Genomic DNA, 44,351 nt, shown 5'->3' with positions numbered 1-44,351 from the left:
CCTCGCAGGCCGCGCCCCCTCCATCCGGAGGGGGTGTCCCGGATCACGTTCCGGCACACTGTTTCCAGTGCGCGAGTTCCCCCTTCTTCCATGGGGCAGGATTTCGCGCGACACTGCCTTCGAACTTGTGGTTGCCATCCGTCCGGAGGTTTTCATGTCCGTCGTCCGAATTTCATCCGCCCGGCGCGCATGCGCCCGGCATTCTTGCAGCCCTGGTGGCCATGCTGCTCGGAAAGATGGGGATGGATGTACTTTGACGCGCACACCCGCAGCTACTCGCGCTCGGCGGTTCTGGGCTACTACGCCGGCCGCGAGGTTGGGGTGTTCGGGCCCGGCTCGCACTATGGCCGCCAGGACGACCTGCTGACCGACTTCCGCGCCCTGGACGGGGCCAACCGGCTCTACGTCCCCACCCGCGGCGTGCTGGACCCGGCGCAGGGGGAGCCCTTCTTCGACGAGGTCCGGGCCAAAAAGGTAACGATCCCCGGCGTCGAATGGTCGATTGGCGAGGGCCATAGCTTGGACTGCGCCGCCTACCACGAACAGGTCCTGAACCCGGCGCTGGACCGCTACTACGACTTCCCAGACTGACTCCCCGACAAGGCCGCTGCGACTTGGTCGGCCGCCACGCCAATCCCGCCATTCATTAGCCTCTCTCTTTTTCACCTCCGTTACGTTTCCCCCTCCGAACAGACGGGGCCAAAGCGCCCCCCCGCGTTCAGAATTGCGATACGTGCCACACAAGGTGGCGAAGTCCGCTTTGTCCAAGTCAGAATCCGGGGGGATTTAGCATGCCAACATTTCCGCAGACGTCCATCAGCCATGCCGTACGCCGTGCACTGCCGCAAGGTCCACTGCATCGTCGCGTGATCTCCGCTTGCCTGCTAATACCCTCCGCCCTGGCCATCAGCATCGGCGGCGCCACCGCTGACACGCCAGTCGAGACGCGTTGGACCGCCGGCGATCAAGATGACAACTGGGTTGAAGATGGAAACTGGGACGAAGGGGCCCCTGTTCCTGGCTCGGATTTGTGGGCCACCATCAACGACAGTGACGCCGTCGTCGTGCTCAACAACGAGACAGGCGAGACGGGCCGGCTGAGGCTGATCAACGGGCAGCTGGAGGTCCAGGACGACGGCGAACTGAATCTGGAACTCCTTCAAATGTATTTTGGCCGCATGGAGATCAACTCTGACCAGGAAGCGGCCGAGGTTAATTCGACCCGTAGATCATCAATCGGGACCTTTCCTTCAAATGATGCAACCGTCGTAATTTCAGGAGACGACGCCAAGTGGATTCAAGAAGAAGAGGAGCTGACGGTCGGCTGGGCAGGAGAAGGCACGCTTCGCATCGAAGATGGAGGTCGTTTCGAGCAGCTCAGCTCCTCCCCCGTCGTCGCAGGCTTCCGGGAAGATGCAACTGGGACCGTCATTGTTGACGGGGATGGATCGACATTTGAGGCGGAAGGGTTGCTGGTCGGAGACGCCGGCACAGGCACGCTCCGGATTGAGAATGGGGGCGAGGTCACGGTGCAGGAGGGTCCCCTGAGTGGTAGCCACGAAGTCGCTCTCGGCGTAGAGGAAACCGGTGACGGCACGCTCATCGTTACCGGCGATGAATCTACCTTGGATACGAATGTATTACGGGTGGGCCAAGCGGGACACGGCCACATGGATATCCTGGACGGAGCGACGGTTGCTTCTACCACGAACTCCCATATCGCATCCGCCTCCGGCAGCACAGGCATCGTGAGCGTCGGCGATAATGCGTCTTGGAATACGGGGAACAATTTCCGGGTTGGAAACCACGGCGCTGGTGAGTTGTTGATTGAGGGAGACAACGCTTTAGTATCGAGCCGCAGTAATCCGATTCTTGGTTACTGGTCAGGATCTGAAGGCACCGTCCGCGTCACCGGCTCGGGAACCCGGTGGGAAATCAGCGAGTCGACGACAGGCGATCTTAACGGAAGGCTGAGGGTTGGGTTTCTTGGCCGTGGGCATCTGGAAATCGATGACGGGGCGGAAGTCGCCGTCCAGGGCCGTGCCCGAATCGGGACGACTGATGAAGATAATCCGCTGAGCGAAGCAGTCGTTAACGGCGACCTGACGGCGGAAGTCATTGATGTTCACGCACGCGGGCGCCTGTCCGGGACTGGTACGGTCACCGGTACAACGACTATCGAAGGGCTGCTTGCGCCCGGCAATTCCATCGGCACTCTGACGGTGAACGGCGACCTGGCGCTGGACGACGGATCGACCTTTGTGGTCGAGGTGAACGACGGGGGTAATGTCGCGGGCGTAAACAATGACTCGGCCACAGTCTCGGGCCAGCTGGACATCGACGGCGGCGCATCGGTACACGTCACCGCCGAAGACCCCGCGGCGGATGGCAGCTCCTGGGCACCTGAAACCACCTACACCATCCTCACGGCAAACCAGGTGAACGGCGAGTTTGGCTCCATCAGCGATGACTTTGCCTTCCTGTTCCCGCAGTTGTCGTACGACGATGAGAACGTGTTCCTGACACTGATTCAGGGCAGTGATGTCGCCAGCGTCGCCAGGACACCGAACCAATTCGCGGTGGCAGGGGCGATCGACACCGCAACCCAGAGCGGCGGTCTCGAGGACATCGTCGCCAACGTGATTGTCATGGACGAAGACTCTGCACGTGCGAGCCTGGATGACCTCTCCGGGGTCGACCACACCCATGCACAACAGATCGCCCTGCGCGGCGGCCAGCGCTTCCGAGCCGGGCTTATTGGCCGCCTCACCGGCCACGCTGGCGCCTCCACCCTTGGCGAAACCGCCAGCCTCGAACAGCTCGCCGGCGTCCAGCTCGCCTCGGCCGGGCAGTCGCGCGGCCTGCTTGGCGAGGATGCGGAAACCGCCCGCGGCTGGTGGGTCAGCGCCGAAGGCGGCCGCGGCGACATCGATGACTCCTCCAATGCTACCGGTGCCGACTACCGCTTCACCGGTCTCTCCGTCGGCTTCGACGCCCCGATATCCAACTCGCTGCACCTCGGCGCTGCCATGGGCTATGTCCGCAACCGCGCGGATACCGCCGGCGGCGATGTCGATGTCGACTCCATCCACCTCGCCGGCTATGGAGGCTGGCAGCGGGATGCCCTCTACGTCCGCGGCAGTGTCGGCGTGGGTTATCACAGTGCCGACACCGAGCGCTTCGTTGCGACCGTCGGTCAAACCGCCGAGGCTGACTACTCCGCAACCGGCATCGGCTCGCGTATCGAGGCCGGCTACGCCTTCGAAGTGGGTGAAGCCGCAACCCTCACCCCGTTCGGTGGGCTCGACTACGAGTACCTGCGTCGTAACAGCTTCTCCGAATCCGGCGCCGGGGCCGCCAACCTCGAGGTCGACCGTGAGAACGAATACTCCCTGCGCAGCCAGGCTGGTGTTCGTTTCGATAAGGCGTTCGAAACCACCAATGGCTACATGGCCCCCTATGTCGAAGCCGCCTGGGTCCACGAACACGGCGATCGCAGCAGCCGCATGAACACTGCCTTCGCCGGCGACACCGCCACTGGCTTCACCATCGACGGCCCCAGTCTGAGCCGAAACCGCGCCCGCATCGCAGTCGGACTCGATGCCCGCCTCAACGGGGATTCCTTCCTCAACGTCGGCTACCAGGGCGAAATCGCCGGGTCGGATGACCTCCACGCGGTCGGAGTATCTTTCCGACGTACCTGGTAAAGGGCCCCACGGGCTCGGTCCCCTGACGGGGGCCGAGTCTTATCCGCTTGTTATAAACGTCGAGGCATGGTCCGAACTTTCATAGCAGGGGCCTTTCGCGAGAGACTCCTCCGAACGGGTGAGTCCCACCTTCCGGAGGCTTTTTAATGTCTGTCATTCGAATTCATCAACCATGTCGACGCGCGCTCTGCGTTCCAACACTGCTGGCCATCCTGATCACCCTTCCAGCAGGCGCGTTCGCCGGAAATTCCGGCGTGACGAATGGAGGGTTCGATCCGATGGCCAAACCCGAAGGCGAGGTCATCCTTCGAGTCGAAGGAGCGATCCAGCATGCCAACGACGGGGACGGCGCCTTACTCGACCGCGCGATGCTGAACCTTCTGCCGCAAAGAGACCTCAAGACCACCACGGTGGTCACTGACGGGGTCAACCATTTCGAGGGCTTCCTGATGCGGGATCTGCTGGAAGCACTGGGCGCAAACGGGAAAGAAGTCGTGGCCGTGGCCCTCAACGACTACATCGTCAATATCCCAATGGAGGACTTCCACGACTATGACGTCATCATCGCCCATACTCAGGATGGCGACACGCTAACCCGGCGCGACAAGGGCCCATTGTGGATCGTCTACCCGCGCGACAATCACGCCGCGCTGGACGACATCCGCTACGACTATCGCTGGGTGTGGCAGTTGCAACATCTAAAGGTGCGATGACAGCCCAGCCAGCCAGCGAGCAACGAGCGGCACTCGGGCATGCGCCCGGCCGCGGCTCCATCAGCAGCCTGCGCCGTGTCTCCACGTATGTCCTCCCACTACTGGCAGTGGTCACCTTTGCGACCTTCCTCAGCATATCGCTGGTGCAATTGCACGATTTGGAGCAGGACATGCGCCGCAACGTGGACGAGAACATGCTTTGGGTCATCACCCAGGCACAGGTCGCCAGCCACCGCCTGGATGAAGAGGTCCACCGGCTGACTCTCGGCGACATCGATGCCCGTCCCGGGCTGCGTTATGACGTGCTCACCAGCCGCCTGGCCCTGCTGGATGCCGGGCCGCAGCGGCGGTACCTGCGGCGCATCAATCAACAAGAACGATTGGACCGCAGTCTCGAACACTTGGCCCAACTGGAACCCCTCGTCGACGATGTCGCCAAGGACAACACCGAGGCCACGAATGCCGTCTACGCCGAACTCAAGCCGCTGATGTCGGCCCTCAATCGCATTGCGAATACCGTGATGATGGAGGAGTGGGAGACCACGGGGGATCGGCTGGACGAATATCGCGCCAGCCTGATCCTAGCCATCATCATGATGGTCGGAATCCTCGTTAGCGGGATTATCCTGACCGCCCTGCTGATGATCGCCCTCCGTCAGCGCCGGCACGCCCAGGCAACCCTCGCCGCGCACCGTGACCGACTGGAGATCGAGGTGCACAGGCGCACCCGCGACCTGGAGGCCGAACGCCGGCACGTAGTGGATGCGATCGATACCGCCCCGGACGGATTCGCCGCTTTCGACGCCGATGGCCGCCTCACTCTGCTGAATCCGCAGTTTTCCGGCCTGCTGCCACTGCCCGAGGACGCCCTCGAAGAGGGACAGTCGCTCGCATCCCTGCTGGACCAGATCCGTGCCGTCACCCGGCCGGATACCGAACACGCCGACCCGGAGGCCATCAGCGCCGACGACGGCGCCCAGTACGACCTGGAAGTTCCCGGACGCGGCTGGGTCCAGATGACCCTGCGCCGCACCGACGACGGCGGCCAAGTCCTGCGCCTCGCGGACATCACCAGCTACAAGGATGCCGCACACAATCTCGAACGCTCACTGAAACGCGAACGCGGCGTCAGTGAGTTCTACCGCAGTTTCGCCGCCATGGTCTCGCACCAGTTCCGCACTCCGCTGGCCATCATCGATTCGGGCCTGCAACGCCTGCTGCGCCGTGGCGATGACCTGGACTACACCGCTCGCCAGGGACGTTATCGCCAGCTGCGTGACACCGTGGCACACATGACCCGGCTGATCGAGAACGCCCTGACCTCCGCCCGCCTCGAAGGCGGACACGTGGCGGCCGAAGCCGGCACCTGCGACCTGCGACCGCTTGTTGAACAAGCGGTGGAGACCCAGCGCCAGATCACTCCGGACAACCCCGTGCACTTGAGCATTGAACCCGAAGGTCCGATATGGACCCGCTGCGACCGTGCGCTGGTCGAACAGATCCTCGCCAACCTGCTCTCGAACGCCGGCAAATACTCCCCCGAGACCGCACCCATCGAGATCGAGCTGCGCGCCGCCCCGGACAAGGTCGTCTGCCACGTCATCGATCACGGCATAGGCATCCCCGCGGAAGACCAGATCCAGCTGTTCGATCGGTTCTTTCGGGCCCGCAATGCCGCGCGCCACACCGGCATTGGCCTGGGCCTCGGGATCGCGCGCCAACTGGCACGCATCCAGGGTGGCGACCTGACCATGCAGTCGGAAGAAGGCGAAGGGTCTACATTTTCGCTGGAACTCCCGCGAGGACAGGATAAGGATGAGCAACTCCACACCGAATAAAACATCCATCCCGGCTGCGCGCGTCCTCTGTGCCGAGGACGAACCCCTACTGCGGCGGGACATCTGCGAGGAATTGAGCGAAGCCGGCTTTGTCGCTATCGAGGCGGCTCATGGCGTCGAAGCTTTGGAACAGATCGACGCTGTGCGCCCCGATCTGATCCTCTGCGACATCAACATGCCCGGAAGAAATGGCTACGAGCTGCTGGCCGAGGTTCGCGCCCGCGGCCCGGATCTGGCCGAGACGCCGTTCGTATTCCTCACTGCGCTATCCGACCCACGTGAGGTGGTGGACGGCAAGCGTGCGGGTGCCGACGACTATCTGGTTAAGCCCGTCGATTTTGACCTCCTGCTGGCGACGGTTGAGGCGCGCCTGCGCCAGGTCCGCCGAATGCGCGAAAAGACCGAGGACGAATTCGCCCAATTGCGGCGCACCCTCAACGAACTCGGGCACAGGCAAAGTCGCACGAGCCTCGATATCGCCGCGCGCGCCCTGGACCCGGTGGCACCCGGCGTCATTCTGGTCGACGGCGAGAATCGCATGCTGCTCGCCAACCGCGCCGCGCAACGCATGGCCAGCCAAACAATGACGCTTACTGAAGGACGAACTCCAGAGCCGGCGCATGCCGAAGATGCTCGCCGCCTGCGCCAAGCCCTGCGGCAGGTCCTTGACGCCGGCGAGACCTCGAGCGACGCCATCGAATGCATGCGCCTGACACGTGATGGCCACCAACGTGACCTGCTGGCCATGATCTACCCTCTTCCCCACAACCACGGCGATGGCAACGACACCCACGGTGACAAGGATCCTGCCGCTGTCATCCTGTTGTCCGATCCCGAACAACGCGCCCGGCTACCGGGAGACGCCCTCGCACGGCTTTTCGACCTTACCCCCACCGAAGCGCGCATCGCGCTGGCGTTGGCCGACGGCCTGCGCCCTGCGGACATCGCGCGCGAGATGGACATTTCAAGCACCACCGTCACCTTCCACCTGCGCAACCTGTTCCAGAAGACCGACACCCATCGCCAAGCCGAATTGGTCGCCTTGGTGCTGGCCGGATCGCTGACCCTCGCCTTCGAGCGCGAGGAAGACGAGGTGCGCGTACGCTAGGTCACCATCCGCGGCGTCGAGTGGAGCCTCGCCGAGGGCCGCGGCTTTGTCGACCGCTATACGACCGGGCCATGAGAGGCTACGCAGGCACCACCGGAACCGAGACCGGTTCAAAGCAGTCCCTTGCCTGGCGCGCTAGAGTAGGACCACGTTTCAACATCGGAGACCACCCTGATCATGCCTATGGCCATCCAGCCTTTTCGACACGTCCGCCGCAGCCCATTCGTTGCCATTGTTGCGCTGTTGCTCGCGGGCCTCGCCGCCCCGGGGGCGGCGCAGGACATGGGACAACCCGGCCAACCGCAGCAGCCCGTGCAGCAGGAGCCGGAAACCACCGTCTACCAGGACTGGGAGGTCGCCTGCATCGACACCCCGAACGGCGAGCGCTGCCAGATGCAGCAGACCCTGCAGATTCAGGACGAACAGGCGCAGGGGCTCTTTCTGCAGGCCACCATCCGCCGTGAAGGTGACCAGCATGTGATCGAGGTGCTGGTGCCGCTGGGCGTGGATCTGCGCCCCGGTATCCGCATGCAGGTCGATGACGCGGGCGAGGAAATGGACGCCGGCTACGTGACCTGCGTGCAGCAGGGCTGTGTCGCCGGACGCGAACTGAACAGCCAGCAGATGAGCGCGCTCCGAGGCGGGCAGGCCCTGACCGTGGCCTTCCGCGCCCTGCACCAGGAGCAACCGTTCGTCTTTGACGTGTCCTTGATGGGGTTCACCGACGCCAGCAACGAGCTGAGATAAGAGCGCCAGGATCACCTCGGCCCCTCCGCCAGTCAGCGACTCGATGACGCCCGCGTCTCGCTCCTCGCAACCGAGCCTCGGCTTCCCCGGCCGCGCGCGGTCACGTGGCAGGCGGGCGATCGGGACTGCGGCCGCGGCCGCGCTGCTGTGGTGGGTACTCGCGGGCCACGAGGCCCTGCTGGAACCACTGGCCCTGCTGGCGATCGTTCTGGCCGGTAGCGCCAGCCTGCTGCTGCCGACCGGCCGGCCGCTCCCGTTACGCCTGCGCGCCCTGCCCGGCCTGCTGGGCTTTTTTCTTCGCAACTCGTTTCTGGGCGGCCTGGATGTCGCGCGCCGCGCCCTGGATCCGCGCCTGCCAATCCAACCGGCGTTCGTGACCTACCGAACCGAACTGGCCCATGGGCCGCCGCTAACCCTGTTCATGGCGGTCATTAGCCTGTTGCCCGGCACGCTCAGCATTCGGCTGGAGGGCCGGTTGTTGACCCTGCATGTGCTGGATCGCGACGCCGACACCCGGGCGGCGCTGATCGCTCTGGAACGACGCATCCGGGCCGCCTTCCGCGACCCGCGTGACGACCGCGACAAACGCAACGGGCAAAACTCGTGAGCGTCTTCTACCTGGCCGCGGCGCTGTTCCTGCTGGGCACCATCCTGCTGGGTCTCGTTCGGGTACTGCGCGGGCCGGGTTCCGGGGACCGGATGCTGGCCGCGCAACTATTCGGCACCACCGGGGTGACGATCCTGCTGCTGCTGTCGCTGGCACTGGAGGAATCCGCCCTGGTGGATGTGGCGCTGGTCTTTGCGCTGCTGGCGGTGGTCGCCGCCGTGGCCTTCGTCCGCCAGCACGGCCTGCCGGAACCACCGGATACCCCAATCCACCGCCAGCACGCGGAATCCGCCGAGCCGGAGGAGCCGAACGATGATCGCTAATACCCTGACCGTGGTCCTAATCCTGGCGGGGCTCGTGTTCTTCGCCGCCGGCACCGCCGGGCTGCTGCGCTTCCCCGACGTCTACTCGCGCCTGCATGCGTTGACCAAGGCCGACAACGTCGGGCTCGGGCTGGTGGTACTCGGACTGATGTTCCAGGCCAGCGGTCCGGCGGACATCCTCAAGCTGCTGCTGATCTGGCTTCTGGTCCTGGCCGCGGGGACCACCGCCGCGCACATGGTGGCGCAACGAACCTGGACCCACGGGGAGTTCGAGTCGGATCGATGAACGGGCTGCTGGTCCTCTTCGATCTGGTCCTGCTGGCCGGCATCGTCGGGGTGGCCTGGCGCTGCCTGGCGAGTACCGACCTGTTCCGGGCCGTGGTGCTGTTCATTACATTCGGATTGCTGCTGGCGCTGGCCTGGGTGCGGCTGGAGGCCCCGGACATCGCGCTCGCCGAGGCCGCGATCGGCGCGGGCATCACCGGTGCCCTGCTTCTGGTCACGCTGGAACGCCTGCGCAGCATCATGGCGGAACGTCGCAGTGGCCGCCCGCATACGCCCCCGCCCGACCCCACCGGGCCGCATGCCCTGCTGCGGGCGCTGCACGACCCACCGCCCGAACGCCGGACCTTCCTGCCCGCTTTGACCTTTGCCCTGGTGGTCGGTGGACTGCTGGTCACGGCGCTGTGGCACCAGCCGCATTCCACCGGGCTGGAACCGGTAGTGGATGCCCACATGGACGTCTCGGGCGTCGATCACCCGATCACCGCGGTGCTGCTGAACTTCCGCGCCTACGACACCTTCCTCGAGCTGGCGATTGTCCTGATCGCACTGCTGGGCGCGTGGTCGCTGGGGCGACATGACCTGATCCCGGCGCGTCCGGCCCCGGGCCCGATCCTGCCCGGCACCCTGCGCCTGCTGGTCCCGGTCGCGATCGTCACCGGAGTGTACGTGCTGTGGGCCGGGAGCCACGCCCCCGGCGGGGCCTTCCAGGCCGGGGCCATCCTCGGCGCAGCCGGGATCCTGCTGGTACTGGCGCGGCCCCGCCAGCTGCCGATGGCGCCGGGCGGGCCGCTGCGCCTGGGCATCTCCGCCGGGGTCGCCCTGTTCCTGCTGGTGGGGCTGTACGGCCTTGCCGCCGGGCATGGCTTCCTCGGCTACGCGGAGGCCTGGGCCTATCCCCTGATCATCCTGATCGAGGTCGCGGCGACGCTCTCCATCGCCCTGACCCTGGTGGCCCTGTTCGTGGCCGGACGCCCGGCCGGGGACGACGCATGAACGGCTTACTCGAGACGGTTGCCCACACCCTGGCCCCGGGCCTGCTGTATCCCACCGGGGGAGCGATCCTGTTCGCCCTGGGCCTGTACGGGCTGATCCGCCGCCACCATCTGGTGCTGCGCATCCTGGCCCTGAACATCATGGGCTCGGGCGTATTCATGGTCCTGCTGGGTGTGGCGGCCCGTGGCGAGGGCCCGCCGGACCCGGTGGCCCAGGCGCTGACCCTGACCGGCATTGTGGTCGCGGTCAGCGCAACCGCCTTCGCCCTGGCCCTGGTGGTGCATCTGACGCGCCTGACCGGCCACGCGGTGATGCTGCCCGGGCCGCCCGATGACGACGCCCCGGTGGAGGACATCTCGCGCGAGGAACACCACGCCGATGGCGGCCCGGCCGATCGCGCCTCCAGCGAGGACCGGCCCTCGTGAGTCCCGACAGCGCCGCATGGCTCCCGGCGGGAGTCGCCGGGCTGGTGGGGCTGTCGCTGGCCGTGGCGATCCTGGCGACGGCCTGGCCACGCCAGGCCCATCGCATCGGCCTGCTGGGGGCGCTCGCGGTCACGGCCTGGGTACTGGTCCTGAGCGCAGTGTTCCTGAACGCCGGGCCGGATCCGGAGACCGCCGCGACGCGGGTGGCGCTGGGTGGCTGGGAGGCGCCACTGGGCCTGATGCTGCATCTGGACGGGCTGTCCATGACCCTGCTGGTGCTCACTGCCGTGGTGGGGCTGGCGACCAGCCTCTACAGCCTGGGCTATGTGCATGATCGCATCGAGCGGCGCCAGTTCTGGCCGCTCTGGCTCTGGCTGTGGGCCGGTCTGAACATGCTGTTTCTCTCCGGCGATGCCTTCAACCTGTACATCACGCTGGAGGTGGTCTCGCTATCCGCAGTGGCGCTGGTCGCCTTCACCGGAACGGCCGCCGCGGTCTCCGGCGCAGTGCGCTATCTGCTAGTCAACATCCTCGGCTCGCTCAGCTTCCTGATGGGGGTGGTGCTGCTGTTCGGGGAGCACGGGGTCCTCGATCTGGTGCTGCTGGAGGCCCGCACCGAAGCGGGCCCCACAGAACGCATGGCTGCCGTACTGATGACCGCCGGGCTCATGCTCAAGGCCGCGCTGTTCCCGTTGCATGTCTGGCTGGCGCCGGCCCACGCGTCGGCCCCGGCGCCGGTCAGCGCGGTGCTCTCCGGGCTGGTGGTCACCGGGTCGTTCTACCTGATCCTGCGTCTGTGGATGGGGGTGTTCGCCCCGCTGGCCACCCCGGCCTTCGGCATCCTCGTCGGGATGCTGGGCGTGGCGGCGCTGGTCTGGGGCTCGCTGCAGGCCCTGCGCGCCGGGCGCCTCAAATCGATCGTGGCCTATTCCACCGTCGCCCAGTTCGGTTATCTGCTGATCGCCTTCCCGCTGATGCTGGTGGACCCGGGCGCCTGGCGGGTGGTGGTGTTCTTCGCGGTCGTCCACGCGCTGGCCAAGGCCTCGGTCTTCCTCGCGGCGGGCACGCTGCAGCACGCCGCCGGGCATGATCGGCTGGCCGACCTGGGCGATGTACTGCGGGCGCGGCCGCGCACGGTCTTCGCCCTGGGGCTGGCCGGCGTCAGCCTGATGGGGCTGCCGTTCACCGGCGGATTCATCGCCAAGTACCTGCTCCTGGAGGCCGGCCTGGGCACGGTCCTGGCCGGTAGCGTCATCGGCGTGCTGTGGGTGCTGGCGATCGCCGGCGGCGGCCTGCTCGCGGCGGCCTACATATTCCGGATGGTGGCCCCGGCCTTTCACCGCGGACACGAAGATGCCGGCGAGGCGGTCTCGCCGTGGATGGACTGGGTACCGCTGGGCCTGGCGACTGTCGCGGCGCTCGCCGGGCTGGCCGGGACGCTGACCCTCAACACGCTCGCGCTGACGCCGGGGGCCCCCTGATGGACGGCGGCTGGCTGCTGCTCGCGATCCTGTTCAGCTCCCTCGGGCCGGGGATCGCGATCTTTTTTCTGCCCGAGCATCGCCAGGGCCTGCGTACCGCGCTGAACCTGGGTGGCGCCGGCACCAAGCTGGCACTGGTCGGAGTCCTGCTGGCCGGGGTGCTGCGCGGCGACGAATACCGCTTCAGCCTGCCGCTGATGCCGGGCATCGACCTGGTCCTGGCCGCCGATGCGTTGTCGCTGCTGTTCGCGAGTCTTTCGGCCGTGCTGTGGTTCGTGACCACCGTCTACGCGATCGGCTACCTGGAGGGTTCGCCCCGGCGCAGCCGCTTCTTCGGGTTTTTCTCCTTGTGCGTCAGTGCGACGGTCGGCATTGCCCTGTCCGGCAACCTGATCACCTTCCTGATCTTCTACGAGATCCTGACGCTGGCGACCTGGCCGCTGGTGGTCCATCGCGGTACGCCGGCGGCGCTGCGGGCCGGACGGCTCTATCTCGCCTACACGCTGACCAGCGGGCTGGTGCTGTTCACGGCGATTGTCTGGCTCACGCTCCTGGCCGGAGCCGAGGGCTTCACCCCGGGCGGGTACCTGGACGGTCTCGCGGAGACGCACGCGACCACCCTCCAGATCCTGTTCGTGCTGCTGATGATCGGCTTCGGGGTAAAGGCGGCGCTGGTGCCGCTGCATTCGTGGCTGCCCATCGCGATGGTCGCGCCGGCGCCGGTGAGCGCGCTGCTGCACGCCGTGGCCGTGGTCAAGGCCGGCGCCTTCGGCATCATCCGCGTCGTCAACGACGTCTATGGAACCGAGCTGGCCATCGAACTGGGCCTGACCGCCGGGCTTTTGGTGGTGGCGGCGATCACCATTGTCTACGGTTCCATCCAGGCCCTGCGCACGGACGACCTGAAACAGCGCCTGGCCTTCTCCACCATCAGCCAGGTCTCCTACATCATCCTCGGCGTGGCGCTGGCCGGGCCGCTGGGGATCATCGGCGGACTGGTGCACCTGGTGCACCAGGGCATCACCAAAATCACCCTGTTCTTCTGCGCCGGCAACTTCGCCGAGACCCTCGGCATCCACCGCATCAGCGAGCTCGACGGGGTCGGCCGGCGCATGCCGCTGACCATGCTCGCCTTCACCCTCGGGGCGCTGGGCATGATCGGCCTGCCACCGCTGGCAGGATTCGTGACCAAGTGGCACCTGGGGCTGGGGGCGCTGGAGGCCGGCATGCCCTGGGTGCTGGGCGTGCTGGTCCTCAGCAGCCTGCTGAACGCCGCCTATTTCCTGCCGCCGGTGATCCGTGGCTGGCTCGGTGAGCGCCGCGAGCCGTGGCACGAACCGCTGCAGGCGCATGCCGGGCCGACCCGCTTCGAGACCCACTGGATGCTGCTGTTTCCGGTGGTCTTCACCGCTGCGCTGGGCCTGCTGGTGGGGCTCTTCGCCGGGCTGGGGCTGAGCCCGCTGGGCTGGGTCAGCCTGATCGTGCGGCGCGACTATTCGCTGCCGGAGTTCGGGCTGTGAGCAGCGCCCTCCTGCTCGCCGTCCCACTGCTGCCGTTACTGCTGGCGGTATTTATCGGCCTGCACCCGGGGCAGGCGCGGCTGAACCGCCTGGTCCCCTGGGCCGCGCTCCCCGGGCTGCTGCTCGCCGCCCTGGCCCCGACCGGGCTGGAGGCGACCTTCGATAGCCTGCTGATGGGGACCCACCTGGCCGTCGACCCAACCGGGCGGGCGTTTCTGGCCCTGACTGCAGGCCTTTGGCTGGCAGCCGGACTATTCGCCCTCGGCGAGCGGCGTGACGACGCCCGGCGCGAGCGCTTTTACGTGTTCTGGCTGCTGGCCCTGGCCGGGAATCTGGGCCTGGTCCTCGCGCAGGACGCGGCATCGTTCTACCTGTTTTTCTCCCTGATGAGCCTCTCCGCCTACGGGCTGGTGGTCCACTCCGGAAAGCCGGAGGCGTGGCGCGCCGGGCGGGTGTACCTGATCCTCGCGGTACTGGGCGAGGTCCTGCTGCTCGCGGGCCTGCTCCTGGCCGTCCACGCCGCGGGGCAATCCAGCCTGGCGGCGGTGGCAGCCGCCCGCCCCGAGGGCTGGGCGCTCGCACTGCTGGTCGTAGGCCTGGGGATCAAGGCCGGCATGCTGCCGCTGCACTTCTGGCTGCCTCTGGCCCACCCGGCGGCCCCCGTACCGGCCAGCGCCGTGCTGTCCGGGGCGATGATCAAGGCCGGCCTGCTGGGCTGGATGCGGTTGCTGCCGCTCGACGCCACCGGGCATGCAGTGCTGGGCGAGACCCTGGTCCTGCTGGGCCTGGCAGCGGCCTTCCTCGGGGTGCTGGTGGGCGTCCTGCAGGTGCGACCGAAGACCATCCTCGCCTATTCCAGCATCTCGCAGATGGGGCTGATGACGGTCGGCATCGGCCTGGCCCTGTTGCTGCCGGAGGCGCGCGGCTGGCTGCTCGCGGCCGTCACGCTGTATGCCGTGCATCACGGACTGGCCAAGGGCGCGCTGTTCCTGACGGCCGGAATGCAGAGCCAGTGCCCGGGCACCCCCCTGGCCCGCGCCGCCTTTGTCCTGTTCACCCTGTTGCCGGCCCTGGCCCTGGCCGGGCTGCCGTTCACCAGCGGCGCGCTGGCCAAGAACACGCTAAAGGGCCCGCTGGCCCCCGACACCCTGCCCGGCTGGCTGGCCCATACAGAATTTCTGCTGACCCTTGCCGCGGCGGGCACCACCGTGCTGCTGCTGCGTTTCCTGTGGCGCTGGCAGGCTGGACTGCAGGCACCCACCGACGAACTTGACCGGCAGCGGTGGTGGGCCTGGGGCAGTCTTGCACTGATGGGACTGTTGCTCCCGTTCGGGGTCCTGGTCGTCGGGCCCGGCGGCCTGCCCGTCGAGCCTCGGGACTTGCATGGCCTGGCCCTGCTGTGGCCGATCGCTCTGGGGCTCGTCCTCGCCGGCATCGCCTACCGGCTGATCCGTGACCGCGAGACCCCGCGCGTGCCGGAGGGCGATCTGGCGGTCCTGTCCGAGGCCGCCTGGAGCGTCGCCCGGCGGACCCACCGAAATCTGGCCCTGCCACCACCTCGGCCGCGCCGGATGCCGGCACGCCTGCGGGTGCTGCGCCTGAAACTGCGCCAGCGCCTGGAAGACGCCGAACGCGTCCTGACCCGATGGGAGACCATCGGGCTGCTGTTCTCCGCCGCGATGCTCGGGCTCTACCTGACGTTGCTCGCGCGGTAGTCCTCCGCCACGCCAGAAACGGAAAAGGCCGGCCCGGGAAACCCCGGGCCGGCCTCAAGGTGCTTCGGACCCGTAGACGCTCGTTAGCCTCTAGGTCCCGTGCCGATCAGTTCTGATCGATGAAGTCCGCGGTGAAATCGGCCACGTCATCCGCGAAGAAGTCGCGGAAGAAGTGATCGGCACCGTCCACGGTCATCAGGGTGATGTCGCCGCTGTCCTTCACCGCCTCGATCTTCTGCGGCAGGTCCGGCACCACGTCATCCTCGGAGCCGACGATCACCAGGGTCGGGATCTGCATCCCGCGGATCACCGTGGGGGTGTCGTTCTGGCGGGTCGGCTCGTAGTAGCCAAGGAAGGCGCGCGGGGTCACGTCCAGTTCCTCGCAGTAGAGGAAGCGCACGTCCTCCATCAGGGTCTCTTCCTGATTCATGCGCTGCAGCTCGCGGGCACGATCCAGCATGACCTGCAGCGGCAGGCCGCTGTCCTCCTCGAACTCGGCCGCTGCCTCGTCCTCGTCATAGGTGGATGCGGCCACCAGCACCAGGGCGCGAATACCGTCCGGGTCGTGCTCGGTGAGGTAACGGGCGATCTGGTTGCCGCCACGCGAGTGCCCGAACAGGGTGACCGGGCCGTAGCCTTCGTCCTGCAGCCACTCGTGCCACAGGCTGACTTCCTGCAGGTGATCGTCGACCCCGTGACGCACCGGGGCGTCGCACTCGAACATGCCCTCGCGCGCTTCGATGCCGTAGCTCAGGTTGATCGACAGCGAGTTCAGCCCGTGGTCGGCCAGCAGATCCTGCACCGCCGCCATCACCTCCATGCGCCCGTGCGCCAGGGTACCGTGCAGCATCAGGACCACGCCGTCGGAGGGGCTCGCGCCCATGCCTTCCTTCATGTGACCGATCAGCGTCCGGTCCTCGTGCTCCAGCGTGACCTTCTCCGCGGCCATCGCCGAGGTGGTAAACATTCCGGCGAACGCGACGGCGGTCAGTGCAATCCAGCGGGACATGGGCATTCCTCCTGTGACTGTTGGTCCGGAAATAGACTCGTTCGTGTTGGGAAAATTCCACCACGCGACCGAAGACCGGCCTGACAGCGCCGGCGCCTCGGCGCATGATAGAACCATCCGGACCGACTGCCTGGCCATCACCTCCCCGGGAGACGCATGAGCGATCGCGACCCGTCACGCGACTGGCACGCACTGAAGACCGACGCGTTGCTCCGGCACCTGGAGGCGAGTGATCGCGGGCTCGCATCCAGCGATGCGCAGGAACGGCTGCAGCAGGTAGGCCCCAACCGTCTGCCGGAGACCGCGCGTACTGGCCCGCTGAAGCGCTTCCTGCTGCAGTTCCACAACGTGTTGATCTATGTGCTGATCGCCGCGGCCGTCGGCACGGCGTTTCTCGGGCACTGGCTGGATACCGGCGTGATCCTCGGGGTGGTGCTGATCAACGCCATCATCGGCTACATCCAGGAAGGCAAGGCCGAGAAGGCCCTGGACGCCATCCGCCAAATGCTCTCGCCCCGCGCCCAGGTGCTGCGCGACGGCCAGCGCCGCAGCATCCCGGCGGAAGAGCTGGTCCCCGGCGACATCGTCTATCTGCAGGCGGGGGATCGCGTCCCGGCGGACCTGCGCCTGACTGGCGCGCACAACATGCGCATCGACGAGGCTGCGCTGACCGGCGAATCGGTCGCCAGCGACAAGCAGACCGACCCGGTGCAGGCCGAGGCCGACCTGGGCGATCGGCGGTGCATGGCCTACTCCGGCACCCTGGTCGCCTTCGGCCAGGGGCGCGGCGTGGTGATCGGCACCGGGGCCGATACCGAGATCGGCCGCATCTCCACCATGATCGGCGAGGTGGAGACCCTGACGACGCCGCTGCTGCGCCAGATCGCCCAGTTCGGCCGCTGGCTGTCGGTGGCGATCGGCATACTGGCCGCGGCCACCTTCGCCTTTGGCTTCTGGGTGCGCGACTACGACCTGGTGGAGACCTTCCTCGCGGCGGTCAGCCTCGCAGTCGCGGCGATCCCCGAGGGCCTGCCGGCGATCATGACCATCACCCTGGCGATCGGGGTACAGCGCATGGCCGCGCGCCACGCGATCATCCGCCGCCTGCCCGCGGTGGAGACCCTCGGCTCGGTCACCACCATCTGCTCGGACAAGACCGGCACCCTGACCCGCAACGAGATGACGGTGAAGAGCATCGTCACCACCGCGGCGGAGTACGAGCTGACCGGGGTGGGCTACGAGCCGCACGGCGGGATTACCCGCGACGGCCAGGAGGCCGATCCGGAATCCGACCCGCTGCTCGCGGAGATCCTGCGCGGCATCCTCCTGTGCAACGATGCCGAGGTCTACCCGAAGGACGACGCCTGGACCATGGAGGGTGACCCCACCGAGGGGGCCCTGATCACCGCGGCGATGAAGGGCGGGCTGGACCCGAAGCTCGTGAACAAGGAATTTGTGCGCGACGACGTGATCCCGTTCGAATCGTCCTACAAGTTCATGGCCACCCTGCACCACGATCATGAGGGTCACGCCTTCCTCTTCCTCAAGGGCGCGCCAGAACGCGTGCTGTCCCTGTGCAGCCACCAGCGCACTAAAGATGAGGATGAACCGCTGGACTCCGAACACTGGCAACAGTGGATGGATGATGTCGCCGCCCGTGGTCAGCGCCTGCTCGCTCTCGCTACCCGGCGCATGGAAGGGCACCGTCGAGAGCTCGAGTTTGGCGACATCGAGAACGGGGGGCTCACCCTGGTCGCTGTCTGCGGAATCATCGACCCGCCGCGTGAAGAGGCGATCGAAGCGGTGGCTCACTGTCAGGGAGCCGGGATCCGCGTGAAGATGATCACCGGCGATCACGGCGTCACCGCACGGGCGATCGCCGACGAACTGGGCATCAACACCAAAGGCGGTGTGGTGGTCGGCCACGAACTGGACAACACCTCGGACGATGACCTCAAGGCGATAGTCCAGCGCGTCGACGTATTCGCCCGTACCACACCGGAGCACAAACTACGCCTCGTGCGCGCGATTCAGAGCCACGGCGACGTGGTGGCCATGACCGGTGACGGCGTAAACGACTCCCCTGCACTCAAACGCGCCGATGTTGGTGTGGCCATGGGGCTGAAGGGCACCGAGGCCGCACGCGAGGCCTCCGCAATGGTACTGGCCGACGACAACTTCGTCTCCATCGCCAATGCGGTCGAAGAAGGCCGAACTGTCTACGACAACCTGAAAAAGGCGATCATGTTCCTGCTGCCCAGCAACGGGGGGCTGGCCTTCACGATCGTCGCTGCCATTTTGCTGGGTCTGACCCTGCCGCTAACTCCGGTGCAGGTGCTATGGGTCAACATGGTCAGCGCAGTTACCCTCGGCTTGGCGCTGGCCTTCGAACCTACCGAGCCGGGCGTCATGCAACGCCCTCCTCGCCCGCCCAATTCGCCTATCTTGTCCGGCTTCCTGCTCTGGCGCGTCAGTTTCGTGTCCACCCTGCTGGTCGCCGGCGCCTTTGGCCACTTCCTGTGGCTGGAGCAGCAGGGGGCGGAACACGAGTTCGCCCGCACGGTGGCCATCAACACCCTGGTGATGGGGCAGCTGTTCTTCATGCTTACCAGCCGTTCTCTTCTGGCGCCTGCTCTCAGCCATGCAAGCCTCGTCGCCAGCCGACCGGCCCTGGTCGCAATCGGGATCCTGATCGTACTGCAGAGCCTCTTTACCTACGCCCCGCCACTGCAGCTGCTGTTCGGCACCACCGCCATCGGCCTCGAGGAATGGGCCCGCATCCTCGCCTTCGGCCTGATCCTGTTCACTCTGGTCGAACTCGAAAAGACGCTGCTGCGCCGGCGTGGTTTCAACCCCCACCAGTAGCGCCGCTTGACGGTCAGTCTCGTGCCGCGGCGGCGTTCCAGCGCCGCCCCATGCGGCTACCCAGCCACACCCCGGCGATCCACAGCACCAGGGACACGGCCACATAAAGCCCGGCGCGGCCCGCAGCACCCGACTGCATCAGCCACAGGCTCTCGAGACTGAACACCGAGAAGGTCGTAAAGCCGCCGCAGACACCCGCCAGCATGAAGTGACGAAACACCGGGTAGGCCGGGCGGCAGCCGCCCGGCGCGCTGATCGCCGCATACAGCCCGATCAGCCACGATCCGGCCACGTTCACGGCCAGCGTGTCCCAGGGAAAGCCGGTACCGGCCAGGTGCAGCCCGATCCAGGAGACGCCGTAGCGCGCTATGCTGCCGAGCGCAGCCCCCAGCGCCACGAATAGCGAGAGACGCAGCGAATACCCGGTCACGCCGCGCCACCTGCCAGGCGGCCCAGCGCGTGCCCGATGGCCACCAGCGACAGCCCTCCGCCCAGGGTCAGCAGGACGTAGACGAGCGCCGGGCGCAGCCCGTCCTGCTCCGCGACCCCCAGCACCTGCAGGCTGAACGAAGAGACTGTGGTGAAGCTGCCGAGCACGCCCACCACCAGCAACAGCCAGAGCCAGGAGGCGAGCGCCGGCCCCGAGGTCCATCCCAGTGCCAGCCCGATCAGCAGCGCACCGGAGGCATTCACCGCCAGCGTCCCCCACGGGAAGCGGCCGCCCCCGGTGCGGTTGTCGATCCACTGCGACAGCCAGAAGCGCGCCAGCGCCCCAGCGCACCCCCGGCTCCCACCAGCAACAGGCCCTCCCACCACGCGATCATGGCGCCATTGTCAGCGGCACCGCCCAAGCTTTCGAGCATCGGGGTCAGGGAAACACTGACTCATGAACCCACCCGCGTACCCTTCGCGCGACCCCATTCCAGCGCAAACGCCTGGGGGCCAACCGTCGCGGTCGCCGCGGGTCCGGAACCGCCCACCGAAGCGACACCCCTTCGACAAAGGCGCGATGGCGACTGACCGCACATCCAGGCGGCCGCGCCGCAGATCTCAATCCTCGTCGAGAGTGGCAAAGCCTTCGGCCAGATGATCGATCAGGCCGCGCACGGCCGGTAGCTGACCGCGGCGCGACGGGAACACCGCATGCACGATCTCGCGCGGCGGGGCCCAGTCCTCCAGCACCGTAACCAGACGGCCCTCCGCCAGCTCCGTGGTCATCATCATGGTCGGCAACTGCACGATCCCGACCCCGTGGCAGGCGGCAATCCGCAGGGCCGTCATGCTGCGCGTGACCAGGCGCGGCTGGTGGGCAATCCAGGCCTCGCCACCGTCGGGCCCGACAAGGTGCCACTGATAGCGTGCCTGCGGCCGGCTCAGTGCGAGGCTGGGGAGGTCTGCGAGATCCGCGGGCACCTGTGGCGAGCCCTCACGCTGAAGCAGGTCGGGGCTCGCCACCAGCCGCTGGGCCCGGTCGGCCAGGACGCGCAGGACAAGCTCGCTGTCCTCCAGCGGCGGCGGCTCCACGCGGATGGCGATATCGAAGCCTTCCTCGATGACGTCCACGCGGCGGTTGGTCGCGTCCAGGTGCAGCTGCACCCGCGGGTAACGGCGCTGGTATTCCGCCAGCATGGTCGCCACCCGGGCATCCAGCAGTGCGACCGGACAGCTCAGCTTGACCGTGCCACAGGGCTCGTCGCGCAGGCCGTCGATGGCGTCCTGCGCGGCCTCCGCCTGCACCAGCATGGCCTTGCAGAAGCCATGGTAGATGCGCCCGATCTCGGTGACGCCGACCTGCCGGGTGGAGCGCTGCAACAGGCGCACCCCCAGGCGTTCTTCCAGCGCCGCGATCCGGCGACTGAGCTTGGACTTGGGCTCGCCCAGTGCCCGTGCAGCGGGGGCAAACCCGCCGTGCTCGACCACGCGGGCGAAATAGTAGAGATCGTTGAGGTCCTGCATCTTCATCGTTCCGATTATGGAACGGTGAGTGTAATTTTTGCGTACTACCAGCGCCACCGTCCCGCTGTCAGGATTCTCGTCAGGTCATAACTCACGACCTTTCGAGGAGAACGACATGAAGACCATCCTGGGTACATACAGCGCCCCACCCCGCCACTGGGTCGGCAACGGCTTTCCCGTGCGTTCGCTGTTTTCCTACCAGAGTCACGGCCGCCACGTGAGCCCGTTCCTGTTGCTCGACCATGCCGGGCCCATGGATTTCGAACCCGCGACCCGGCCGCGCGGCGTCGGAGAACATCCGCACCGGGGGTTCGAGACCGTCACCATCGTGCTGGATGGCGAGGTGGAACATGCCGACTCCACCGGGGCCGGCGGCGTTATCGGACCGGGCGATGTGCAGTGGATGACCGCCGGTGCCGGCATCCTGCACGAGGAGTTCCATTCCCGGCGCTTCACCCGCACCGGCGGGCGGCTGGAGATGGTGCAGCTCTGGGTCAACCTGCCGTCCCGATACAAGATGACCGCACCGGGCTATCAGCACCTGGGCGTCAGCGACATCCCGGAGATCGCACTGCCGGACGCCGCGGGGCGGCTGCGAGTCATTGCCGGCGAATATGCCGGGCAGCCAGGGCCGGCCCGCACCTTCAGCCCGATGCAGGTGTGGGACCTGCGCCTGGAGCGCGATGGCGAAGTCCGCCTGGACCTGCCGCACGGCTGGAACTCCATGCTGGTGGTACTGCACGGCACCGTTCAGGTGAACGGCAGCGAGATCGCGCGCGGCGGCCAGCTGGTGATGCTGAGTGCGGAACACGAGGGGGTAATCGTCGAATCCAATAACGACGCCACCGTCCTGGTCCTGTCCGGCGAACCCATCGACGAGCCCGTCGTCGGCCAGGGGCCCTTCGTCATGAACACCCCGGACGAGATCCGTCAGGCCATCCGCGACTATCGCGAGGGCCGCCTGCAGGACTCCGCCCCATCCACTTGACCCAACCCCGCGGCGCACCCGCGTCGCGGACTTTCATGCCTGCCCGGCAGGCCTTCACAAGGAGAACGATATGAATCACGACTACACCTACCGCCGCCTCGACAAGGACGATGCCGCGCTGCTGCTGGTCGATCACCAGTCCGGTCTGATCTCGCTGGTCCAGGACTTCGAACCCAGCGAATTCAAGAACAACGTGCTGGCCACGGCTGCCTGCGGCCGGTACTTCGGGTTGCCCACCATCCTGACCACCAGCTTCGAGGCCGGCCCCAATGGACCACTGGTGCCGGAACTGAAGGAGATGTTCCCCGACGCCCCCTACATCGCGCGTCCGGGCAATATCAACGCCTGGGACAACGAGGAATTCCTGGCTGCAGTGAAGGCCACCGGCAAGAAGCAGCTGATCATCGCCGGTGTCGTCACGGAGGTCTGCGTGGCCTTCCCGGCGCTGTCCGCCATCGAGGAGGGCTACGACGTGTTCGTCGTGACCGACGCCTCGGGCACCTTCAACAAGACCACCCGCGATTCCGCCTGGTCCCGCATGGAGGCCGCCGGCGTGCAGCTGATGGGCTGGTTTGCGATGGCCTGCGAACTGCACCGCGACTGGCGCAATGATGTCGAAGGCCTGGGATCGCTGCTCTCCGAGCACATCCCCAACTACCGCAACCTGATGACCAGCTACTTCGCGCGCAACGCGTGAGCCATGAGCTATCGGGACGGGGGCCATCGCGGCGCCCGCCCTTTTCCGTTTTTATCGATGCGGCCCCGGCGACCTGACGCCAAGGAGGCCTTCACAAGGTCCGGGATCACCGGGGACATGCGCCTCCGGATTGCCGGGATGGTAAAGTGCGGGCCCAGCAAGGGCCGTAAAGGGCCTGCCCTCATTCAAACCGCATTCGTCGCAGGAGCATCATGGCGCAGTACATCTTCACCATGAACGGCGTGGGCAAGATCGTCCCGCCAAAGAAGTACATCCTCAAGGACATCAACCTGAACTTCTTCCCGGGCGCCAAGATCGGCGTGCTGGGTTACAACGGCGCGGGGAAATCCACCCTGCTGCGCATCATGGCCGGCGTGGATACCGACATCGTCGGCGAGGCGCGCCCGCAGCCGGGCATCAACATCGGCTACCTGCCGCAGGAGCCGCAGCTCGACGAGAGCAAGGACGTGCGCGGCAACGTGGAAGAGGCCGTGGCGCCGGTCAAGGAGGCCCTGGCCGAGCTGGATCAGGTATACGCCGCCTATGCCGAGCCGGATGCGGACTTTGATGCCCTGGCCGCCAAGCAGGGCGAGCTGGAGGCGAAGATCGAGGCCGCTGACGGCCACAACCTCGAGCGCAAGCTGGAGGTCGCCGCCGACGCCCTGCGCCTGCCGCCGTGGGATGCCGACGTAAAGACCCTGTCCGGCGGTGAGCGCCGGCGCGTGGCGCTTTGCCGGCTGCTGCTGTCCAGCCCGGACATGCTGATCCTCGACGAGCCGACCAACCACCTGGACGCCGAGTCCGTCGCCTGGCTCGAGCGCTTCCTGCAGGAGTTCCAGGGCACCGTGGTCGCCGTCACCCATGACCGCTACTTCCTCGACAACGTCGCTGGCTGGATCCTCGAGCTCGACCGTGGCCAGGGCATCCCGTTCCAGGGCAACTACTCGCAGTGGCTGGAACAGAAGGAAAAGCGCCTGAAGCAGGAAGAAAAGGCCGAGGCCGCCCGCGTGAAGGCGATGGAATCCGAGCTCGAGTGGGTGCGCTCCAACCCGAAGGGCCGTGGTGCCAAGAGCAAGGCCCGCCTGAAGCGCTTCGAGGAGATCGCCTCCACCGACTACCAGAAGCGCTCCGAGACCAAGGAGATCTACATCCCGCCGGGCCCGCGTCTGGGCGACAAGGTGCTGGAGGTGGACAACCTGTCCAAGCACTTCGGCGATCGCGTGCTCTACCAGGGCCTGTCTCTCTCCGTTCCGCGCGGGGCGCTGATTGGTGTGATCGGCCCGAACGGCGTGGGCAAGACCACCCTGTTCCGCATGATCGCCGGCCAGGAACAACCGGACGAAGGGACCATCGAACTGGGCGAAACCGTGCAGCTGGCGTATGTCGACCAGAGCCGCGATGCCCTGCAGGACGAGAAGACCGTCTGGGAGGAGATCTCCAACGGCCAGGACATCATCCAGGTCGGCAACTTCCAGATGCCGTCACGCGCCTACGTCGGCCGCTTCAACTTCAAGGGCACCGACCAGCAAAAGCGCATGAAGGATCTCTCCGGTGGGGAGCGCAACCGCGTGCACCTGGCCAAGCTGCTGCAAAGCGGCGGCAACTTCCTGCTGCTCGACGAACCGACCAACGACTTGGACGTGGAGACCCTGCGCGCGCTGGAAGAGGCGCTGCTGGACTTCCCCGGCTCCGTGATCGTGATCTCGCATGATCGCTGGTTCCTCGACCGCATCGCCACGCACATCCTCGCGTTCGAGGAAGACGGCAACGTGGTGTTCTTCGACGGCAACTACCAGGAGTACGAGGAGGACCGCCACAAGCGCCTGGGCGCCGCGGCCGACCAGCCGCACCGGGTCAAGTACAAGCGACTCGCCTCCTGATCCACCCCGAAGGCCCGGCACCCGCCGGGCCTTCGGCTTTCCGCCCCGGAACATTGGCCATATGGTCACCGTCAATGCCTGCTGCATCGGGCCAGCCCGCGCCGAGGCTACGGGCTAACCGGCCGAGTCTGCTCCAGGAATGCCTCCGTAAACCCTTCCAGCTCTGCATCTTCGATCAGCCCTTCGCGCCGCATACACCTGAACTGATCCAGCGCCTTCGAGCGGGCATGGCCATCGAAGATGAATGCAAGCCGCTCGTTCGCTTCGTTCAACTGCTGATAGAGACCCAGAAAGCGTTCGTGATTCGACCGGTCGTCCTGTTCCATCGTCGCCCGGCAATTGGCCAGGGCTCGTTCGCAGTAACGATCCAGCGCGGTTTCCTTCAACCGGCTGAACCGCTTCCAGTCCGACTCCTTGATCATTTCGGCCGCCTCCTGAAACTCGATACGTCAGGTGGTCAGGCGTGTGCGCGCCCAACCGCCCGAAAATAATGCAACGGCTGCGCTTGGCCCGCCAACCCTACCGGCGATCGCAGGTCGCGGTCAGGCGCCCGTCCACCGGCTCCCCCGTCATCTCCATATCCGCGAATCGGCCGTCGGCCTGCAGTTCGCTTCCGTCGATCTGGATCAGCGGCTCGGCAGCACCTCCGGCGGCACTAATCCACTGCTGGCCCATGCGGGTCCGATTGGCCTCCAGCACCTCGCCACCCGCACGAAAGTCCCCAAACTGCAGCGACACCGAGTGCGTCAGCATCCCCGCAACCGCATTGCGCGAGGCGAACACCCGCAGCGGGCCGCGATCCGTATCCGCGCGCGCCACCAGCGTCTGGTAGCGGTCATCCGACTCACCCGAGAAATCACAGACCTCCATCTCCAGCACGTACTCATCGCCCTCCAGGACCAGTGTCGCGGCCCCGGCCGCGTGGGCATTCCCGGAAACCAGCGCAACGGAAAACAACGAGACCAGACAGGCGGGCAGGACCAGCGCTCGACGCATACGGGAGCTCCTTCGCATGGGTAGGGGTATGCCGGAAGCTTACCCCATCACCCCGCGAAGCTCCTGCCTCCTGCCATGCGGTCCATCCCGACGGCCGTGCCCCAGTTTCTGGGCGTTGGCCGGCGATGCGGATTCCCTTCGTTCGGGATGTGGTCCATATTCGGGTTAGCGGCCGGATTGTCCGGCCGGTCTGCCTTCGGGACGGAGGGCGATGCAGGGATCCATCAGCAGTACAGGAAGCGCGGGGTCCTCGGACGGCTGCGAGAGGCGACAGGCCCAACCCGAGCGAATCGCGACTTGTCGCCTGCAGATGCACCCAGGGTTCACGCTGGACGACGCGGCCGCGATTGTTCCCTATCTCGCGCGGCTGGGGGTTTCGCATGTCTATCTGTCGCCGATCCTGCAGGCGGTGCGCGGCAGCAGCCACGGCTACGACGTGGTCGACCCCTCGCGGGTCAACGAAGAGCTTGGCGGCGAACCGGCACGCCAGCGCCTGTGCGCGGCGCTGGACGCCGCCGGGATGGGGCTGGTACTGGACATCGTGCCCAACCACATGGCGGTGGCCGGGGACCAGAACCCGTGGTGGTGGGATGTGCTGGAGAACGGCCCGTCCAGCCCGTTTGCGACGTACTTCGACGTCGACTGGGAGTCCTCGGAGGAGCGCTGGCCGAACAAGGTCCTGCTCCCGGTGCTGGGCGATCATTACGGCCGTGTCCTCGAGGCCGGCGAGATCCGCCTGCAATATGGCGCCGGGCTGTTCGACCTCGCCCATTACGAACACCGCTTCCCGCTGGACCCCTCTTCGCTCAACGAGCTGCTCGACCGCGCCTGTCGCGCCACCGGTATCGAGCTGCTGGGCTTTCTCGCGGAATCCTGTGCCCGCCTGCCACAGCCGCATCTGATCGCACACCATTCGGTGGCACGGCGCCACCGCGACCAGGACGTGATCCGCCAGCTTCTGGACGACACGACCCGCCAGGACCCGGCAGCCGCCGAGGCAATCGCGGCCGAGGTCGAACGGATCAACGCCGACCCCGATGCCCTGGACGCGCTGATCGAAAAACAGAACTACCGGCTGGCCTGGTGGCGCACCGCCGGACGCGACCTTGGCTACCGGCGGTTTTTCGACATCAACGACCTGGCCGGGCTGCGTCAGGAGAAGGAGGAGGTATTCCAGGCCGTGCATGCGTTGCCGGTCCGCTGGGTGGCGGAAGGCTCGGTGCACGGCCTGCGGGTCGACCACCCGGACGGCCTGCGCGACCCCGGGCAGTACTTCAACCAGTTGCACCGCACCTGTCCGGACACCTGGATCGTCGCCGAGAAGATCCTCGAGCCCGGCGAACAGCTGCCGGGCGACTGGCCGATCGCCGGCACCACCGGCTACGACTTCCTCAACCGCGTGCAGGGGCTGTTCGCGGACCCGGCCGGCGAGGCCCCGCTGACGCGGCTCTTCGAGGAGCTCACCGGCGAGGGATCCGACTACCCCGGACTGGTCTACGAATCCAAGCGGCAGGTACTCAAGGACCTGCTCGGCAGCGAACTCAATCGCCTGAGCTCGCTGTTCGTGGATATCTGCGAACGCCACCGCCGCCACCGCGACTACACCCGCCACGAGTTGTACCTCGCCCTGCTGGAGGCGGCGGCCTGCTTCCCGGTCTACCGCACCTACGTCACCCCACGCGAAGGCGGCGTGACGGCGGCCGACGTCGGCTGCGTGGAGACCGCGATCCAGCAGGCCGCCGAGCGCCGCCCGGAGCTGGACAGCGAGCTGCTGCAGTTCCTGCGCAACCTGCTTCTGCTGCGCATCCCTGGCGAGCGCGAGACCGAGCTCGCCCTGCGCTTCCAGCAGCTGACAGGCCCGGCGATGGCCAAGGGCGTAGAGGATACCGCGCTGTACCGCTTCCACCGCCTGACGGCACTCAACGAGGTCGGCGGCGGCCCGGGAAGCTTCGGGTTGTCGGTGGACGAATTCCACGAGGCCAGCGCCCGGGCCCGGGCGCTGCACCCCGAGGCGATGCTGGCCACCTCGACCCATGACACCAAGCGCAGCGAGGACGTACGCGCCCGCCTGCTGCTGCTCTCCGAGATGCCGGAGGCCTGGGCCAGGAGCGTGCGTCGCTGGATGCGTCACAACGCCCGCCACCGCAGTGGTGGGTGGCCGGACCCGGCCACCGAGTACCTGTACTACCAAACGCTGGTCGGCGCCTGGCCGATCGACGCCGAGCGCATCACGGCCTACATGGAAAAGGCCGCCCGCGAGGCCAAGCAGCACACCAGCTGGACCCATCCGCAGGAGGACTACGAGCAGGCCCTGCACGATTTCGTGGCCGGCACCCTGGACGACCCGGGGTTTCGCGAATCGCTGGAGTCGTTCCTGCAGCCGCTGGTCGCTCCCGGCCGCACCAACAGCCTGGCGCAGACCCTGATCAAGCTCACCGCGCCGGGCATCCCGGACATCTACCAGGGCAGCGAGCTGTGGGACCTGAGCCTGGTCGATCCGGACAACCGCCGCCCGGTGGACTTCGAGACGCGCGCCCGGCTGCTGGAGAAACTCGCCCACCTCTCGCCGGCGCAGATCAGCGCCCGCGCCGATGAGGGCCTGCCCAAGCAGTGGGTGACGCACCAGGCCCTGGCCCTGCGCCGCCGCCACCCGGAGTGGTTCCGCCCGGATGCGGCCTACACCCCGCTGCGCGCCAGTGGCGAACGCGCCGGGCATGCGATCGCCTACCTGCGCGGCGAAGGCGCCCTGGTGCTGGTGCCGCGCCTGGTGCTCGGCCTGGCGGGCGACTGGCTCGACACCCGCCTGCGGCTGCCGCCCGGCACCTGGCACAACCGACTGTCCGGCGAGGCTCTGCAAGGCGGCGACTGCCCGGTCGCGGAGATCCTCGATGCGTTTCCGGTGGCCCTGCTCGAACGCGAGGAGGCAACGCAATGACGACCGTGCGCGTGTGGGCCCCCGAGGCGAATCAGGTCGAACTGGAGTGCGGTGGCAGCCGCATGCCAATGGACCGCCGCGCGGACGGCTGGTGGTCGCTGCAGACCTCGCGGGTGGTGCACGGCAGCGACTATGCCTTCCGCGTCGACGGCAACGGCCCGTTCCCCGACCCGCGCTCAGCCTGGCAGCCGCAGGGCGTGCACGGCCCGTCGCGCTGGCTGGAGCATTCCCGCTTCGTCTGGAACGACGCCGGCTGGCAGGCGCCGCCGCTGGCCGCGGCGGTGATCCAGGAGATCCACGTCGGCACTTTTACCCCGGAAGGCAGCTTCGACGGCGTGATCGACCGCCTCGATCACCTGGTCGACCTCGGCATCACCCACCTGGAGCTGATGCCGGTGGCGGCATTCCCCGGCGAGCGCGGCTGGGGCTACGACGGGGTCGACCTGTACGCACCGCACCACGCCTACGGGGGCCCCGATGGCCTGAAACGGCTGGTGGATGCCTGCCACCGCCGCGGCATCGCGGTGCTGCTGGACGTGGTCTACAACCACCTCGGCCCGGATGGCAACTACCTGGCGCAGTTCGGCCCCTATTTCACCGACCACTACCAAACCCCGTGGGGCGACGCCGTGAACCTCGACGGCCCCGACAGCGATAGCGTGCGCCGCTTCTTCATCTACAACGCCCTGATGTGGCTGCGCGACTACCACCTCGACGGCCTGCGCATCGACGCGGTACACGCGATTGTCGATACCTCGGCCACCCATTTCCTGGAGCAACTCGCCGCCGAGGTGCAGCGCCTGGGGCGGGCGCTCGGGCGGCATCTGGTGGTGATCGCGGAGAACGACCGTAACGACCCGCGCGTGGCGCGGCCGGTAGAGGCCGGCGGCTACGGGCTGGACGCGCAGTGGAACGAGGACTTCCATCACGCACTGCATGCCCTGCTGACCAGGGAATCCGACGGGTACTACGCGGACTTCGGACGCCTGGCGGATGTCGCCCGGGCGCTGACGCGAGGCCTCGTCTATGACGGGCGCTACTCCCACTATCGCCGGCGTACCCACGGGCGACCGGCCTCCGACCTGCCCGGCCGGCGGTTCATCGGCTGCCTGCAAAACCACGACCAGGTTGGCAATCGGGCCCTGGGGGACCGAATCAGTGAAGGCGTCTCGCCGGGACTACTGAAGATTGGAGCGGCCCTGGTGATGACCAGTCCCTTCGTGCCCATGCTGTTCCAGGGGGAGGAATGGGCGGCCGCGACGCCGTTTTTGTATTTCACCGATCACACGGACACCGACCTGGGGCGCGCGGTGACCGAAGGCCGCCAGCGCGAGTTCGCGGCCTTCCGGCGGGACACCGATGCCGGCAGCATCCCGGACCCGCAATCCATCGAGACCTTCGAACAATCCCGCCTGGACTGGGACGAGCTCGAACGCGAGCCGCATGCCGACATCTTGCAGTGGTACCGGGCCCTGATCGCCCTGAGGCATGCCCACTCGGCGTTCGGCGACGACCGTCTGGAGGCGATCGAGGCGCATTTCGACGAGGCGGCACGCTGGTTGATCGTGCACCGGTCGGGACTGCGGGTGGTGTGCAACCTGCACCCTGCCCCGCAACGGCTGGCGTGCCCGGGCGTCGCGGCCGGGCACCTCCTGCTCCAGTCCGATACAGGTATCGTGGTGGGTCCGGACACCCTGGAGCTGCCCGGCGAGTCCGTCGTGATCCTGGACGCGCCTGCCCCCTCCTGCCTGCCCGGCCAACCGTCCATGTCAAAGGAGTGATCCAGTGACCGTATCCGACCGCCCCGTACACCGCATTGACGGCTACCTGCCGATCGAGGAGCACGGCCTGATCGGGAACTGCACGACTGCCGCCCTGGTCGGTCGCGACGGGACCATCCCCTGGATGTGCGTCCCCCGCTTTGACTCCGAACCCTTGTTCTGCGCGCTGCTGGATCACCAGCGCGGCGGCGCCTTCACCGTGGCCCCGGAACCCCTGGTCACCTCGCACCAGCGCTATATTCCGGATACCGCCGTCCTGATCACCGAGATGACCGGACCAGAGGGGCGCGTCCGGGTGACCGACTGTCTGCCCCTGCGCGCAGGGGCAGACCTCTCGGAGGACGCACCCGCCGGACGGAATGAGCTGCTGCGCCGGATCGAGGTGCTGGAGGGCCGGGTACACCTGCGGGTCCGCGTTACACCCCGGGGCGGGGCGGATTTGTATCCGCACGGGGCCGGGCTGGGCCTGGCGTTGCACCGCCAGCCGGACCTGGAACTGGCCCTGAGCTCGTCCCTGCCGCTGGAGGACGCGGACAGCCTGCATGAACTGGAGGCCGGGGAGCAGCATCACGTGCTCCTCGGGTGGGGGCCGCATACGCATCGGTTCCAGCCCCGCACCCCGCAGGACCTGCTCGAGGCCACCCTGCTGGTCTGGCGACGCTGGATGACGCACTTCAGCTATGAAGGGCCTCGCGAGGACCTCGTCCGCCGCTCGGCTGTCACCCTCAAGCAGATGGACTACACCGCGACCGGGGCCATGATCGCGGCACCGACATCCTCCCTGCCGGAGGCGATCGGCGGCCCGCGCAACTGGGATTACCGCTACGCGTGGATCCGCGATGCGGCGTTCTCGGTGTATGCGATGAGCGACATCGGCATGACCCACGAGGCCGCCGGGTTTATCGGCTGGGCCCTGGACGCCGTCGATCGCGCGGGCTGGCCCCGGGTGCTGTACGACGTGGACGGCCACCTCCCGCAACCGGAGCGCAGCGATCCCGAACTGGAGGGCTACCGTGGTTCGGGGCCCGTGCGCTGGGGGAACGGCGCGGTCGAACAGCGCCAGCATGACGTGTTCGGGGAGATCCTCGATTGCGCCTATCGCTGGGTACGCTGGGGCGGCACGCTGGACGATCACCTGTGGCAGCGCCTGCGGCGCCTGGTCGAGTCCGCCAAGACCGAATGGAAAAACCCCGACCACGGGATCTGGGAGGTCCGCACAGCCGGACGACCGTTTACCTACTCCGCCGCCCTGTGCGCGGTCGCGCTGGAGCGCGGGGCCGCGCTGGCCGAGAGCAACGGCGTGCAAGGCGACAGTGCGCTCTGGCGTTCCGAGGCGCGGCAGATCCACGAGGCGATCCTGGAACAGGCCTGGGACCCCGAACTCCAGAGCCTGACCGAACATCTGGGCGGCGGCGGCATCGACGCGAGTCTGCTGGCACTACCCGGACGCGGCGTCATCCCCGCGGATCACCCGAAGATGGTGGCCACTACCGTGGCCGTCGTCCGGCGCCTGGGTGCCGGCAACGGCCTGCTCTACCGCTATCTGCCGGAGGAATCCCCGGACGGACTGCCCGGGCACGAGGGTGCGTTTGTGCTGTGCAGCTTCTGGCTGGTCGACAATCTGGTCGGGCAGGGTCGACTGGAGGAGGCCCAGGCGCTGTACGACTCCCTGTGCGACCGCACCAATGCGCTGGGTCTGCTCCCGGAACAGATCGACCCCGCTAGCGGCGCTTTCCTCGGCAACTTCCCGCAGGCGTTCAGCCACGTCGGCCTGATTTCGAGCGGCATCAAGCTCGCGCGGGCGCTGGAGCGAAGCCGGGAGCGTTGAGAACAGTCAACTCACGTTAAGCGGTGCCCGAGGCCCGAAAGGCCTCCGGACTGGGGAGACACCCTCTTCAGGCGGTCGGCATCATCGAGGAGTGGTGATGGACGATCTTCCATCCCCCGTCACGGTTCTCGTAGACGAAGGTGTAGCGCGCGGGGACTTCCTTGGTCTCACCGCCATCCGTCACGCGAAAGGTGTAGGTGCCGGCATCGGTGAGCTTGTTGCAGCCAAGCTTCACGTTGCGGGTGTTGATCGTCCCAAAGGGCTTCTTCTCCAGGAAGTGCTCGAAGTAGTCCTGGATCTCGGCGTGCGTGGTGCGCGGGACGTTGGAGACGGTCGGGAGCAGAACAGCGTCCTCGGCATAGCGCTCGGCGACCTTGCGCGCGTCACCCGTCTGCAGGGCCGCGTTCCAGCCCTCGAACAGTTCCTCGGCCAGTCGGCGGGTCGCCGGCGCACAGACCACGCAGCTCTCGTTGGCTGGGGTATCGATCGCGCCGAACCGGGGGTCACCGCCGGTCCCGGTCACCGGATGGTGTTGATCGCGGTGCGAGGCACTCAGGCTCAGGCGCGCGCGCGGCGCCTGGTCGGCGTTGATGAACTGGGTGCCGCTGATACGCGGTCGGCTGCTCGTGGTCACTGACTGATCTCCGAGTTCGGCCGTTAGCGGCCGGGTAATCCGTGAATTGTAAGGTACGCTCCCGGGCCTGTCATTCCGGGCCCGCCCCGAATGACTCCGCTGTCAGCGCCCCCCTGCAGATTGGGCCGCTGCGCTTGCAATGACCTCTTGTGGTCAGCTCGCCTGGGCCTTGAAGGCCGCAAGGAGATCCTCGACCTGGCCGCGCACGCGCGCCTCGTCCTGGATCGCGAAGTCGAGAAAGGTCTGCGCGACCACCGACAGGACCTTCTGCCTGGGGTGAACGATGTGCCACTGGCGGTGAATCGGGAAGTGCTCCACATCCAGCAGTGCTACCGGCCCGCCCGCCCCCTCCGCGCTGAGGGTGTGCAACGACAGCACCGCAATCCCCAGGCCGCCGATTACCGCCTGCTTGATCGCCTCGTTGGAGCCGAGCTCCATGCGCACCGTCGGGCTGATCCCGTGCTCCTGGAACAGCTTGAGCGTTGCCTCGCGGATCCCGGAGCCCGGCTCGCGCATCAGGAACGTCTCCTGTTCCAGGCGTTCGATCGGGATGTTGCGCTGTCCGACGAGCGGGTGATCGCGGCTGGCCATCACCACCAGCGGGTTCGGCGCGAACGGATACACCGCGATGTCGGTCAGCCGCTCGGGCACGTGTCCAATGATGTACAGATCGTCATCGTTGTTGGCCAGGCGCTGCAGCACACGGTCGAAGTTGCTGACCTCCAGCGACAGTTCAATGTCCGGATAGCGCTTGGCGAACTGCCCGAGGATCGTCGGCGCGAAGTACTGCGCGGTGGTGATCACCGCCAGGCGCAGCCTCCCCCTCTTGAGCCCGTGCATTTCCGCGAGCTTCATCTCCAGGTTGGTCAGCGCGCCGAGCATCTCGCGGCAGGTGTCGTACAGCAACAGCCCGACCTCGGTGGGGAAGGCCTTGCGCCCAACGTACTCGAACAGCGGCAGGCCGAGGGCGCCGGAGAGCTTCTTGATCTGGATGGAGACGGTGGGCTGGGTCAGGTAAAGCTCTTCCGCCGCACGGGTAAAGCTACCCAGGCGCACGATCGCTTCGAACACCTGCAGCTGGCGCAGGGTGGCGTGCCGGATCAGGTGCGCCGGCAGTTCGGATTTCAGCATCACCTGCGGAAGGCCGGACTCCTTCTGCGGTGTCGTGCCGGTCCCTTTCCTGGCCATGTTAGTGCCCGTGCCCCCTACCGGGTGAGACCGGCGTACAGCATCGGCAGCTTTTCCGGGAGCCGTTCGATACGATCCAGCACCATGAAGTGCTGTGCCCCGAAGATCCGTTCGACGTACTCGTCGGCGTTCGGGTCCAGGCTGATACAGAAGCTGTAGACGCCGTTCTTGCCCACCTCTTCCACCGCACGCTTCGCGTCCTGACGCAGGTACTGCGGGTCGCGCACATCGGTATCCGCCGGCTCGCCGTCGGTCACGATCAGCAACAGCTTCTTCTGCGTCCCCTGTTGCTGCAGCAGATGCCCGGCATGCCGAACGGCCGCGCCCATGCGAGTGGAGAGCTGTCCCTTCATCCCGGCCAGTCGTGCCCGGGCGTGATCGTCGTAGGGGGCGCCGAAGTCCTTGAAGCGGTAGTACTCGACATCGTGGCGACCATCCGAGGCAAAGCCGTGGATGGCGAAGGGGTCGCCAATCTTGGAGATTGCCCCGCCCAGCAGAGCGGTAGCCTCGCGCGCCAGCTGTACCACACTGGTGTCCGTACCCTGGACCATCTCGTTGGTGGACTCGGACAGATCCAGCAGCACCAGCACCGACAGATCGCGCACCTGGCGGATATTGCGCACGTAGATGCGCTCGTCCGGCTGCCGCCGCATGCGCAGATCGATCTGCGCATCGACCAGCGCGTTCAAGTCCAGCTCGTCGCCCTCGGCCTGCTTGCGCAGACGCTGGACGCCCTGCGGTTGCATCGCCTCGATCAGGAACTTCAGGCGCGAGATCAGCGGCTTGTGCTTTTCGTTAATCGCGTCGATCTCGGCCACGTCGCCCTTCTGCGGACGCCGCTCCAGCAGGGTGACCCAGTGCGGCCGTTCCAGCTGCATCTGGTAATCCCACTCATGGTAGTGATACGGCAGCGAGATCGGCTCCTTGCCCTCCTGCTGGTTGATGCTTTCCTCTTCGCCGTCCCGGAACCATTCGGTCGCCAGCACCATGATCATCTGGGCATCGTCCCCAGCGCCAGGGACATCGAGGGTGTTGATCATCTCCATGGGGGTCACGTAGACGCGTTCCTGGTTCGAACCGCTGGCCATCAGCGTCTCGAAGTCGTCTTCCTCGCGCCCGAACGCCCACATGTAGCGATTGTCGTCACGGTAGAGCACATCCGGCGCGACCTGCCGCGGGTTCATGTAGCCCTGCTCCGGAAATTCCGGCGCCAGGGCCTCGGCCAGGGCGCGCGCCAGGCCGGGGGCCTCGAGATCCTCGGTCCGTTCGGCCAGCGCCGCACGGGCCCTGGTCACGAACGGATGGTCGTCGCGGTAGTCCGGGTCCAGCAGGGCCCGTGCGGTGCGGGCCAGCAGGGCCTGCGGCGCTTCACCGTCGTCCGGGGTCGCGGTATGCAGGGGTGTCCAGAGGTTGCGCAAACCCGGGAAACCCTGGCTTGCCAGGGCCTCCACGCGGGCATCCTCGAACAACTCGGTCAACACGCCGGTCACGCCGCGCGGCGCCTCCTCTGGCTGCATCTCCCGCGTGTAGACCACATGGGCCGCGGCATGGGCCGCCGCCGCACGGTAGAGATCGAGCCCGGTCAGGCCTTCCCAGTCGTCGAAGGCATCCGGCAGGAAGATCGTGAAGCCCTCGATGTAGGGCTTGTAACCCTCGCGGGACTCAAAGTCGCCACTCGTCGGCCGCATGAAGAAATCGCGCGCCCAGAGCGAACGCAGGTAGAGGTTGATGCGCCGCTGCACATCCACGAACAGCGTGCCGCGTCGCTCCTTCTGGAATACCGAACGGGACTCGGGCGATTCCAGACCAAAATAGGCGATCTGTTCCTCGAGGTCGGTACGGTGGGCCTGCGCGCCCCAGGTCGCCCAACGGCGCAACCCACCCAGCGTCAGTTGCGATAGCAACTCGTCGAGGTGTTCAAGCATCGGCCGAACGCCGCGTGGCGCCTGCCCCAGCAAGTTGTCGACCAGGCGCAGATATCCACCGAACAGGCGCAGGTCACCCAGGCGTCGTGCCGCAATCGGGCTGGTGGAGATCAGCAGGGTAATGACCGCCCCACTCGTCTTGGAGTACATCTTGATCGCCGAGCTCACCAGCTCGCCGACCGCATCCTCGCCCAGTTCCTGCGCCAGATCCGGCGCCTCCTGGACGAAGGCCACGACCATCTCCGAACCTCGCCCCAGAGAGTGCAGGCTGCGTGCGCCTTCCAGGTAGTAGCGCTTCAGACCACCTGTACTGAAGGCCCTCGTCGCTTCCTGCCACGAGGCCTCGAGGACCTCGGCGGCCTGCCCCCCGAGGTCCTCGAGGAGGTCCTGGTATTCCTCCAGATGGATGCTCATCGTGTCCGGCGCACGCGCCTAGAAGAACGTCGTGACGGCAGAGTCGAGCGCGTCGCGCATATCGGGGTCGTCCGTGATCGGACGCACCAGGGCCATACGGCACGCGGCGAGCGGCGCGACGCCCTTGGCAATCAGCGACGCGGCGTACACCAGCATGCGGGTCGAGATCCCCTCGTCCAGCCCGTGGCCCTTCAGATTGCGCGCGCGCTCCGCGACGCTGACCAGCTTGCTGGCCATATCCTCGTTGACCCCGCCTTCGTGGACCACAATCCGCGTTTCGGTTGCGTGATCCGGGTAGTTGAAGTCCAGCGCGCCGAAGCGCTGCTTGGTCGACTCTTTCAGGTCCTTCATCAGGCTCTGGTAGCCCGGGTTGTACGAGATCACCACCTGAAAATCCGGATGCGCCTCGACCATCTCGCCCTTCTTCTCCAGCGGCAGCATGCGACGATTGTCGGTCAGCGGGTGGATCACGACGGTCGTATCCTGGCGCGCCTCGACGATCTCGTCGAGGTAGCAGATCGCCCCGTGGCGTGCCGCCTGGGTCAGCGGGCCGTCCTGCCAGCGCGTGCCGTTGGCATCCAGCAGATAGCGCCCCACCAGATCCGAGGCGGTCATGTCCTCGTTACACGAGACGGTAATCAGCGGCTTGCGCAGCTTCCAGGCCATGTGCTCGACAAAGCGCGTCTTGCCGCAACCCGTGGGGCCCTTGAGCATCATCGGCATGCGCACCGAATAGGCAGCCTCGTACAGCTCCACCTCATCCGCCGTGGACTGATAGTAAGGCTCCTCGGTGATCAGGTGATCGCGTAGTTCGTCCTGCATGTTTCGACTCCTCAATCAGAAAGGCCGGGGCCCAGGCCCCGGCCACCGGCACGCATCGGCCTCAGTCAGGCCAGACCCGATCCGGATGCAACGCGCTGCCGCCCTTGTTCGCCTTCGGCTCCTTCTTTGCAGCCGGCTTTTTCCGGGCCGGAGTTGCCTTGGCCTGGGTCGACTGGGCGGTCGTCCCCGTCTTCCTCGTCGTTGCCGGCTTCTTGCGCGCCGTGGCCGCCTTGCGGGCCGGAGCCTTGCGGGTCGTGGTCGCCGCCTTCTTGGTGGCGGCCGCCTTGGTACTCGCGGCAGCTCGCGGGCTGCTGCTCGCCGGCTCCTGGCTCGTGTCCTTCTGTGCCGCGACCGGCGCGTCGGCCTTGGCCGTGCTGTCCGGGGTCTTGTCCTTGTCCTGGTCCTCGCGCGCGCTGCGCACGCCGGCTGCCAGCTTGTCTTGCAGATTGCTCATTGCGACACCTCCTCGATGATGGCTTCGATCTCCGCCGCCGCCGCCTCGCCCGGCTTGCCCAGATCAAAGACGGAACAGCCTTCCAGCGCAGAACGCCGATATATGGCCCGCCGGCGCAGTGACTGCTCCAGGGCGGGGATGTCGATCTCCATCAGTGCGTGTTTCATCGCACGCGACAGCGCACTGCGGACTTCGAGCTGATTAATCACGATGTAGGGGCGCAGGGCGGGATTCCTGAGCTTGGCCTCTTCGAGCCCGCGCCCCATACGGACGCTACCCCACAGATCCACCGGCGACGGAAGCACCGGGATCAGGACCTCGTCCGCGGCCGCCAGGGCACCGGTGACGGCCCCGCCCTCGAGCGTCGGCGGGCAATCCACCACGATGTGGTCGTAGTCCTTGCGCAGGGCCTTCAACTCGCGGTCGAGGGGCCCGGCAACCGCGAAAACCGACGCCGCGAACGGACGATCCTCGGAGGCCATGCGGGCCCATTGACCGGCCGAACCCTGAGGGTCAGCGTCGACCACCAGCGTGCGGCCCCGCCGGGCCAGCCCAGCGGCCAGGTTCATGGTCAGGGTGGTCTTGCCAGTGCCGCCCTTCTGATTGACTACCGCGATTACCCTCGAACCCACGCAACAGCCTCCTGCGGAAGGGGACCGGGCTCAACCCGGCCCATCAAGAATCCCCCGGCTCAGCCGGTGGTGACATCGGCCAGGCGGTCGACTTCAAGGGCAAAGGCCTTGTCGCCTTCCCCAAGCTGTTCGCCATCACGGGCGTCGATCGTGATGTTCACGTAGGTCGTGCCGAAGCTGATGTTCGGATGATAACCATCCTGCTCCGACAGCTCGGCCACGTGGTCTAGAAACTTCCGCGTGATGCCGTAGCGGTCGAACGTGAACTGTTTGCTCATGGACGCCGAGGTCCCCTTGCCGGGTTCCCACCCGGCCGGAACCACGAGATCGGTATCCGCCATTGCCTACTCCGCTTGTGTTGCCGCGTCCACGCTTGTCACGCGGTGCTGCCCTGGGCATCGATCTCGCGCACGTGTTCCAGTTCATCCTCGAGGATGTTCTCGAACAGCGCCGCATCATCCACCGCACCGACGCGCCGGCAATAGACGGCTGCTTCGTCGTACAGACGAATCGCCTCCATCTCCAGCTCGCGCGAGCGCGCCAAAAGTTCGGCCATGGAGCGGCCAAGCCGCACCGGCGCCAGCTGGCTGCCGTTCGGCGCCACCCCATAGTGAAACATGCGAGTCATGAAGCGATCCGCATGATCCAGCTCTTCCTGGGCGTCCCGACGCAGGCAATCGCTTACGTCGGCCATTCCCCACATCGCGGTCAAGCGCGCCTGGGCCAGGTACTGCTGGACCGCCGACAGCTCATGTGCCACCGCCCGGTTCAGGTACCCCACGATCCGTGGATCGGACATGGATGTTGCCTCAGCTGGCCGAACCGCTGGCGGTCGGGGCCGTCGGCAGGATGCCTTCCACTTCCGAATGCACGCGCGCAATGATGTGCGCGGCCACCAGGCCGTCACCCACACGCTCGCAAGAATCCGCGCCCGCACGCACCGCCGCGTTCACGGCACCGGTTTCGCCACGGACCAGCACGGTCACGTAGCCGCCACCGACGAACTGGCGACCGATCAGACGCACTTCCGAGGCCTTGGTCATCGCATCCGCGGCTTCGATCGCCGGGACCAGACCGCGGGTCTCGATCATGCCAAGGGCCACACCAGAAATTTCGTTAGCCATCATCTACCTCTTCTTGAAAAAGCCGTCGGGCCCGTTACGGACCCGACGGCGTTCGACTACCGTGAGTTACGGCTTTTCCGGGAGGATGTTCTCCACCTCGGAATGGACGCGAGCAATGATGTGGGCAGCCACGAGGCCGTCACCGACACGCTCGCAGGAATCCGCACCGGCACGCACAGCGGCGTTCACGGCACCGGTTTCGCCACGGACCAGCACGGTCACGTAGCCACCACCCACGAACTGACGCCCGATCAGACGCACCTCGGAAGCCTTGGTCATTGCGTCCGCGGCTTCGATCGCCGGGACCAGACCGCGGGTCTCGATCATGCCGAGGGCCACACCAAAGTTTTCGCTAGCCATTACTCAACTCCTATCAAGCGTTACTGATGATTTACTTTTCAACCTGCTCGGGCAGGATGCTTTCCACTTCGGAATGCACACGGGCGATGATGTGCGCGGCCACCAGGCCGTCACCCACACGCTCGCAGGAATCCGCACCGGCACGCACAGCGGCGTTCACGGCACCGGTTTCGCCACGGACCAGCACGGTCACGTAGCCGCCACCAACGAACTGGCGACCGATCAGACGCACTTCGGAGGCCTTGGTCATTGCATCGGCCGCTTCAATCGCCGGTACCAGACCACGGGTCTCGATCATGCCCAGCGCCACACCAAAACGTTCAGTTGCCATTGTCTTCTCTCCTGGATTTACGGTTTTTTAAAACAAAAATGACGCTCACGCCGCCTTGCGGGAACCAGCAGAGCGCTGTGCATCGGTCTGGTCTTGTCCTGCCTCGTCCTTCGACCCTTCCGTCTTCTTACCACCATCGTCCCAGTGGTCGATGATGCCGCCGATCGTGAGATCGGTCTGGATAGTGTTGTCGTCCAGCGCAAGCCGCGCGGCTGACCCGCTGATGGTGAACACCCAGTTGCCCGGATGCGCCCCGACCGGATCCACGGCCACACTCAGCGCGCCCTTCTGGTCGACCAGCACGCGCAGCGAAATGGTGCTCAGCCCGTCGACGCGACGGGTCACCACCAGTTCATCCTGCACCTGCATGATTTCCATGGAGCTACTGCTCCTCCCAGTAATCGATGATCCCGACGATCGTCGCGTCACTGGGGTAGGACTTGTCACCGGCCGCTTCACGCGCCGCCGAGCTGCCCACCACGATGACCCAGTCCCCGGGCACGCAGCCGACCGCATCGACCGCCACGGTGCGCGGCCCGCCCGCCTTTTCCTGAACCACCAGCAACGGCCGGTGCCCCAGATCGCGGATGCGGTTGGTCGAAACCAGCGTCTTCTCAACCTTGCAGATCTTCATTCCCGTTCCCGTGTGCGTCAGGCGGCCAGTGGTTCCAGACGGCTACCGCTGCGTTTGTCGCGGATCACCATGTGGCAGCCGATCAGGCCCTTTTCAGCCAGGTCGCGATAGCGATCCATGATCGTGTTGCGAATCCGGCGACAACGCGCCTCGACCCGCTCCCGCGATCCCGGCACCTTGCGGTCGTAGCGATAATGCACCACAACCGGAACCGGCAGGCCGCGCTCGACATTCAGCTTCCGAAAAATCTTGTTCACGCCGACATCCATCCCCTCGGCGCCCTCTTCCATCGTCTCCAGGTGGGCGAAGTACGCGAAGTTGCGAACCTGCATCTCCTCGATCTCCTGGCCCACGATGATCACGCGCTCGCGGTGGCCGACATCGGCGTAGTGGCCGCCGTGATAGCGCGCCACATAATCCAGCTGCGAAATGTTGTTCAACAGCAGCCGCGAGATCAGTCGCAGCATCCCTTCATGCGGCGCGCCGTTACCGCGTCCCCAGCCCTGCTGGTGAATCGCATCCTGGATCGCCTGATACACCCGCAGCGATGCGGTCTGTTCGTCCAGCCCCTGGGTCGCCCGGTACAGCTCCGCGCTTTCCACGAAGCGGTACAGGCTCATGCGCGTATCCGCATCCGGGATGTGAATCTTGATCGCATCCGTATCGGTATCCACCCCGATCAGCAGCGTGTCGACCGAGGCCCCACAGCAGTAGGTGTTCTCGATGGCCTGACGAAACGCGCGCAGCTGGTGCAAGGCACCGTCCGCCGCATCGCGCTCGCTGTTGCCGTGCGCCGCGCAGCCCTGGTGCAACGGATCCGCGCCACTGTAGTGGTACGCCGCAATCTTCAGATAGCGACTGGGGACATCGGCCGTGGTCGGCCGGCCCTCACGAAAGCGCAGCAGTTCGCGCTTGGTCCAGTGACGCACATCTTCCTCGATGTCGAACTGCGCCCCGGCGTAGCTCTTCACCCGTACCGCGAGATCAGGCAGGCGCAGGATGAAGCGCCGCAGGCCCAGCAGGCGCCCGTCCGAGCAGGGCGAGATGTCCACTTCGTGGAAGTCGCAGTCGAGAAAATACGCAATCGCGCTATCCGCTTCGGCCACCAGGTCATCCCGTCCCGCCCAGTATTCGTTGACCACCTGATCGAACAGCTCGAACGTCCCGTGCAGATACAGTTCGCGCGTATCCAGATCGTTGATCCAGGCATCCTCCAGCGCCTTCTGCGGCAGCTGGTACCCCAGGCGCTCCTCGACGATCGCCTGCGCCCGCGCCTCGAAGTCGCGCTCGTGCTGCAGCGCATGCACTTCCTTGAGCACCGGAACCAGCTGCGCAAAGCGCTCGCGGAACCCCTGCTCGAAGGCGTGCAGCCGTTCGTTCATCGGGACATCCGCCAACGCATGCCCCGCGGTCAGTTCACGCGTCATGTCCGGAGACGACGAGCCGCAGGCCGGCACCGCGGACACCGGGCCCGCAGTGCTCGGCGCCGCTGCGCGCGCAGCCGCAATCCGGGACTTCGCGAAGCGCGAGCCCATGGAGCTATTTTTGCGGCGACCACGCACCATGACGTTCTTCAGAGTCCTCGCCTGTCCTTAACCGCGCGCCCCGCCGGACAGCGTCACCAGAGAACCGGCGTCGCTGTTCCCGGAGGAACCCGTGATCCTGCTCGGGGGCACTTCCTTGCGCTCGAGTTCCCGATTGATATACGCGCTGCGGCCTTCACCACGCGGATTGCCCTTCTGCGTCTGGTTGCGGCGCGTCGAGAGGCCCTCGGTCCCGGTCACGTGGTCACCGCGCCCCCAGTCGTCGCCGGTAATGGAGACGCCATTGCTGCTGCCATTCACGGTCACCCGGTTGGCGCCGACCTTCTCGCCTTCTTCCACCGGCTCGACGGCCGCTGCTTGCTTGCTGGCGCCATACCGGAACTCTTCGGTGCCGGACACCAGACCCATCGCCTTGTTGATGGAACCGGTCACGCTCCCGCTACTGCCGTAGGCGGTCCCCGTCACGCGCTCCCGACGCTCTGCGGCGACCCGCGCCGGGGTCTCCACGCTGAAGCCGGCGTTGGGCATCGGGCGAGAAGCGGCTTGCGCCACTGGCTGGGCCTGCGCGGCCTGCATGCCCATCCCTTCCGGGCGCAGACGCGGATGGAGACTGCTCGCGGCACTGGTGCAGCTCTTGGCAAATTCGTTACCGCCCACATACGGGGAACCGGACACGTCCTGACAGGCGCCCCGTTCGGTACCGGTGACGCGCTTGTCGTAACCCGGCTGGCTGCCGGACACCGAATGCCCCGGCGTGGAATGACGTTCGGCCACCCGCGTACCGGCCGCGCTCGAATCCTGCGTGTCGCAGAACTGGTCGTACTGATCCGGACCGATATAGGCCGTGCCGCTCACCGGCTTGCAGGCGCCATATTCGTCACCGGTGACGCGCGAGGAACGCCCGATCGCCGAGCCGGACACAATTTGCTGATTCCAGGTACGGCCCACAGTCACTTTCTCCGGGCTGGCTTCCGGGCGATGACCGCCACAAAAGGCGTCATAGTGCTCGGAGCCGGCATATTCCGTGCCGGTGATCGGCTTGCAACCACCATATTCGTCACCCGTCACGTGGATCGAATGATCCACCTGGGTACCGGAAACCTCGCGGCCCCGCAGCGTGTGCATTACGCCCACCTTGGGGACGCCCCCGGCATCCGGCCGCTCGCACAGATCGCCGAAGTCGGACTTGTTGTAATACGGCGTACCGGTCAGGGAGGCACAGGACCCGCGCTCGTCACCGGTTACATGCCGGCTACGCCCCACGGCCACACCGGTCACGCTCTGGTCTTCCATGGTGTGCGACTCCTGAACCTTGGCCGCAGCGGGTTCCGGGCGGGTGCCGCAAAAGCCCTGGAACTGCTCGGTGCCGAGATATTCGGTTCCGGTCACCGGTTTGCAGCTGCCATATTCGTTGCCGGTTACGTTCACGGAGCGTCCGACTTCGGACCCGGTCAGTTCACGACCGCGAAGCGTATGCATCACGCCAACCTTGGCCGGCGCCCCGTTCGACTTTCCCGTGTTGCAGGGAACCTCGCTGTTCGCGGTGTTCAGGTATTCGGTACCGGTCACATCGCGGCAGGCGCCGGCTTCGTCGCCGGTCACGCTCGGGCTGCGCCCGACCGAAGTGCCCGACACGCCTTCACCGTGACGGGTGACCATCACGCTCGTGCGGGCCGGACCGGCCTGCGGACGCGTGCCGCAGAAGCCTTCGTATTGTTCGGTACTGAGATATTCGGTGCCGGTGATCGTCTCGCAGGACCCACGCTCGTCGCCGGTCACACGGTTCGACCGCCCAACTTCGGTGCCACTGACCGACTGACCGTGCGCGGTGTGCGACGTGCCAACCTTCGGCGGATTGCCGGCCGGGCGCGCACCACAGTACCGCTCGTAGT

Annotated in this window: 40 protein-coding genes and 2 pseudogenes (1 of these 42 cut by a window edge); 21 read left to right on the top strand and 21 right to left on the bottom strand. The window is 66.5% G+C overall.

Annotated elements, in window-relative coordinates; genetic code table 11:
* Nucleotides 1-264: 264 nt before the first annotated feature.
* From G333_RS0113120 to G333_RS0113045, 14 genes and pseudogenes are all read left to right on the top strand, one after another.
* Nucleotides 265-650, top strand: a pseudogene (locus tag G333_RS0113120) (hypothetical protein); the annotation flags it as partial.
* A 141-nt stretch (nt 651-791) separates the two neighbouring features.
* Nucleotides 792-3,707, top strand: coding sequence for an autotransporter outer membrane beta-barrel domain-containing protein (locus G333_RS14960; protein ID WP_231373046.1), 2,916 nt, complete (start codon nt 792-794; stop codon nt 3,705-3,707).
* Between the two features lie 146 nt (nt 3,708-3,853).
* A complete protein-coding gene (locus G333_RS0113100) occupies nt 3,854-4,420 on the top strand; it encodes a molybdopterin-dependent oxidoreductase (protein WP_026289387.1) in 567 nt (188 codons plus the stop codon).
* Entirely contained in the window at nt 4,417-6,258 is a 1,842-nt protein-coding gene (locus tag G333_RS0113095) for a HAMP domain-containing sensor histidine kinase (RefSeq protein WP_026340967.1), read from the top strand. The genes G333_RS0113100 and G333_RS0113095 overlap by 4 nt, the downstream gene beginning before the upstream one ends.
* Complete coding sequence (locus tag G333_RS0113090) at nt 6,236-7,366, top strand: response regulator (RefSeq protein WP_019628652.1); 1,131 nt, start codon at nt 6,236-6,238, stop codon at nt 7,364-7,366. Before G333_RS0113095 ends, G333_RS0113090 begins: the two co-directional genes overlap by 23 nt.
* 177 nt (nt 7,367-7,543) lie before the next feature.
* Nucleotides 7,544-8,113 (top strand): invasion associated locus B family protein, encoded by a 570-nt coding sequence (locus tag G333_RS0113085; protein ID WP_081624542.1) that lies wholly within the window; start codon nt 7,544-7,546, stop codon nt 8,111-8,113.
* 43 nt (nt 8,114-8,156) lie between these two features.
* Complete coding sequence (locus G333_RS0113080) at nt 8,157-8,720, top strand: Na+/H+ antiporter subunit E (protein WP_019628650.1); 564 nt, start codon at nt 8,157-8,159, stop codon at nt 8,718-8,720.
* Nucleotides 8,717-9,043 (top strand): monovalent cation/H+ antiporter complex subunit F, encoded by a 327-nt coding sequence (locus G333_RS0113075; RefSeq protein WP_019628649.1) that lies wholly within the window; start codon nt 8,717-8,719, stop codon nt 9,041-9,043. The genes G333_RS0113080 and G333_RS0113075 overlap by 4 nt, the downstream gene beginning before the upstream one ends.
* The gene (locus tag G333_RS0113070; protein ID WP_018168620.1) at nt 9,033-9,329 is read left to right on the top strand and encodes a monovalent cation/H(+) antiporter subunit G; all 297 of its coding nucleotides are present in this window, start codon (nt 9,033-9,035) and stop codon (nt 9,327-9,329) included. Before G333_RS0113075 ends, G333_RS0113070 begins: the two co-directional genes overlap by 11 nt.
* The gene (locus G333_RS0113065) at nt 9,326-10,321 is read left to right on the top strand and encodes a hydrogenase subunit MbhD domain-containing protein (RefSeq protein WP_019628648.1); all 996 of its coding nucleotides are present in this window, start codon (nt 9,326-9,328) and stop codon (nt 10,319-10,321) included. Before G333_RS0113070 ends, G333_RS0113065 begins: the two co-directional genes overlap by 4 nt.
* Nucleotides 10,318-10,746, top strand: coding sequence for an NADH-quinone oxidoreductase subunit K (locus G333_RS0113060; protein ID WP_018144327.1), 429 nt, complete (start codon nt 10,318-10,320; stop codon nt 10,744-10,746). The genes G333_RS0113065 and G333_RS0113060 overlap by 4 nt, the downstream gene beginning before the upstream one ends.
* The gene (locus tag G333_RS0113055; RefSeq protein ID WP_026340966.1) at nt 10,743-12,227 is read left to right on the top strand and encodes a complex I subunit 5 family protein; all 1,485 of its coding nucleotides are present in this window, start codon (nt 10,743-10,745) and stop codon (nt 12,225-12,227) included. The genes G333_RS0113060 and G333_RS0113055 overlap by 4 nt, the downstream gene beginning before the upstream one ends.
* The gene (locus G333_RS0113050) at nt 12,227-13,747 is read left to right on the top strand and encodes a complex I subunit 5 family protein (protein WP_018177031.1); all 1,521 of its coding nucleotides are present in this window, start codon (nt 12,227-12,229) and stop codon (nt 13,745-13,747) included. Before G333_RS0113055 ends, G333_RS0113050 begins: the two co-directional genes overlap by 1 nt.
* A complete protein-coding gene (locus G333_RS0113045; RefSeq protein WP_019628646.1) occupies nt 13,744-15,462 on the top strand; it encodes a proton-conducting transporter membrane subunit in 1,719 nt (572 codons plus the stop codon). The genes G333_RS0113050 and G333_RS0113045 overlap by 4 nt, the downstream gene beginning before the upstream one ends.
* Before the next feature lie 106 nt (nt 15,463-15,568).
* Here the strand turns inward: G333_RS0113045 and G333_RS0113040 are convergent, their stop codons facing one another.
* The gene (locus G333_RS0113040) at nt 15,569-16,471 is read right to left on the bottom strand and encodes an alpha/beta hydrolase (RefSeq protein ID WP_019571982.1); all 903 of its coding nucleotides are present in this window, start codon (nt 16,469-16,471) and stop codon (nt 15,569-15,571) included.
* A gap of 156 nt (nt 16,472-16,627) precedes the next feature.
* Here G333_RS0113040 and G333_RS0113035 point away from each other — a divergent pair, with 156 nt between their 5' ends.
* Complete coding sequence (locus tag G333_RS0113035; protein WP_019628645.1) at nt 16,628-19,336, top strand: cation-transporting P-type ATPase; 2,709 nt, start codon at nt 16,628-16,630, stop codon at nt 19,334-19,336.
* A gap of 13 nt (nt 19,337-19,349) precedes the next feature.
* On the opposite strand, the gene G333_RS0113030 is transcribed toward G333_RS0113035, so the two are convergent.
* The 3 genes and pseudogenes from G333_RS0113030 to G333_RS0113020 all read right to left on the bottom strand — a co-directional run bounded on the left by G333_RS0113030 (nt 19,350) and on the right by G333_RS0113020 (nt 21,298).
* Nucleotides 19,350-19,766, bottom strand: coding sequence for a CrcB family protein (locus tag G333_RS0113030; protein ID WP_018950694.1), 417 nt, complete (start codon nt 19,764-19,766; stop codon nt 19,350-19,352).
* Nucleotides 19,763-20,160: pseudogene (crcB, locus tag G333_RS14385) on the bottom strand (fluoride efflux transporter CrcB). Before crcB ends, G333_RS0113030 begins: the two are co-directional and overlap by 4 nt.
* 226 nt (nt 20,161-20,386) lie before the next feature.
* A complete protein-coding gene (locus G333_RS0113020; protein WP_018950692.1) occupies nt 20,387-21,298 on the bottom strand; it encodes a LysR family transcriptional regulator in 912 nt (303 codons plus the stop codon).
* Between the two features lie 109 nt (nt 21,299-21,407).
* Between G333_RS0113020 and G333_RS0113015 the strand changes: the two genes are divergently transcribed.
* From G333_RS0113015 to ettA, 3 genes are all read left to right on the top strand, one after another.
* The gene (locus tag G333_RS0113015) at nt 21,408-22,280 is read left to right on the top strand and encodes a pirin family protein (protein ID WP_018950691.1); all 873 of its coding nucleotides are present in this window, start codon (nt 21,408-21,410) and stop codon (nt 22,278-22,280) included.
* A gap of 70 nt (nt 22,281-22,350) precedes the next feature.
* Nucleotides 22,351-22,977 (top strand): isochorismate family cysteine hydrolase YcaC, encoded by a 627-nt coding sequence (ycaC, locus tag G333_RS0113010; RefSeq protein ID WP_018174436.1) that lies wholly within the window; start codon nt 22,351-22,353, stop codon nt 22,975-22,977.
* A gap of 212 nt (nt 22,978-23,189) precedes the next feature.
* Entirely contained in the window at nt 23,190-24,857 is a 1,668-nt protein-coding gene (ettA, locus tag G333_RS0113005) for an energy-dependent translational throttle protein EttA (RefSeq protein ID WP_018950690.1), read from the top strand.
* Nucleotides 24,858-24,964: 107 nt separating this feature from the next.
* Here the strand turns inward: ettA and G333_RS0113000 are convergent, their stop codons facing one another.
* Both G333_RS0113000 and G333_RS0112995 read right to left on the bottom strand, forming a co-directional pair.
* Complete coding sequence (locus G333_RS0113000) at nt 24,965-25,279, bottom strand: hypothetical protein (protein WP_018950689.1); 315 nt, start codon at nt 25,277-25,279, stop codon at nt 24,965-24,967.
* Between the two features lie 97 nt (nt 25,280-25,376).
* The gene (locus G333_RS0112995; RefSeq protein ID WP_018168608.1) at nt 25,377-25,853 is read right to left on the bottom strand and encodes a hypothetical protein; all 477 of its coding nucleotides are present in this window, start codon (nt 25,851-25,853) and stop codon (nt 25,377-25,379) included.
* A 211-nt stretch (nt 25,854-26,064) separates the two neighbouring features.
* Between G333_RS0112995 and treY the strand changes: the two genes are divergently transcribed.
* Genes treY through G333_RS0112980 form a run of 3 tightly spaced genes read left to right on the top strand, consistent with a single transcriptional unit; the run spans nt 26,065 to nt 32,397 of the window.
* A complete protein-coding gene (gene treY / locus G333_RS0112990; protein ID WP_026340965.1) occupies nt 26,065-28,788 on the top strand; it encodes a malto-oligosyltrehalose synthase in 2,724 nt (907 codons plus the stop codon).
* Nucleotides 28,785-30,569, top strand: coding sequence for a malto-oligosyltrehalose trehalohydrolase (treZ, locus tag G333_RS0112985; protein ID WP_019628643.1), 1,785 nt, complete (start codon nt 28,785-28,787; stop codon nt 30,567-30,569). Before treY ends, treZ begins: the two co-directional genes overlap by 4 nt.
* A gap of 4 nt (nt 30,570-30,573) precedes the next feature.
* Nucleotides 30,574-32,397, top strand: a complete 1,824-nt coding sequence (locus G333_RS0112980) for a glycoside hydrolase family 15 protein (RefSeq protein WP_019628642.1) — start codon at nt 30,574-30,576, stop codon at nt 32,395-32,397.
* Between the two features lie 67 nt (nt 32,398-32,464).
* Here the strand turns inward: G333_RS0112980 and G333_RS0112975 are convergent, their stop codons facing one another.
* The 15 genes from G333_RS0112975 to G333_RS0112900 form a co-directional block, all read right to left on the bottom strand.
* Entirely contained in the window at nt 32,465-33,031 is a 567-nt protein-coding gene (locus G333_RS0112975; RefSeq protein WP_018168604.1) for an SgcJ/EcaC family oxidoreductase, read from the bottom strand.
* 153 nt (nt 33,032-33,184) lie between these two features.
* The gene (locus tag G333_RS0112970; protein WP_018168603.1) at nt 33,185-34,162 is read right to left on the bottom strand and encodes a LysR family transcriptional regulator; all 978 of its coding nucleotides are present in this window, start codon (nt 34,160-34,162) and stop codon (nt 33,185-33,187) included.
* Between the two features lie 74 nt (nt 34,163-34,236).
* Entirely contained in the window at nt 34,237-36,558 is a 2,322-nt protein-coding gene (locus G333_RS0112965) for a nitric oxide reductase activation protein NorD (RefSeq protein ID WP_019567932.1), read from the bottom strand.
* An 18-nt stretch (nt 36,559-36,576) separates the two neighbouring features.
* Nucleotides 36,577-37,380 carry a CbbQ/NirQ/NorQ/GpvN family protein gene (locus G333_RS0112960; protein ID WP_018144344.1) on the bottom strand — a complete coding sequence of 268 codons (804 nt, stop codon included), beginning with the start codon at nt 37,378-37,380 and terminating at the stop codon, nt 36,577-36,579.
* A gap of 61 nt (nt 37,381-37,441) precedes the next feature.
* A complete protein-coding gene (locus G333_RS0112955) occupies nt 37,442-37,834 on the bottom strand; it encodes a hypothetical protein (RefSeq protein WP_019563264.1) in 393 nt (130 codons plus the stop codon).
* On the bottom strand, nt 37,831-38,466 hold the full coding sequence (parA, locus tag G333_RS0112950) for a ParA family partition ATPase (RefSeq protein WP_018168600.1): 636 nt from the start codon (nt 38,464-38,466) through the stop codon (nt 37,831-37,833). Before parA ends, G333_RS0112955 begins: the two co-directional genes overlap by 4 nt.
* Nucleotides 38,467-38,525: 59 nt before the next feature.
* Complete coding sequence (locus G333_RS0112945; RefSeq protein WP_018950684.1) at nt 38,526-38,807, bottom strand: 4a-hydroxytetrahydrobiopterin dehydratase; 282 nt, start codon at nt 38,805-38,807, stop codon at nt 38,526-38,528.
* Between the two features lie 35 nt (nt 38,808-38,842).
* A complete protein-coding gene (locus tag G333_RS0112940; protein WP_019628641.1) occupies nt 38,843-39,265 on the bottom strand; it encodes a bacterioferritin in 423 nt (140 codons plus the stop codon).
* Nucleotides 39,266-39,275: 10 nt separating this feature from the next.
* Entirely contained in the window at nt 39,276-39,590 is a 315-nt protein-coding gene (locus tag G333_RS0112935) for a BMC domain-containing protein (protein WP_026182021.1), read from the bottom strand.
* A 66-nt stretch (nt 39,591-39,656) separates the two neighbouring features.
* Nucleotides 39,657-39,950: a BMC domain-containing protein gene (locus G333_RS0112930; protein ID WP_012982276.1), complete on the bottom strand. Its 294-nt coding sequence runs from the start codon at nt 39,948-39,950 to the stop codon at nt 39,657-39,659.
* A gap of 31 nt (nt 39,951-39,981) precedes the next feature.
* Nucleotides 39,982-40,281 (bottom strand): BMC domain-containing protein, encoded by a 300-nt coding sequence (locus tag G333_RS0112925; RefSeq protein WP_012982275.1) that lies wholly within the window; start codon nt 40,279-40,281, stop codon nt 39,982-39,984.
* Between the two features lie 45 nt (nt 40,282-40,326).
* Nucleotides 40,327-40,659 carry a carboxysome peptide B gene (locus tag G333_RS0112920; protein ID WP_018144350.1) on the bottom strand — a complete coding sequence of 111 codons (333 nt, stop codon included), beginning with the start codon at nt 40,657-40,659 and terminating at the stop codon, nt 40,327-40,329.
* A gap of 4 nt (nt 40,660-40,663) precedes the next feature.
* Nucleotides 40,664-40,915: a carboxysome peptide A gene (locus G333_RS0112915; RefSeq protein ID WP_017940626.1), complete on the bottom strand. Its 252-nt coding sequence runs from the start codon at nt 40,913-40,915 to the stop codon at nt 40,664-40,666.
* Between the two features lie 17 nt (nt 40,916-40,932).
* Complete coding sequence (locus tag G333_RS0112910; RefSeq protein WP_019628640.1) at nt 40,933-42,342, bottom strand: carboxysome shell carbonic anhydrase; 1,410 nt, start codon at nt 42,340-42,342, stop codon at nt 40,933-40,935.
* A gap of 165 nt (nt 42,343-42,507) precedes the next feature.
* A protein-coding gene (locus tag G333_RS0112900; RefSeq protein WP_026289383.1) for a CsoS2 family carboxysome shell protein crosses the window boundary here: on the bottom strand, nt 42,508-44,351 show its 3' portion. Its footprint extends 1,105 nt past the window's final position; 1,844 of the gene's 2,949 nt are visible here — the last part of the coding sequence; its start codon lies off the right edge, out of view; the stop codon is at nt 42,508-42,510.

The organism is Thioalkalivibrio sp. AKL10, from assembly GCF_000381845.1.
Classification (GTDB): domain Bacteria; phylum Pseudomonadota; class Gammaproteobacteria; order Ectothiorhodospirales; family Ectothiorhodospiraceae; genus Thioalkalivibrio; species Thioalkalivibrio versutus.
This window is presented reverse-complemented; position numbering and strand designations above follow the sequence as displayed.

Coding starts and splice junctions, on each gene's coding strand:
- G333_RS14960 (WP_231373046.1), top strand. CDS start 792: ATGCCAACATTTCCGCAGACGTCCATCAGCCATGCCGTACGCCGTGCA.
- G333_RS0113100 (WP_026289387.1), top strand. CDS start 3,854: ATGTCTGTCATTCGAATTCATCAACCATGTCGACGCGCGCTCTGCGTT.
- G333_RS0113095 (WP_026340967.1), top strand. CDS start 4,417: ATGACAGCCCAGCCAGCCAGCGAGCAACGAGCGGCACTCGGGCATGCG.
- G333_RS0113090 (WP_019628652.1), top strand. CDS start 6,236: ATGAGCAACTCCACACCGAATAAAACATCCATCCCGGCTGCGCGCGTC.
- G333_RS0113085 (WP_081624542.1), top strand. CDS start 7,544: ATGCCTATGGCCATCCAGCCTTTTCGACACGTCCGCCGCAGCCCATTC.
- G333_RS0113080 (WP_019628650.1), top strand. CDS start 8,157: ATGACGCCCGCGTCTCGCTCCTCGCAACCGAGCCTCGGCTTCCCCGGC.
- G333_RS0113070 (WP_018168620.1), top strand. CDS start 9,033: ATGATCGCTAATACCCTGACCGTGGTCCTAATCCTGGCGGGGCTCGTG.
- G333_RS0113065 (WP_019628648.1), top strand. CDS start 9,326: ATGAACGGGCTGCTGGTCCTCTTCGATCTGGTCCTGCTGGCCGGCATC.
- G333_RS0113060 (WP_018144327.1), top strand. CDS start 10,318: ATGAACGGCTTACTCGAGACGGTTGCCCACACCCTGGCCCCGGGCCTG.
- G333_RS0113050 (WP_018177031.1), top strand. CDS start 12,227: ATGGACGGCGGCTGGCTGCTGCTCGCGATCCTGTTCAGCTCCCTCGGG.
- G333_RS0113040 (WP_019571982.1), bottom strand. CDS start 16,471: ATGTCCCGCTGGATTGCACTGACCGCCGTCGCGTTCGCCGGAATGTTT.
- G333_RS0113035 (WP_019628645.1), top strand. CDS start 16,628: ATGAGCGATCGCGACCCGTCACGCGACTGGCACGCACTGAAGACCGAC.
- G333_RS0113020 (WP_018950692.1), bottom strand. CDS start 21,298: ATGAAGATGCAGGACCTCAACGATCTCTACTATTTCGCCCGCGTGGTC.
- G333_RS0113015 (WP_018950691.1), top strand. CDS start 21,408: ATGAAGACCATCCTGGGTACATACAGCGCCCCACCCCGCCACTGGGTC.
- ycaC (WP_018174436.1), top strand. CDS start 22,351: ATGAATCACGACTACACCTACCGCCGCCTCGACAAGGACGATGCCGCG.
- ettA (WP_018950690.1), top strand. CDS start 23,190: ATGGCGCAGTACATCTTCACCATGAACGGCGTGGGCAAGATCGTCCCG.
- G333_RS0113000 (WP_018950689.1), bottom strand. CDS start 25,279: ATGATCAAGGAGTCGGACTGGAAGCGGTTCAGCCGGTTGAAGGAAACC.
- G333_RS0112995 (WP_018168608.1), bottom strand. CDS start 25,853: ATGCGTCGAGCGCTGGTCCTGCCCGCCTGTCTGGTCTCGTTGTTTTCC.
- treY (WP_026340965.1), top strand. CDS start 26,065: ATGCAGGGATCCATCAGCAGTACAGGAAGCGCGGGGTCCTCGGACGGC.
- treZ (WP_019628643.1), top strand. CDS start 28,785: ATGACGACCGTGCGCGTGTGGGCCCCCGAGGCGAATCAGGTCGAACTG.
- G333_RS0112970 (WP_018168603.1), bottom strand. CDS start 34,162: ATGCTGAAATCCGAACTGCCGGCGCACCTGATCCGGCACGCCACCCTG.
- G333_RS0112965 (WP_019567932.1), bottom strand. CDS start 36,558: ATGAGCATCCATCTGGAGGAATACCAGGACCTCCTCGAGGACCTCGGG.
- G333_RS0112960 (WP_018144344.1), bottom strand. CDS start 37,380: ATGCAGGACGAACTACGCGATCACCTGATCACCGAGGAGCCTTACTAT.
- G333_RS0112955 (WP_019563264.1), bottom strand. CDS start 37,834: ATGAGCAATCTGCAAGACAAGCTGGCAGCCGGCGTGCGCAGCGCGCGC.
- G333_RS0112945 (WP_018950684.1), bottom strand. CDS start 38,807: ATGGCGGATACCGATCTCGTGGTTCCGGCCGGGTGGGAACCCGGCAAG.
- G333_RS0112940 (WP_019628641.1), bottom strand. CDS start 39,265: ATGTCCGATCCACGGATCGTGGGGTACCTGAACCGGGCGGTGGCACAT.
- G333_RS0112935 (WP_026182021.1), bottom strand. CDS start 39,590: ATGGCTAACGAAATTTCTGGTGTGGCCCTTGGCATGATCGAGACCCGC.
- G333_RS0112930 (WP_012982276.1), bottom strand. CDS start 39,950: ATGGCTAGCGAAAACTTTGGTGTGGCCCTCGGCATGATCGAGACCCGC.
- G333_RS0112925 (WP_012982275.1), bottom strand. CDS start 40,281: ATGGCAACTGAACGTTTTGGTGTGGCGCTGGGCATGATCGAGACCCGT.
- G333_RS0112920 (WP_018144350.1), bottom strand. CDS start 40,659: ATGGAAATCATGCAGGTGCAGGATGAACTGGTGGTGACCCGTCGCGTC.
- G333_RS0112915 (WP_017940626.1), bottom strand. CDS start 40,915: ATGAAGATCTGCAAGGTTGAGAAGACGCTGGTTTCGACCAACCGCATC.
- G333_RS0112910 (WP_019628640.1), bottom strand. CDS start 42,342: ATGACGCGTGAACTGACCGCGGGGCATGCGTTGGCGGATGTCCCGATG.